Source organism: Phaeodactylibacter sp., assembly GCF_040219495.1.
Classification (GTDB): Bacteria; Bacteroidota; Bacteroidia; order Chitinophagales; family Saprospiraceae; genus Phaeodactylibacter.
Genome location: NZ_JAVJSK010000146.1, coordinates 1 through 46,943, shown reverse-complemented (window position 1 = coordinate 46,943; position 46,943 = coordinate 1). Strand labels below are relative to the sequence as shown.

Sequence of the window (46,943 nt, the reverse complement as noted above, 5' to 3'; positions counted from 1 at the left end):
CTCGCAGCCGTTCGCGTCTGTCACCGTTACGGTGTACGTGCCTGCAACCAGGTTGTCTATATTCTGGGTGGAGGCGCCGTTGCTCCAGTCATACGTGTATGGCATCGTGCCGCCGCTTACCGTCAAGTTGGCTGAGCCCGTGTTGGCGCCGAAGCAGTCTACGTCTTCGCCGGTGATGCCCAGTACCAGGTCCGCTGGCTCTGCGACAGTAGCCGCCTCTGTGGCTTCGCAACCGTTCGCGTCCGTCACCGTCACGCTGTAGTTGCCCGCAGGGACATCTGTCAAGTCTTTAGTGGAGGCGCTGTTGCTCCATTCGTAGGTGAAGGGGGCTGTGCCGCCATCTACAGTCAGGCTCACGCTGCCGGTGGGGGCGCCGAAGCAGTCCGCGTCTGTAGCGCTGATGCTCAGGGAAGGGCCGCCGATGTTATTGATCGTTACACTGCCTTCATTCTGGCAGCCGTTCGCGTCGGTTACCGTTACCGTGTACGTACCCGCAGAAAGGTCTTCAATCAGGGCTGTCGTTGCTCCTGTACTCCACTCATAATTAAATGGTGCGTTGCCGCTAGCTGCGGCTTCAGCGCTACCATTCGTTGCTCCACAGGTTGCATCGGTACCATTGACCGTCAGGGAAGGCGGATCATTAACGGTTACAGTCGCTGTAGCTACATCAGCACAGCCGTTTGCATCGGTTACGGTCAGGGTATAGGTTGTTGTCTCAACCGGTGTAACAGTAATCTGAGCGCTTGTCGCACCGGTGCTCCATTGGTACATGTAGCCAGGCGCGCCTGCTGTAGCATTTGCGAACAACTCGACAGATTCGCCAACGCAAATTTCGAGACAGCCGCTTGCCAGTTCTTCCGGCAGCGTAGCTCCGGAGAGGTTGATATTGAAGTCGCCCATAGCACCTGCAATCAAAGCAGGGCCGGAAGCCGGCTGACTATTGATTTGGAGATCTAGCCATCCGGATGCACCAAATTTGCTGGCATCATTCAGGTTGGCACCTGTACCGACCTGGAAAGCAGGGCCCTGTCGGGTGAAAGAGACCTGAGCACCGGCAAGGTCGCCGGCACCAGCCATGTTGCCCTTGGTCACGGTGTAGTAGTACCAGTCGCTGTTGTCCAAATTACCTACACACTGTGTATTCTCCTTCGGGCTATTGGAAGGGGTGGTGTAGGTCCGACCAGCAAATACAACGTTGATATTGAAAATAAGGTTAGCATCACCATTATTGACGGCAGTAGCACTCATAACAGCTGTACCATTGGAATACTCCTTGAAGTCGGTATCGCTGATGGTCCAATGCTTTTGTCCGGTCCAGTTGTTGAGCATGTTGCCGGTGTAGAAACCGTAAACCAATGACTGGCAGGTTTTGCTGCTGTTGGATGCGGTGCGGTGGACCACGGGGTCGTCGACGCACTCAATATTAGCCAATGGGCCGGTGGTGGTGCCTACTTCGACCTGACCTGTGGCTGTGCAGCCGAAAGCATCTGTGACCGTTACGGTGTAAATGCCTGCAGACAGACTGGAGACCGAGCTCGTTCCCGCTCCGTTATTCCACTCATAAGTGTAAGGAGCAGTACCACCGGAAGGATCAGCAGAAGCCGTACCGGTGTTGTTATTGCAACCGGTGTCCGTACTGAACATAGCTACGCTGACATCACAGTCAGGGAAGTTATTCGTTACCGTTGCTTCAATATACATCCCCTTAGTCAATACAAAGGTATTGCCATTAATGGTTTGGTAAACCGGGTAGTTGGGATCATTGGGGTCTTCGACTGCACCAATTTGAATATTGTAATCAACGCTCTGAGCACCTTGGTCATTTGTTTCGTTGATGGTATAGGTAATACCGCCCGGATAAGGCACGCCGCTGTTTGGCAGGCCGGTAAATAATGGAGTAGGGCCGTAAGCCAACTGCCCTGGCAATATGATTTTAGCGGAGGTTTCTCCGGCTTCAAGCATTACGGTTGCCACAACATCTCCATTTTCATCTACCACTTCAACCGTATATTCCACACCACCAGGAACGGCTTGGCCTTCAACTACTTTGGAAATAAATAGCTCACCTTTACAAGGCTCCTGATTAAGGGCCTTGGTGGTACTTTGCTCTCCACAGCCGTAAGGGGTCCACTTGATGGTAACGGAGTTTACATCCGGTACAGGGAAGAAATATTCGCTATTGGCCGGGATAGTGTAGGTTTCCTGCAAGCCTCCGGAATAGTACACGTCAAAGTCGATATCAAAGTCATTTTCGTTGCGCGTGCGCATTACGTGTGTACCGTTGATATCGCCATCCTGCCAGCACATGGAAGTGAGGCTCAGCTGAGGTGCAGGAGTGACTGTAACCATGACTTCATCGGTATCCGAACAACCATTAGCGTCCGTTACTGTGACGGTGTAGGTCTGATTGGATACCGGGGAGACGGTTTGGCTCGCTCCTGTACCTAAACCATTGCTCCATTCAAAAGTATATACACCGGTGCCCCCACTGGCTGAAGCAAGTAGTTGAACATCACCTCCGGTGCAGACACTGACGTCTGCTCCGGCCATTGCTTCCAATCCGCTAATAATAGTCACCTGATAGTCTTCTACCTCACCATCATCTGAAGCATCGCCAGAATTACAAAAATCACCGGTCGGTCCTTCATTAGGATCGCTGGTGATAATGAAACGGGCGAAAGTGGCACCACAGGCTGCATCGGAAGGTACGGTAAAGGTGAAAGATTCAGAGCCGGTAGTGGTATTATTGAATGCGCCCTGCTTGAAGTCGTCGATAACTTTTTCGCTGGCATCGAACGTACCGTTTTGGTTAAAATCGATCCAGGCAGAGATGTAAGAGTCATTATCATTAGTCGACCAGGTAACGGTAACTGACTCTGAAGCGCCCGCTGTCAATCCGGAAGGATTAGTAAAGGTAACGCCGTCATCATCATTATTGCCATCGTTATCATCGCCATCAGCGTTAGCGCTACTCTGGAAATTGTCGTCGCTGTCCACCGTTGCGCCCAGGCGGGTCGGGTTGGCATCGTCGATGTAGTAGCAGATGCTGCCGTAGGAATCTGGTGCGTCTCCATAGTCGGCGACTAGTGGTTCCGGGCAAATTACATCTACATAAGTTAATCCGGCAATCACCCAGGACTGGCCACAGCCACTTCCATTGGGATTTTGACTGCTGCGGGTATCTACTTCAATCTCCACCGAGGAAGCAGAACCGGGCACATCCTGTAGGTTGATGACCGGAGCGCCCTGACAGCACTCACCATCTGGCCCGAAGATTGTTGTTGAAGCCGTGACGCCACCTGCGGTCGCTCTGATGGTCAGGAATCGCCCGTCGTCAGTAAGTTCAGAAATGGGTAGCAAAACCGATAAATCCCTGGACTGATCGTCAGTAGGGATATTAATGGAGAAAGTCTGAAGATCGCAGTATCCGCTCAGTTCGGTAAACGCTCCGGAAGAAGCCCGCTTAATCGTCGTATTTCTGAAGGCGTATGCGGTGAGTGACTGTAAGCCATTTTGATTGCCGCAGCCGCTAGTTTCTGTATTATGGCTAACGGAGCCAACGGGAGCTGCAATTAGCCCTCTGTAAACGTAAACGTTTGAGCTGGTACCCGAGATATCGACCTGTGGGAGCGAATAGTTCGTCCCTCCAGCTGTAACCACTACTGTACTTCCCGGGTATTGATTTTTATACACCACTTCAACCACGGTTTGGAACGCGCCGGCGGTATTGTTAATCACCACTTCTGCATCAGGGTTATCAGCGCAATTTGCACCACTACCGTAGAAATCGATAATCACACTGTCATCACATCCGTACGCCCAATTGTCGGGGGCAGGAGTAGTGGGCACCGGTGGTGTCCCCCCGGGGAAGATAGAAAAAGAAATGGTCTGTTCTGCACAGAGTACTCCACCTGCATTTGGCAGAGAGTACACCTTGATATTAACTGTATAATTACCTGCGCCCGGGTTCCAAAGATTTGAACCGCCCGGAGCGTTATAAGGCGCGGAGTTTTCAGTATTGGTATTGCTATCATCACCGGATATGGTAAACTTCACACTACCAACAAGGCCGCTCAATTCTGCTTCCAGGCGGAAGTTATTAGGTAGGGCATTCAGGTCAAGCTGTGCACCATCGGTAATTTCTAATACGTTATTATCACCGTTATCATCATTCACAAACAACCCATCAATGGTCGCAACACAGGCACAGCTGTTCACAATGAACGGCTGAATGTTGCTGTTATCGGGAATGTAGACTTCCATTTGGCTATCGATACCGCCTTGCACTGTATTCACAGCACTCTGTGCAGCCTGGCAGAGGTTGTTGCAATTGTTGCGCCCACTTGAGAAGTGCCAGATGGCATTATTAATATCTGATTTGGAATACCCCTGAGCCGGGCCATTGCACATGATCCAGTTAATGCGTTCTGCATCTAGTTCTGATATACCAAGATTGCTGACCAGTCCTGTCTCCTTTGTGAAGAGGACATCACCATAATCGTAGCCGTTGTTAGGAGTAGGCTCTGAAAGCTGATGATCACCACAGTACACGTCCTCTTCCTGCCCAATTTCACAGTTGGCGTTCACATAACCGATGCAGCCCAGGTAGTCATCATCCAGATACATATAACTTTGAGCGGTGATATTGCTCCCATTAATATTTATGGTCTGCATTTCACAGTTTTGGTGCGGGAAATCGCCCCCACTGCAGGTGTTAGTCCGCATGCTTGCCGGCAGGCAGGCGTGTTCTACAAGGAAATACTGCTCCAAAAAGGCAGAAGCGCAGTCGTCTTGTTCTCTTATAACCTGCAGCCCTTTAAAGCCGGCAGGTACTATATCCTGAATCAGGATAGTACCGTTTGAAGCCGAAAGGCCCTGGTATTCGTATGTTGTTTTATCCTGAGTAAGGACAACAGTATACGTTGCACCACGTTCATCATTCTGGATCTGAATACTCACCTTCCCATCCTGATTGCCACAAGCCGTCTCCTGTGCGGTTGAAACCCCAAGAATAACCGGCTGTTCACAATTGACAGAAGGCGAAAACGAGCTAAGCCCGTCATTAAGCTCCTGTGCTACAGCAAGGTTTAGTGAAGAAAAGAGCAGCAGCAATTGCAGCCCGAGTGAATTCGAGAAGCCCCTGAATACAGACGAATTAACGCTCAGTACTGGCTCCTGATTTGTGCAAAGTGATTTGTTAATGTAAGACATGGTGCAATGAATTAGTGTGAACAACTGGTAGCTCAAGGTTACCTAATGACTTCCTAAACTCTGGGTGTTATCTCATCCTGCATTGTGTGCAAGCTGCAACAGACCTAATGCTCTGAGTGCTTGTCTCTATGCACTAAATTATAAGGCTTGTCAAGGTCAAAATGACTTGACAAAGCAAACAATGCCTTAAGACGAGCAGTGCTCATCTATAGGGAATTATCACAAAGCATTTAACAGGAAAGGAGGTCAAAAAAAGTTTCAATAGCAGCAGGGAACAAATTATGGCTCGAAAAATGGGGAAACTTTGAAATCCATGTATGTAGTGCCTGCTTAGGCTGACCTCAGAATGGTTTTAGTGTTGTGTTTGTGTTAGTATATCGCTAAATGCTTTACAATAAAAATCCTCAAGGGAGGCTACCTTCTATCAGTGATAAGCTATTCGTCAACAGTGGAGAATAGAATAACTGATGCAAGGGCTTCACTTTCGGAAACCGTAACGTTTAAAGGGGAATCATTTTAATGGTAAGGAGGGACAGTTTCCTGTCTCGGTACAAATGTAAGAGAGTTTTTTGTGATCGCAAAAAGAAAGGAACATAAAATACAACTACCGTGACAGTAATACGCCGTCTTTTTGGTTAAAAAAAATTCTATAACTTCATGGTAACCATATATATAACACCAATAAAATGGTTTTCAATTGTTACATAAACACGGTACCATCAAGCGCTCTTTTTAGGTCTATACTTAAAAAAACAGGCTTTACAGCTTGGCTGTATGGGGTTTATCCCTTCCAAAAACGAGTTACAGGTTGCAGATTTCAGAGCGTGTTGGGACTTGAGTACCTGGAAGACCAAAGCCCCAACACGCTCTGAACCGGAAAATACCGGTGGCTGTGGCAAGGTGCCCATTTTCACCAATCCTATATTGGAGGACTATCGTTTGTGGAGATGATAAGGGGTATAAAAAGCGAAGGCCGAAATCGTTTAGATTTCGACCCTCCAACATTAAACAAATATGCACAGTCTTGAATATCTTAAACACCTTCGAAAAAGATGCCTTGTGTTATTTCGTATATATACAAAAGTACACTTTTTATTTAAAAAACCATACCTGAGTACGCCAATATTAATAATTTCAGGTGTACACAAGTAAAATGCAACACCTTGTCTATTATTCTAGTTCAAAAATGGAAGAGTTATCAAAAAGGGTTTGAAGCCTATTTATTGTTAGAACTGTCTCTGTCCCGGAACACCTCTGCGGCATACCTGAGTGATTTGAGCAAGCTCATCCGCTATTTAGAGCTCAATGATTATGACTGCGGGCCCACCTCCGTTGAGCAGCACCACCTCGAAGGCTTCCTGGTTTGGCTTACGCAGTTGGGGTTGGCAGAGCGCTCTCAGGCCCGGCTGCTGTCGGCACTCAAGACCTTTTATAAGTATATGGTGCTGGAGGACCTGACCGACACGGACCCCACTCAGCATATTGACGGCCCCAAGCTAGGCCGGAAAATACCGACAGTGCTGAACTACGAAGAGATCAGCCGCCTTTTTGAAGCCATAGACCTCAGCCATCCACAAGGGCAACGGAACCGCGCTATTTTGGAGACGCTCTACGCCTGTGGCCTGCGCGTAAGCGAACTGGTCAGCCTGCGCCGTTCAGACCTCTACCTCGACGTTGGCTTCGTAAAAGTAGTCGGCAAAGGGAATAAGGAGCGGCTCGTCCCTATTGGAGAAGCCGCTGCCCGGCATATACAGCTCTACCTGGACGGAGGGAGGCGGGGCCGAATGAATGTCAAGCGCGGGCATGAGGATATTTTGTTTCTCAACCGAAGAGGGGCAGCACTAAGCCGGGTGATGGTATTCAACATCGTTAAATCGGCTGCCAAAGAGGCAGGGATAGATAAGAACGTCAGCCCGCACACTTTCCGGCACTCCTTTGCCACCCACCTGATAGAAGGAGGTGCCGACCTAAAGGCTGTTCAGGATATGCTCGGGCACGAATCCATCATTACCACAGAGATTTATACCCATTTGGATACCGACTATCTGCGGGAAACGCTGTTGCAATATCACCCCCGATATCGCAAACCATAGCATTGATTTGCCACTCAGGGGCACTCCTGTTCAATTAATGATAGGTTTCTGTAACACAAACCAAATCGTGTAGAGTATATTTACGCCTCAAAAAATGAGATGAAGGAGTGGGAGCTGGATTATAAATGGCTGCGTGTAAGGCACCTGGTGAAAAAGACGTTCGACAGGACGGCCCTTCCAGACCTGAATGCCATTTTGTTCCTGATCGGTATTCAGGAGCTGGGGCGCTGGCCGGATAGCTTTACGAAAGAAGAAAAGCAGGACCTTATGCATATTGCAGTATGCCGTTTACTGAGTTACGGAGGGCACTATGCATTTGCAGGCCGGGACGCAGACGGCTGGCCGCACTACGAGCTCCGGCGCCCGGTGGAAACCAAAGGGCTGGAAGCACAGGAAAACCTACTGAAACAGTATGCCATTCAATACTTCCAAGAGTTGGAGCTGGAGAATGGTGGATTAGAAGAAGAATAACAACCAACCTATGAAAAGTTACTTATTCACGCTGCTGGCCGGGCTGGCCCTGACAACAAGCCTTTTTCAATGTGCCCCAAAGGGCGACGGGTACACCTATGCTGTCATCAGCACGGAGTACGGCGACATGAAAGTCAGGCTCTACAACTCCACACCCAAGCACCGCGATAATTTCATCAAACTCGCCAATGAGGGCTTCTACGACAGCTTGCTCTTCCACCGTGTGATTGAAAACTTTATGATTCAGGGCGGTGACCCGGATTCAAAGAATGCCGGCCCAAACCAAATGCTGGGGCAAGGTGGACCAGGCTATACCCTGCCAGCCGAGATCGGCAAAGTGCATTTCAAAGGAGCGCTCGCTGCTGCACGCCTGGGCGACCGCCAAAACCCACAGCGGAATTCCTCCGGCTCGCAGTTTTACATCGTGGACGGGCAGCCCCTCACTGAGGAGAATATTCAGAACCTGGAACAAAACTTTAACAAAACCTATACGCCGGAACAGCGGCAACGCTACCTCGAGAAGGGCGGCTCCCCGGTGCTCGATGGCGAATACACGGTTTTTGGTGAAGTGGTAGAAGGAATCGATGTAATTGATAAAATTGCTGCCGTCCCTACCGGGCAAGCCAACCGGCCTGCGAGAGACGTGCGCATGACTGTAAAAGTGATTGACAAATGAGGCATACACCATTATATATAGTAGTACTGGCCGTCGCCCTGAGCAGCTGTGCCCGCCCGGTAGCCAAGTTTAACCTGGAGGGCGAGCCATCCGTTTTATCACCTCTTGACTTTGACAACCTGTCAGAAAATGCCACCACCTACGAGTGGGATTTCGGGGACGGCAACACCTCTGCCAAGGCGGAGCCAAAGCACACTTACCGGGAATCGGGCACCTATACCATCGCCCTGAAGGCCGTCAATGAAAAAGGCAAGGCCAGAATTGCTCAACAGGAAGTTTCTATTGCACCACCTGAAGTTTGCCTGGTGGAAATCGAAACCATACACGGTAGTATGCTCGTACAACTTTATGATGCCACGCCAAAACATCAGGACAACTTCCTGAAGTTGGTAGAAGAGGATTTCTACAATGGGCTGCTCTTCCACCGTGTAATTGAGAACTTCATGATTCAGGGCGGTGACCCGAAGTCAAAGGATGCACCGGCGGGGCAGCCTCTGGGGTCCGGTGGCCCGGGCTATACGATACCCGCAGAGTTTGTCGACTCTTTGATGCATATCAAAGGAGCGCTTGCTGCTGCCCGCACCGGTGATGCCGTGAACCCTCAGAAAAGGTCTTCCGGCTCGCAGTTTTATATTGTCCACGGCCGCAGCGTAACCGAACAGGATCTGGCTCTGCTGGAGGCGAAGAAGGGGTTCCGGTACACCACTAAGCAAAAGGAAGCTTATCTTGAGCGCGGGGGCACGCCTTTCCTTGACCGCGACTATACTGTTTTCGGGCAGGTGGTGGAAGGTTTTGATGTGCTGGACAAACTCGCAGCGGTGCCTACAAACCCCGGAGACCGGCCCAAAGAAGACCTGAAGATGAAGGTTCGGTTGATTCGGTAGAAGCAGAGGGTGCTGTCTTCCGGGCGATTGAGCACAGGCAAACCATTGACTTCTTTGCAGGAAAAATAAAAAGATATGTACACAGGAAATCTCATTCTGGGCGTAGACGTGGGTGGCTCTGGCATCAAGGGGGCTATTGTCGATATTAACTCAGGAGCATTACAAACAGAGCGGCTAAGGCTTGAAACGCCACAACCTGCAACCCCCAAGGCTGTCTCTGAGGTCTTCGCAGAGCTCGTTCAGATGCACGATTACAAGGGGGTTATTGGGTGCGGGTTCCCGGCTATCATCAAGCAGGGAGAAGCCTTATCGGCAGCCAATATCAGCAAGAAATGGATTGGCACAAATGTTATTGAGTCTTTTTCCCTGGCCTGTAACAATCCCGTAGAAGTGCTGAATGACGCTGATGCTGCCGGCCTTGCTGAGATGCGTTTTGGTTTAGGCCGGGGGCAGAACGGAGTCGTGGTGCTGATTACCATCGGTTCAGGTTTGGGCTCAGCGCTGTTCATTAATGGGAAGCTTGTGCCGAATACGGAATTTGGGCATATGCAACTGCACGGAGACATTGCAGAGGCTTACGCTTCGAGCAATGCGCGCAAATCCGGTGAACTGAGCTGGACAGAGTGGGGAGAGCGTTTTAATGAATACCTCCACTACCTATGCCGGGTCATCAACCCTGACCTTATCATTCTGGGCGGTGGAGCCAGCAAAAAATTCAGTAAATATTCGGAAGTGATTGATGTGAAAGTCCCCGTGAAGCCGGCGGAGCTGCGCAATGCTGCAGGCACCGTTGGTGCTGCTGTTCATGCTTATCAGATCGCCAGAAGCTAGAGCTTGTGGGGGTGTTGCCTTTGGTGCGAACGCCGCCAAATTTTGTTCTAATTGAGGCGCGAGACATTCAAGAATGGGATTAAAGGGGCCTGTTCTTGAATCACATAGCCTTAGCTACATGAGCAACCTGTCCGTGTCCCGTCACCTGTGGGCTTTGCCTACCGGAGACCGAAGACTATGGCAGGCGGGAGCGCAACGAAGAACAGGACGAAATTTGGCAAGAGCAGCCCAAAGTGTAAAATCCCAACAAGCGCTTAGATCGCATAATTTTTGATCATCGCCATCACCTCGGTATCCACCTGCAAGTCGGGCATGAGCTCAAACAGGGACGGGTACATACCATAGTCCTCCTGCAAGGCTTCGCCCAGCCAGTAAAGCGCTGCATTACGCTGCCCAATTGCAAACAGGCAGGCAATACGGCAGTAGAGAATTTCGGCACCGGGCACGGTCTCTATACCGGTCTCCAGTACTTCCATAGCCAATTCGGCCTGCCCACTATCCATTAGGAAAGTTGCCAGTAAGATCCAGTACCGCGCTTCGAGGTCATTCAATGCGATGGCCTCTTCGAGGTGCTCGATGGCCATTTCCGTATTGCCCATATTGAAATAAGCTTCGCCCAGAGCCGCATAGTACTCTTCGCGCTCATCTTCTACCTCAATGGCTTTCTCAAAGTACTGAATGGCATTCATCCACTGCCCTTCGGCAGCGTAGCATTCCCCAATGGAGAAGAAAATTTCGTCATTGAGCGGATCGAGCTGTGCAGCCCGTATGTAAAAAGTCACCGCTGTTTGGGGCCGGTCGAGCCTCAGGTTGCAGTGCCCAATCTGAATATAAAGATCGCTATCGGCATCCGCCCCTTCCTGCTCCAGGAGCTCGAGGTAGTAATTCAGCGCCCGGTTGAACTGCTGAAGTTCAAGACAAAGGTCTGCGCAATCGCGGCAAGCCTGCAGGAAATCTTCTTCGATGGTGAAGGCAAAGTCATAGGCTTCAATCGCCCGCTCGTAATCTCCGGTGTAGACCCGTGCCTGCGCTAGGTTGTACCATGCCAAAGCCAGATAAGCATCTTCTGCCAGTAACGCTTCGTGCAAGTCAATGCTTTCCTCAAACTTCTTACTCTGCACCACACAGATCCCCATACGCTCCAACGCACCCTGATTGGCAGGGTCTTTAAGTAGCGCTTGCTTCAGGGTATAAAACATCCGCTCGTAGGATTCTTCCTGCTCGTAGGCGAGCGACTCGACAAGCAGTATGCTGCTCATCTCTTCATCATTGGCTTCTTCCTTAAGGAAATCGAGAATTCTAAAGCCATCTTCCGCACGCTCGTCCACAATTAAAGCCTCCGCATAAAGCAGCTCTACTTCAATTTCGCCCGGTGACATGGCACGCGCCTTGTCCAGGTAAGGGAAAGCGCACTCCACCGACATGTTGTCGATCAATAGCTGAGCGCTTTTGAGCAGGAGGTTAATAGAAGAAGGGTGCTGATCCATTCCCCGCTCAGTGGCTTCCAGTGCTTTGGACTGCTGACGGTCCGCTTCAAAATAGCTGATGATCTTCAGGTAGGCTGCTTCCTCAAAATAAGCATCTTGCCCGGTCTTGAATTGCGCTTCGTACCGTTGCAATAATTGCTGAATAGCCGTTCTGTGGTGTTGAAATTCGTTTTCAGGATACATGGTCGATCTGCTTATTTCGGTGCAGGCGTAGTAATTAATGATCTGTGCATCAGAATTATTTTAAAGATATGCAATATTCGCCCACAAAGACCAGAATTTAACACCCTCATTCCCCTCCATTAATGGAACGGTAGGTTTTGGAAAGGAAATGGCAAATTTTTACCGACAAAAACGACACTATTCAGATAAAAAAACTTTTAAATTGTCGTTTCTTACATATATTTATTTTATGATATCGTATTTTGACAAATATGTAGCCTTTCTTTTTGGCTGGGATTTCGCCTTTTACACGCGTTAATGTACCCTGCCCCGGCCCGATCAGCCCGAAAAGTTTTCCAACTTTACAGCTGAAATCAGAAACGCCCTCCCGGCCGGCGGTTGTCGCGGATTTTCTTTAGCAGCTCCAGCCGAAACTCCCGGTCGGCACGCTGAAAAAGTACCAGCTTCCGGGCCGGCAGCACTGAGCTAAACCGGGCCTGATAGGTTTTACGCAGCTCCAGCAGCTCCGCTTCAGCTTTCAGTTGGTCTTCCAGGTGTTCGCTGGCTTGCTCATTGGTCATTTGTTCCGGAGCAATTGCCGGTTTGTACTTTTCCTCGATGGCCTGCCGGGCGTCCTCATACTCATTATTGAGGGCCCAGAAGGCCGACGACTCCCCTGTGGTCAGGCCTAAGCGCTGTGTAATATAAGCCACCCGGGCCGCCTTTACCCGCTCGTTTCGCTGACCGTCCCCGAAGTCGAACTGACGGTCAGGTTGTGCAAAAGCAGCTACTGCGGCCAGTAGTAATAATGTGGTCAGTAATACCCGATTATTGTTTTTCATTTTTCTGATTGGTTGGGTTAAAAAAGCGCCTCAATATCCTTGTAGTCCAGATTCTCCAGGTAGTCTTCTATTGGGATCTGATCCAGCTCAGGGAGGACCTCTACATTTTCAACAGTTGTTTCATCGAGCAAGTCGGCTTCTTCCATCAGGCTCAGTTCAAATTCACTAATGTTAGCGTTGATGTACGCAGCGGCTTCTTCCCGCTCCACATCGGCCAGGCTGACCTGTGCGGTACCGGGCGTGCTTTGCCAGTTGTACCAGAGGCCAGCAGCCGATATAAGTGCTACTGCCACGGCTGCGGCCCATCTGTGCCATCCCGGCTGACGAGACCGCTCTGCGGTGTGCACAACCTTCAAAAGCGAAGCTTTTTCCGCTTGCGCTGCTTCCAGGACCCGGTCAGGCAGCGTCTCGAAGTACCCTTCCGGCACTTGCTGTTGCCCGGCTGTTTTGGCAGTCTTGCGCAGCTGAGCTAAAAAAGGAGCACATTGCTGCAGTTCTTCCTGAATATTTTCTTTTTCCTTCATGATCCCGCTGTTAGGGCCGCTTCTACTTTCTTCACGGCGTGGTGGTAGGAAGCCTTCAGGGCGCCCTGAGAAGTTTGTAGCATGGCCGACATCTCTTTGTAACTCATTTCTTTGTAGTACCGCAACCGGAAGACCAGTTGTTGTTTTTCCGGTAGGCTCGCTACTGCGGCATTCAGTTTTCGCTCGATCAGGTCTCCGTCTACAGGTGCTTCGGCCTGCAGTTGAAAAACAGAAGCCTGCCCGTCGATAGCTTCCGTAGCCTGCCGCTGGTTTTTTTTCAAAAAAGTCAGGGACTCATTGGTAGCGATGCGGTACAACCAGGTATACAACTGCGACTTGCCTTCAAAGCTATGGATATTCCGAAAGACTTTGATCAGGCAGTTCTGCAAGACATCGTCTGCATCATGATGCGTACCGACCATCTTGCGGATGTGCCAGTACAGGCGTTCCTGATAGGCCGACATCAATAACCGGAACCCCTGCTCCCGGCTGTCAGGCCGCTGCAGGAGGATAAGAATCTGTTCGTCGGATATTGCCGTCAATGTCGCTTGCAAGTTGTGTGTTTTGAAGGTAAGACTTTCAAAACACAAGGGGGTTTAATGGCCCATCAAAAATTATCCGTGCCGGATATCCTGCAGCCCAGCCGTCAGCTCCCGGATGATGCCCTTTTGCCTGGGGTTGTACACCCAGTTGGTATCAAAAAACTCAAGCACTTCGGGGTTGGCCTCCTTGCTCAGGGTCAGGCTATGGAACTGCGTCCCTTTATTTTGCTGAAAATAGCGGACTTCCCGCAGCACATCGTCATCTATTTTATACATGATGAAATCGGAAATAATCAGCACATCGGCATCTTCGTAATCATTGCCTTTAAGCTGCCGGACCGTCTCGTACAGCGCCAGGCTGACATCAGTACCTCCGTAAAAGGACATGCGCAGGAAGGCCGCAATCTCGTCAATAGAGTCGGCGATATTGTAGAGGTCCAGGGTTTTGATGCCCCGGGAGAAGTTGATGAGGTAAGCGCGGCGGTTTTCATTGATCGCCATTTTGAGGATACCCATGCACAGGACCTTTGCAATCTGCTCAGGGCGGCCGGTCATACTCTCGCTCGTATCCACACACACGATGAAGGGCCCTTTTTCCTTTTGGCGTACCCGCTGATTGATTTCGGTGAGCTGATCCTCACTGCGCACCAGCTTGCGGTCTTCATAACGGAAAGTCATCAGGTTTTTGTCGGCGTACTTTTTGAGGAACAGCAGCTCGGTATCCTCATCGCCCAACAGGCTCGCTTCGGCGCTCAGGAGGTTACTGAGGTCATCGCTTTCGTGCACGCCAACGATTTCGGCTTTGGCGGTTTCGTCTACTTTCCACTCCTGCCGGATGATGGTTTTTTCAAAGGTCTCCTCTTCGATTTCAATTTCGGCTTCGCGCATACGCCCGAGTAGTTCGGCGAGCTCCTTCAGGGACTGCTCATCCTGCAGGAGGTCGTTGTACTTTTCAAGGATATCGAAGGAGGTCTCTTCCCAAAGTTCCCGGGACATATCCCAGCCCAGGTAATCCGAAAAGGGCGACACCAGCTCAAAGAGTTTGTAGTACTCGTCCACTTTTTTCTCTACCAGTGCGGAGAATACCTCTTTTTCTTCCTCCAGCTTTTTGAGCTGAAAATCCAGGATTTTGGCGTAAATGCGGGCGTCCCACTGAGCGAGCAGGTCTTTGAGCAAACGCTCGGTACTTTCCCGGTCATCCCCGGAAAGCCCTTCAAAGGTTTTATTGCCGATAAGCTGCTGGAAGCGGTCCTGGTAAAAATGACTGTCGATGGCTTCCCGGCTGTACTGTGTGCGCAAGTAGGCCGGCAGGTTGGGCCATCGGCGCACAAAAACATGCAAAGGCGTCACCGCCCAACCTTCCAGCCGCTGCAGCTCGTCTTCGTAGGGATGCTGCGCGCGCGCTTTATCGTAAGACTTACGGAGCCAGCGCAGGATGTCCAGTACCACTTGTCGGGTAATTTTGGCATTGCCTTCCGCCAGGTTCAGCAGGCCCGGTATGGAAAAGAAGTCATCCAGCGCCTGCCGAAAATAGGCGTAGTATTGGTCGCTCAATTCGGGGACGATGTGGCGGCCGGGGGCCAGTTTATTCTGGAGGTACTGCACCAGATAGCGGCGCATCTTGCGGTCCAGCAGGTTGCCAAACTCTACAAAGCGCTGGTATTCCTGCTCCAGCTGTTCTTGTATCTCTGTTGTTGCCATACGCTAAGCGTAACACGCAAAAAGGCGTTGTGTTGATCAGGTCAGCTCCCGGGATTCATTCGCCCGCTCGGCTTCCAGGCGCCCCATCTTGTTGTACAGGGCCAGCATCAGGGTGCCAAACAACACACCGATGGTAATGAGTACGGGGTTGAATAAGCCTTCTGCGGTAAAGGAAAGGCGGATCAGGACCGTGGAGATGACGAACCCGGCATTACGGATCAACTGACTGTAGTTGTCGGTGTACTGCAGGGAAATCATGAGGATGAGCACATCAAAGAGGATCATCAACGTGAAAAATTCATTGTAAAAAACCTTGTTGATGTCCGGCAGTTCCTCCAGTTGCCCGACGTTGAACTGCTGCAAGTCGAGCAGCCAACTGCTGAAGCTATAAATGGCCAGGACAAAAAGGATAGGTGCCAGCAGGCCGCTGATCCCTTTCTTTTTCACCACAAACTCATCAATATTGGAAGGCTGCTTGAGACGGGGACGCTGTTGCCGGAGCTTGTAAAACCAGAAAATAAGGCCAAACAACAGTAAAATACAAAGCATATCAGCTCCGAGCAGTTGATTGCGGTAGCTGCTGCCCCATTCTTCGGAGATATCCAGTTTGGAAATATCTTTGAAAATCCGCCGGACGACGATCAGCGAGATGATCTCGTATTGTTTGCCGATGGAAATGGTAAAAGAGTCGGGCAAATGGTAAACCAACATATAAACCTCGTACACCAGAATGAAGGAGAAAGGCGTATAAATCGCTGTGATGGGGCTAATGAAGAGCTCGTCTGCCGACTGACCGAAGTCGACCCACTGCAGGTCGTGCAGAAAAATAAGCAGCAAATGGAACAGGAAACTGCCTATAGACAGCGACAGGATGATGCGCTCGAACCGGTGCCGGAAAGAGGGGTTGAAAAAGAAGCGGAACAAATTTTCGGCCGCTTTCCGGGCATTAGGGTGCATGAAGTCGAGGCATTTGATACAGTAGGGGAAGTAATAAAAACTCATTTTGTTCAGTCCGGTTGGCTTTTCCAGACAAGAAGGGCTCTTACTTCACCTTGATCGAAGAAGAGGCCTCCAGAGATGCCCAAATGTTTTCGAACTGCGAAAACCCCGTTTTTGCGCCTTCTATGACTACAGGCTCTTCCTCGATCAGGTAGTGGCCCAGCACTTTTTGGAAAGTTTTCCAGCGTGCCGAAAGCCCATCTTTGCTACTTTGCAGATAACGCTGTGCATCGAGTGCCCGGAAAGCAGGAAGCTGCAGCAGCGCTTTATGCATCATCTGATTGCCCATGGCAGCGCCCTCGGCCACATAGCAAAGCCCGACCACAAATGCGGCATTGGGAGACGATATTGCCAACGAGTCAGGGGCCTGCTCCGGTACCGAAACCCCGAGCGCCTTCAAATCAGCCTCTATATCCTGCATCCGGGCGGTATCCGGCCAGGTTGGCAGGGCCACCTCAAAGGAAATATCCTGAGTGAACTGTGCATTGATCAGCCGGGTGAACCCCAGGTGTGCTTTCAGCAATTTTGCGTAATGCAAAGGGTCGAAGGGCGGCTCCATCAGCCGGGCACCATCCACCAGGCTTTCGAGGCGGTCGTGCAAGGGGCGGGTGGCTGCTCTTAGATTTTGAAGGCGTTGCTTATCCATATTGCATCAGGAATCTGCCTTGTTTTTCGACAAGTAAGCCTCTACGATTTCGGATAAGGCTTCTTCTGTCAGTGGTTTGTGCAGGTAGCCATGAACGAAAGGGTAAGCCTTGGCCTTTTCCTGATCTTCCGGGTTTTGAGAAGTAGACAACATCACAACCATAGACTGATGAGCACTCTCTCCCATTTCCTTCAGGGCGTTGAGCACATCCCAACCATTCATTCTCGGCATATTGATATCCAAGAAGATGATGTTTGGGCGGACAGGTTCGCTGGGTTGTTGCCAAAGCTCCTGCAGCACCTCCAGCGCTTCAGAGCCATCTTTGGCTAAGGCGACCTCTTTAACGAGCCCGGTGCTGCTGATCACCATTTTATGAATGTAGTTGTCGTCAAGGTCATCATCTACCAGCAGTATATGGTCAATTTGCGCACTCATAGGCGTGTTTTATGGTTTATAGCTTTTTATCCGAAAGGGAAAGGTGAAAAGTAGTGCCTTCCCCAAGCTTTGATTTGGCATAAATATCACCAGCGTAGGCCTCTACGATCTTCTTGCACTGTGCCAGCCCTATGCCTGTACCTTCGTACTCATCTTTGCTGTGCAGCCGCTGAAAAAGCAGGAAAATCTTTTCCAGATACTGCTCTTCCATGCCGATTCCGTTATCTGACACCTCAAACAGCCATTGGTTATCCCCCTTGCGGGCTTCGACCCTAACCACAGGTTGTACCCCTTCTTTGTGGTATTTCAGGGCATTGGAAATCAAATTCTGAAACAATCGTTTGAGTTCAATAAAATCGCCTTTCAATACCGGCAGGTCCACAGCATGTATTGTAGCTCTGGTCTCCTTTATTTTATGCTCATAGTCCTCTCTGATTTCCTGAATGACCTGATTCAAATTCACTTCTTCCACTTCCACAGACCGCCCGATACGGGAGTAGTCCAACAAGTTAGTGACCAACATTTTCATACGGTCGCTGGCCAGGGTGATGCGTTCCAAAAAGAACAATTCATCCTGAGTAAGTTTAGCCGAAGCACTGCGCACCAATAGTTGAGCAAAGCTCCGGATCGTACGTAGTGGCTCCTGCAAATCATGAGAAGCAATATAGATAATTTGATCTAACTCTTTGTTTAAGGTCGCAGCAAGGCGCCCATTCAGCGCACGGATAGCAACCCCTGAACGCTGCAGTTCTTCCCGGACGAGCCTTTCCCTGAACTCTTCAGCGATTTTCACTTCGTACTCTTCCCAGGGTGCAGACTTATCCCGTACTACTTCCTGCCATTTCGCAAAGGACTTCCGAGGACTCAGCCGAACCTTGTCGTCATTTTCTTTCTTTTCCACAAGCACGGCCTCTTTCGGGTTCCCGCCCCAGCTGACCGTTTTATTCATGGGGTTTTTAAACCAAAGCACATTCATGGATTGCTCTACCGAAATACCGAGTACCATTACCCCCGGCCAGGATGGCATAAAATCCGGATCAATCCCCAGCGTTTCCACCACTGACCTTGTAACAAACAAATTGGACTGCTCTCGCTGCTTCAATATTGCCAAAAGGTTGACGATGGTGTCTTTGGGCGGTGTACTCCCTGTTGTCCTGACTTGCTCTCCTACCACCAATGCCACACCATCAGCAGCACATAGGTCTTTGAGGCCAGGTTCTGCATTCCACAATTGCGCTTCGTAGGTGAGGTTGTTAGTCGTTTGCAGATGCTCCACGAAAGCCTTTTCTGCCATTCTGTATTTTTGCCCCTGCCGGAGCATCCGCTGATTTTCGAGGTACACCACCCGCGTGGAAAAGACCATAGCCATCACTTCACAGAACCTTCTTTGCTGCAAAGGAATAGAATAAGCCGAGTAGTGGTGGTTAGCGATAAGGCCCCATAGTTGCTGATTCACAATTATGGCCACGGACAGGGTGGCCCGGACGCCCATGTTGTGCAGGTATTCCAAATGTATAGGCGAAGTAGCCCGGTGCTGAGCATGGGAAAGGTCCAACCCGCCGGGCAAGTCGTACGGCTCGGCCAGATAAATGGGGCTGTGTGGGGTATAAATATCGGGAAGTATCCGGGAACGGTTGTCCAGAAATAGCTTTCGGGCAATAGGCGGAATATCTGTTTTGGGGTATCTAAGGCCAAAAAAAGGCTCCAGATGCGCTTCCCGCGCTTCCCCAACCACTTCCCCGTTCCAGTCTTCATCAAACCGGTAAACCATCACCCGGTCATAGCCCGAGAAATGCTTCACCTCCTGTGCCATCTGATTAAACAGCTCCTGTTCATCCTCACAGTCGTCCAAGACACCGATGATCTGCTGCAGGTTTTTAGAAAACAGCAGGTCCTGATCAGGCTTTTGCTCTTCGAACTCAATGATGAGGAATTCTCCAGACTGATGCCCGATCGCATCAAACTGCCGGCCAGCGATTTCCACTTCGAGGGGATTGATTCCGCCCCACTTAGACCGTTCTATATGAGGCATCAGTACAGCGTAAACCGCATCAGGAAGACTATCTTTCCAGGGCTGTCCCAAAAATGAAGCTTTTTCCAAACCCAGTAGTTCCATCAGGTTTTCGCTCGCGCCAGCTACCGTGAAATTGGTCCGGTCGATCGCCAGTAAATAAGCGCCTCCGAAAATAGCGGATGGGCGGTGGATAGGCTCTTCGCTACAGTTGTCCAGCGTGGGGCTAAAATTGCTATAATAAGTTTTTGAATTCAAAGCATATTATATTTGGGTTTTAGGGCAGCCTGCCCCTATGCATATATTCAGGAAGGCCCTTGGATGTATCAATTCGGGAAGTAATATAAAAAAAATCACATTAAGACTATCCACTATACCCATTTTTACCCTGTCAACGGGGCTTTTCCTGATATACTGTCTCGTACCGACCGGTCAAGATTAAAACAATCCTCCTCAGATTTCCCTACCTTTGTGCCTGGATAAAAAAACACCAATACGATGTTTGGAAACATGCTTGGCGACATGGAAGAGCGCCAAAACGAAATGCGCCAAAAACTGGCACAAATCATGGTAGAAGGCACTGCACAGAACGGTGCGGTCAGGGTTACGGCCAATGCCAACCGCGAGATCACTGATATTCAAATTGACCAGGAAAAGCTGGACTGGGAAGATGTGGAAATGGTTCAGGACCTGGTCCTTGATGCCACCAACAAGGCCCTGTCTGCTGCTGCCGCTAAGGAAGCAGAAGCCACACAGCAAATGGTCAAAGACATGATGCCTCCGGGCATGGGCAACCTCGGCAATCTGTTTGGCTAAGCCAAAATATCGCCCCGGCATTTCCGTTAAACTAGGATGAAAAGCAATCTGTACATGAAGACGATCCCAATCACGACTTTACTCTTCGTATTGGCCATGCAGCTCAGTGCCCAAACCACCGCTGGCCTGATAGCCCACTACCGCTTTGACGGCAGTACCAACGACGCTACGGGCAATACAGCCAACACAGGAGCGATAACGGGCAACCCTTACTATACCTGTGGTGCCGAAAACGATGCTATCTCCTTTGACGGGCAGGACGATGAGGTGGTCATCCTGGGCGGCCCGGTCAATGATGAGTTTGACAATGAGGATGTCTCCGTGAGTTTTTATTTTAAACCACGCGGCGGAGCCGGTACGCAGTATTTGTTGTCCAAACGCAGCCCGAGCTGTTTTGGCGGCAATGAATTTTACATCCTTTACACGCCTGCCAGCCGGACCATCAGCGCGTTTTTCTTCGAAACCAGCGACCGGCGGGTTATTGCCACCCATCAGATCAGCAACACCGCCTGCTGGCAGCACCTGGCTATTGTGCGGGAAGGCGGAAGAGTGCGCCTGCACCTCAACGGAGCGCTGATCAGTGTGTTCAGCACCCTGGAGCGTATTAACGTCAACAACGATGGCGACCTCATCATTGGTGACAGCGACTGCAAAAACGCCACGGAGTCCCCCTTCAGCGGCCTGATGGACGAACTGCGGGTTTACAATCGTGCACTCAGCGAGCTTGAAGTGCGCGAGCTTTACAGCGCCCCCGACCGTATCGAGCGCGACGGGAACATTATCAACATCTTCCTCGGCGATGCCTTTGATGTGGAAATGAGCAACACCTGCGGTACGGTATTCAGCTGGTCCCCGACGGATGGCGTCTCTGACCCGTTCCTTGCCGAGCCTTCCATCGAGCCCGTAATGGCCGGGGAAATCACTTACGAAGTGTCCATCTCTGATACGGTCACTTCTTGCATTGCCCGCGATCAGATCACTTTCAATGTCATTGATCCGGATGACCTGGATTGCAACACCATTTTCCTGCCTACGGCATTCACACCCAACAATGACGGACTGAATGACACCTACGGCGTGAGCAATCCCTACGCTATTCCTCAATTACTGACTTTCGAGATCTATGACCGCTGGGGCAACCGGGTTTTTGCTACGCAGGACCCTTTTGAGCGCTGGGATGGTTTTTACCGTGGCGAGCCTGTCAATGCGGGGGTGGTGCAGTATGCGCTGCAATGGGTGTGCGATGGTGAGGAGAAGGTACAGACGGGAGAGGTGGCCGTATTGAGGTAGCGGGGCAGTCTTACAGCGGCACAGGTTCGGTGAAACTCTTTATTTTTGTGTATGTTTCAGCAAAAAAATAAAGGGATGATGATGAATCAACGTTGGTGGGCATTGGCGGCGCTACTTTTGCTTGCTGCCTGTACGCCTAAGACTACTGAGCCTGTAACCGAAACGCCTGCCGAAGTGGCGGCACCTGCTCCGGAGCAGGAGGAAGACCTGAGCCCGTGCCCTAAATTCCGGGATGCGCCTAACCCGGATGATGCAGAAACCAATTATGTGCTTTACCGTGATTTTCTGCGGGCTGGCGACTGGGATCAGGCGTTCGCATTGTGGAAAAAGGTCTATGCGGTAGCTCCCGCAGCAGATGGACAGCGCAACACCGTTTATGCGGATGGCATCCGCTTTTACGAATACTTCATCAGCCAAACGCAGGATGAGGCGCTGAAGGATGCCTACGTGGACACGATCTTCAGTATTTATGATGAGATTGACCGGTGCTACCCGGAAGGCGGCTATATCAAAGGGCGCAAAGCCTTCGATCTTTTCTACAAATATCCGGGCCGCGCTACCAAAGAGGAAATTTACGCCCTTTTTAAGGAATCCATTGACATTGACAGTTTGGATGCTCCCGACTTTGATGTCAACCCCATGGCTTCTTTGCTGGTAGATTTGTACGACGCTGGTAAAATTAGAAAAGAGCAAGCCTATAAGTATCAGGCCATTCTGCGGGCAATGATTGAGAAAGGACTAAAAGAGTGCAAGGGCACGGCCTGTGAGCGCTGGCAGATCATCGAGGAGTATACGCCGGTACGCCTGGAGTACTTCGAGACCGTGAAGGGCTTCTACCCCTGCGACTACTACATGGATAAATACTATCCGGAATTTGAGGCCAACCCAACGGACTGCGATGTGGTGCGCACGGTTTATAGCCGGCTGAAGTTTGCCGAATGCGCTACCGATGACGAGCGCATGAAGGAACTGATCCGCATTGGCAACGAAAACTGCCGCCCGGAGGCCGGCAAGGCGGACTCTGCTTACATCTACCTGCGGGAAGCCGAGTACCAAAAAGCCATTGTCGCCTTCCAGAGAGCCATTGAGGAAGAGGAAACCGCGGAGAAAAAAGCCAGGTACGCCCTCAACAACGCCAAAATTTACGAAGTCCACCTGCGCAACTTCCCCAAAGCCCGCCAATGGGCAGAGCAAGCGGCTGAGATCCGGAAAGACTGGGGCGAGCCTTACATCCTCATCGGCAGGTTGTATGCCTCAAGTGGCCCGCTTTGTGGCCCGGGCCGGGGCTGGGACAGCCAAATCGTCACCTGGCCGGCTATTGATGCCTGGCAGAAAGCCAAACGCATCGACCCTTCGGTGAGCGAGCAGGCCAACAACTTCATCAACCGCTACCAACAGTATATGCCCAACCGGGAAGACGTCTTCATCCGTAGCCTGAAAGCGGGCGAGTCCTTCTTTGTGCCTTGCTGGATTCAGCGGTCTACTGTTATTCGCACGGCGGATTAAAGAGTGAAGGCAGGTTGCTTTTGGAATGGCATATCCTGGTGGCTTACTGCCCAGGTTAAGGTCTATTTTTGAAAGCAGCCTGGCTTTTCTGCTTAAAGAAGGTATTTCGAAACTGATTTATCAGAAAACTTGTTCTTCAAAGTTGTAAAGTTAAGTACAGCAAAAACCACTTAAATGGTCCGTATATGAGCAGTTTAGAAATCAAAGGTGGAATATTAGAGATGATAGCCAATATTGATGATGTCGAATCCCTGGAGGAGCTCAAGAAACTGGTTACTGAATTCGTTGGCAACCGGGTCAAATCAGATACAGACTTCTGGGATGAACTTAGCGAAACAGAACAAGCAGAACTGGAGCAAGCCATTGCCGAAAGTGAGGACTCTGCTAACCATATCACCCATAATGTTGTAATTCAGAAGTACAGGCAATGGTTAGGGAAGTAGTTTGGAACAAAAAGGCATTGGAAAGCCTTGATGAAATAATTGGATACCTGGAAGAACACCATTCTCCTTCGACTGCTGAAAATTTTTTAACCAGCGTACTTGAATGCATCGATAAACTAAGCCGGTATCCGGAAATTGGAAGAAGAACAAAACGCTATAAAACTGTACGGCAGTATAAAGTCGATAAGAATAGAAAACTCTATTATCGGAAATATGGAAAAAAGCTTCTAATCGTTTTACTATTCGATGAACGGCGAAATCCAAGCGCTAACCCTTACCGATAAACCAGACGGCGCGGGTAACGTACATGTTTATCAAATGAACTGTAACAGTAACCATCATCAACTGCTAGTACAACTCCACCCCCCGCTCCTCCGAAATGTGCAGCGCCCGCACTTCCGTAGCCCGCTCATCAATATCCACACTGCTGTTCTCCAGCCGGAGTACGCCGCGCGGGCAGACCGCCGAGCAGACGCCGCAGCCTACACAGGATGACCGCACGATATCCTGCCCCCGCTGCGCATACCAGCGCACGTCGATGCCCATTTCACAGTAAGTGGAGCAATTGCCGCAGGAGATACACTGCCCACCGTTGGTGGTGATGCGGAAGCGAGATTTGAACCGCTGCACCAAGCCCAGATAGGCAGCCAACGGGCAGCCAAAGCGGCACCACACCCGGTTGCCCATGAGCGGATAAAATCCGGTGCCCACCACGCCAGCAAAAGCCGACCCAATCAGAAAGCCATACCATTGGCGAGTCTCTCCGCTGCTGAGAAAGAAAAACTGCTCGCTTTCCGTTGCCCAGTGGTAGCCTGAGATGCCGATAAGCAGGACGGTAACGCCCAGCCCTGCATACATGCCCGTAGCACCGATGTCTACGCCTCCTTTCCGCCAGCGGTACCAGGCGTAGCCCATGGCACCGGCCAGCGTCAGCATCATAAGCAGCAGGAAGTTGCCCCGGCTGAACCATACCCCGTTTTTGGGCAGGTAGGAATAGAGCACGCCCACCGTCATGATAACCGCGAAGACCAGGACTCCGTGGATAATCCAGCGCTCGTACTGCCAGGCGCGCAGGCTTTTGTCTGACAATTGCCGGTAGGGATCGCCTACCGTCTCGGCCAGGCCTCCACAGCCGCACACCCAGGAACAGTACCAGCGCTTACCATAAAAATAGGTAATGATGGGCACGCCCAGTACAATCAGCGCAATGCCCCAGCCCAGCATAAAAATGCCCAGTCCCCCGCTGTTGATGAGGTTGTCCAGGTTCCAGTCGAAAAAGAAGGTATAGTTGAGCGGCCAGATGTTCTTGAAGTCGTAGTACGGATAATTCAAACGCACCAGTATCTCCGGAAGGAGGAATGCAAAGGCCGTCTGAAAAAACATCACCGATGCTGTACGGATTTGTTGATACTTGTTGTGCATGTACTTGGCAAACATGCGCACGCCCATCACCAGAATGACTAGGGTATACAGCATACCGTAGAGAAACCACTGACTGGCTTCTCCCCCGTTCAAAGCATAGCTCAGTGGGTCTGAGAGGAGCATCCAGCTCGTGATATGCTGAGGCGACCAATACAACAGCACATAAAAAGCGATGAGGTAGAGGCCCACCCCTACGCCCAGCCAGCCTGTAAGGTCCGGTGAGGCAGATTTAGCCGGAGTGCGCCAGGCGGAACGCTGCGCAAAAAATACCAGCCCGGTGATCAACAGCCCGATCAGCACCGTGATGCCCGACCAGAAATAGTCTTTGCCCATGTAGTAGATGCCGTACACCAGCACACCCAAAATGGTCGCGCCCAGAAAAAAGCCACGCACACTCAGGCGCAAGCCCCGGGTAAGGCTACGGTGGTAAAGGTGGTCGTGCTTGATGCCGGGAATGAGATTGAACTTAGGCAAGATGTACAGCAACCCGCCCAGTATCCCCAGGCCTACAGTCAGCCACCAAAACAGTACCGGCTGAGCGGAAACCGGCCCTGTACTGGCCTTTTTCACTACTGGCAGGAGGTAGTTTTTGGCTTTCCAGGAAGGCAATTCGTAGTCGGAGCGGTTACCATCTTCCGGTAAGCTGGCTGGCGGAGTTTCCTTGAGGTCTTCCCCAGTCTGTTTGAACAAGTCCTGCATCACCGGCACAAAGCTAAAACTCGAGGCATAGGCCTTGCCCAGGATGCCCTTCTCCTTTGCTGCTGCTACGAGGGCGTCCACGTGGTAGTTATTCTCAATCGCCTCGCTCAGCCGGGCTTCAGAAAGCTCGTACTTTTCCAAACCGAGCGTCGCGGTGAAAATCAGCAACGCTGCTGCGAAAAATGCCAGTCCGATCTTTTGTAAAGTATGCATGGGTTGATTTTGGTCAATTTGAAAAAGAAAACGCTACGCCTGCCCCCGCAAAAAGGCCAGCGCCCGGGATAGCCCCCGCTTTTGCTGCAGCTTTAGGTACTTACCGGTCTGCTGATTGTACTGCGCCACCACTTCGCGCTCGAATTGGCGGTAAAACTCGGGGTCAAAATTAGCCAGGCCAAGGTTTTGGAGGACCTCCTCTACAGAGGCCTTTTGAGCCAGCCAGCGCTCACAGACTTCGTGGCGGTAGCGAACGCCCATCAGGTTGAAGCCCACCACCTGCTCCGTATTTTGGTCGTACACGATGCGGATGCTCTTGCGCCCATCGGCATGCTCCCAGTAGACCGAGGCATAGTGGTCCGGCATGCGGCCGCTCACATCGCCGTACACCTGGTATTCGATATCTAAAAACTTGGCAGAGTTGAACCAGATACCCGGGTCGTATTCTGTAGGCCGCCCGCTGATAGTATGCGCCACGGTCTCCCCCATCATGCGCCCCGTGTACCAAACAGCTTCGATAGGGCGGCGGCCAGGATTGGGGTTGCGTATCTGCGTGCAGTCGCCGATAGCGTAGACATCAGTCAGGTTGGTCTGCAGGTAGTCATCGACTAAAATGCCCTTATCGGTCTCCAAAGCAGTACCCTTCAACCACCCGATGTTGGGGTGCACTCCCGCCGTAAGCCCCACGTAACCGCAGTCGATGCGCTCGCCCGTGGATGTGATAACCGCACAGGCGTTGCCCTTCCCATCGTCCACAATTTCCTTCAGCTCGGTGGACAGGCGCAGGTCGATGCCGTGCTCACGGATGTGGCGGGTCACCATTTCCGACTCCTCCTTTGGCAGCACGGCATTCCAATAGGCCGATTCTCTTACCAAAAAGGTAACCGGAATGTGGCGGGAGTGGAACATCTCTGCCATTTCGATACCAATCAGCCCGCCGCCCACGATGACGGCGCGTTCCAAGCCCTCGCTATGCGCTTCCATGTATTCCAAATCCTGATAGCTGTACAGCCCCCGTACGCCCTGCAGGTCCTGCCCCGGCCAGCCAAACTTATTGGGGGCCGAGCCGACCGCCATGATGAGCTTGTCGTATGCCATTTGCTCGCCTTCGCGGAAATGCAGCTGCTTGTGCTCAAAATCAATCTGCTCCACAAAGCCCCGCTTCAGCCCGATGCGGTTTTTCTCCCAAAACCAGTCTTCGTAGGGTTTGATGTCTTCGTACCGCATATGCCCCATGTAGACATACATCAGGGCCGTGCGGGAAAAGAAGTGATCGGTTTCTGCCGAAATCACTGTGATCTGATGGTCGGTCAGCTTCCGTAAAAAACGGGCAGCGGTAATGCCGCTAATGCCGTTGCCGAGGATGGCGATATGCATAGGTGGTGCTTGTTTATCCCAAAGATAGGAATGGAGATGGGAAAAGCGCAGCTCTGCCGGTATTGATGTCTTTGGGGGGACAGATACCAGGTAGGGCAACCGTACCAAATAAGTTTTTCATTAAAACGGGCGAAAAGAGGCTGAAGCAAATCGATTTTGACGGGGCTTCACCTCAAGCCGGTGAGGCTCTTCATTTTGGCATTGCCCCAAAACGAAGCAAAAACGCTAGAAATTCGCAAACTCCTCCGTCGAACATACAATTTCGGCAGCCGCCACCCAATTTAACGTGCTCCGTGGCATGTTCCGTGGCATGTTCTCATTCTGATGCGCTTGTCCTTAATACCAAGCGTATTAATTAATCCTACAGCAATCTTTCCCTATATTGGCAGGCAAAAAACAAATCATGCGGTTACCCTCTACCCTTTTCCTGAGCTTATTGTTGCTCAGCATCGGTCTATTGCAAAGCTGTTCTTCCCTCTCCCCGACTTCCTCTGCCAATAAAATCCCGGTCTACGCCTGGGATGGCGGGCTGAATGACAAAACCGACGATGAAGTCCTGAAAACCCTGAGCGACTGGAAAGCCAAAGGGGTGGACACCCTTATGTACAACGGCGGGCAGGACCCGGCTGACTACGCGCGCATCGGGAAACTGGCGCAAGCCGCCGGCCTCGGGCTCCACGCCTGGATTCCCACTATGGTGCAAAAGCCCCGCCCCGAACTCAAGCCGGAATGGTATGCCGTCAACCGGGCCGGGGAGTCGGCTTATGACAAGCCTGCTTATGTGCCTTATTATACCTTCCTGTGCCCAAATGAACCTGGCGTATACCAATTTTTGGAGGAGATGTACACCAGCGTTGCTGAAGTGGAGCAGGTGGCTGCAGTACACCTTGACTACATCCGCTTTCCGGACGTCATCCTGGCGCGCGGGCTGTGGGACAAGTACGGCCTGGTGATGGACAAGGAGTACCCCAAATATGATTACTGCTACTGCGACCGCTGTACCTCAGGCTTCGAGGAGCAAAGCGGCATTGATATTAAATCCGTGGAAGACCCCACACAGGTACAAGCCTGGAAGCAGTACCGTTACGATCTGATTACGAGTATCGTCAACCGGCTGGCAGAGCAGGTACACGCCCAAGACAAGCGCATCAACGCTGCCGTGTTCCCAGGCCCGCACTCCGTAGCCAAGCGTATCGTGCGGCAGGAATGGGACCAATGGGACCTTGATCAGGTCTTCCCCATGCTCTACAATGATTTTTACCTGGAAGATGTGGAATGGATCGGCGAGATGACAGCAGAGGGTGTGGAAGCACTTGACGGCCGGGCTTCGCTTATCAGCGGTTTGTTCATCTGCCCGGACCCGAAGAGCAAGGCCCGGCAGCCGGACCCGGAAAACCACGGGCTGATCCCGGAGGAGTTGGGAGCGGCAGTGCAGGTCTCTATGGATAATGGCGCGGCGGGCATCTGCCTGTTTACGCCCGGGCGTATGACGAAAAAGCACTGGAAAGCGTTACGGCAGGCGATTTACCGGTAAGGAAATTGCAACGTTGGAGACTAGTGGTCTGTCAAGGCTAAAACTAGGGGTTGCCTGCGGCGACTTTTGAGGCTACTCTTCGTTGGATAACCCCTTACGTAGCGCTGCTATGCGCGGGAACATCCGCCTTGATTAGCCTCAAAATTCGCTCCCATTCAACCCATAAATTAACACTTGACAGACCACTAGGCAAGTGAGGTTATCATTTTTTTGACAGCGTTAAACCGTTCTAAGGTTTTGGGGTTGGTAAGCGTGCCACCTTCAGAGCTTCAATGACTTCTGGAAGATGCAGGGATTCTTTCGCTACTGTTTTGCAGCGAAAGAACCCCTATGGCACAATGCCTGCTTCAACAAAGATTTCATGCCTTTGCCTACTTGCTACCCAATGATAAAAAGATTATACTTGCAATATGACAAATGAAGAGGTTCACCGTATCATTAGAAACTATCTTGCTCAATATCCAATTTCCAGGATTGGGGTATTCGGGTCTTTTGCCAGAAACGAACACACACCGGAAAGTGATATTGACATCTTAGTAACCTATGATGAACCTGTTAACCTTTTCATACTGGCACGCATGCACCGGGAACTATCAGAACTACTTGACCGCGAAGTAGATATCGTTAGTGAAAAATACCTTGACCCCAGAATAAAGCCGGAAGTGGAGCAGGACCTAAAAATTATTACTGTGTGATGAGTGCCTTTCGTGATCTCACCTATCTGGAACACATTGAGGATTCAATTGAAAAGATTCAATCTTATCTTGGATAAGCTGGAGCAGAGCGGGAAGCTCTACCCCAGCAAAAGAAGCTATTTTTGTTTAATCCACTGAACACTTTTTAGCATTTTTGTTTAATCGGTTAAACAAAATCAGATGCCGCAATCGGAACACTGCGGGAAACGTTTTTCTACAATCAACTCCATGCCCTCACGCATCAGGGCGCTGCACCGGCTCAGCTGTTACTGCCCAAAAAGGGGGGGCTTCCTATTCGCTTTGCCCGGGCAGGAATATCTGTTTGAAATTGGCGGCCCAAATAAAGAGGCCAAACAAATCGGCACCGCCCCTCACCATTACGTGGTCGTCGATGCCGCTGCTACCGCCCACCCACAACGTATCCCGCTTTGGATGTTTGGGCTGCTGTACTAAGAGAGGATCTCACTTGCCCTCTCCTTAACAAATAGGTTTTGTATGTATTCCAATAGGAGCCATTGCTACAATTTCGGCTTTTGAATGCCCATCTTATCTCCACAAAGCAGGCGTGCTTCGGGCCCGACTATGCCAGTTCTTAAATGTCAGAAAGGTTACAAATCATAGAAAAGCGGTAAACAAACTGTACATTCTTAAAAACAGCGACCACCACCCTGGCCCAAAATCCAATTTTTACTTTAGCTTTGCGGCATTCCCTTATTGGTGGCGGGAAAGCCCGTTGCCATGATTTTATTTCAAAATCTTCACTAAATCCTTTCTTTACATGAGAGCAGCTATACTCTTTATTCTCGCATTATTTATGCTGCAGGCGACTGAAACGACTGCGCAGGTACAAAAGCGTGTACTTGTAGAACACTTCACTCAGGCCTCCTGCCCTCCTTGTGCAGCACAGAACCCAGCTTTCAACGACATGTTGTTTGACAACTGGGAGAAACTGGTGACCATTAAGTACCAAACTTCCTGGCCCGGTTTTGACCCAATGAACGAGCAAAACCCCGGTGAAGTACAGTCCCGTGTAGACTACTATGGTGTTACGGGTGTACCTAATGTCATCATGGGCGGTACGCTTGATGCCGGAACTGCCGGTCAGGCAACCGTTGGCCAGATTGACAACATCCACGCTGAGATGACGCCTATCGAAATGGATATGAGCCACAGCATTTCTGCTGACCTGGACTCTATGTTCATCACTGCTGTAATCAAAAACGTTTCTGCAGAGGAGTTTAATCCTGGCAATGCTGTTGCCCAAATCTCTATAATTGAGCAGGAGCTGATCTTCCCTGAGCCTCCTGGTTCTACTGATGAAGTAGACTTCTACAATGTGATGCGCAAGATGCTCCCTGATGCAAACGGCACTTCTCTTGGCGCCATTGCTGCAGGTGACTCAACTGTTTTGGAGTTTGCAGTAGCACTTCCAGACTATATTTATGACTACAGCCAGCTGGGTGCGCTTGGTTGGGTACAGAACAACTCTTCTCAGGAAGTGTACCAGTCTGAAATCAGTGAAACCCTTGGTGTACCTGCAGGCTATGGTGATGTAGCGCTGGACCTGAGCATACAGACTCCAAGCAGCTATTGCGAATATGAAGTCTCTGCTTCTGCAGATATCGAGAACGCCTCTGAGAATGAGGTGACTACGCTTGAAGTCCAAATGATCGTGAATGGTACGCCTATGGCTACGGAAACCTGGGAAGGTGTTCTCGCTCAGGGAGAATCTACCACCATTGACTTTGCAGCGATCAACGTTGATCCGGGTGCCACTGAAGTCGCTTTTGAAGTCACTGCTGTTAATGGCTTGCCTGATTATAACCAATTGAACCAGCTTGTGAATAGCGTGGAAGTCTTCACCTTATCTGATACACCATTTGCTACAGAGCATGCAGAAGGTTTTGAGATGACACCTAACCTTGCTACTCCTGCTAATACCCTTATTGAAGCCAGTGCACCGGATCGCATGGGCGTTGTAAATGCCGGTTATTTCCAGCAAGGTGGCCAAATCGGAGCTTACGGAGAATCGAGCAAAGCGATCTTTGCTAATTTCTACCAGTGGAATAACTCCGGAGAGCAGTCCCACCTGATCTTTGACAAGCTTGACCTGACGGAAATGACGGATGCAATTATCACCTTTGACTATGCTTTTGCGCAGTATTCAGGCTTTGCGACCAATGACCGTCTAATTGTTTCCGTATCCGAGGATTGCGGTGCGACATGGACTACCGTTTACAATGAGGGGGGCGCAAGCTTTGCAACTGCTCCGGCTTCCGAGCCATTCTTCATTGCCGGCAGTGGTGACTGGGCAGCAGACACTATCGACCTGAGTGCCTATGATGGAACAGCAGAGCTTAACGTTCGCTTCTCTGCTCAAACAGATTGGGGCAACAACCTCTTCCTGGACAACATTACTGTTGAGAGCGGAACGATTGTCAGTGCTGACGAAGCCAACAAACTGGAAGGCAAAGTCTTCACTTACCCTAATCCGGCAACTGATCTGGTTTATGTCGACTTCACCCTCGTGGAAAAAAGCGATGTTACTGTAGAAGTATTCGACATTTCCGGTAAAGCCATCACCACGCTTGCTGCAAACGTAGCACTGGGCTCCGGTGCGCACCAATTGCGCTGGGCTCCTCAGGAGGCTGGTTTGTACCTGATCCGCGTATCTACACCTGATAGTGCGCTCACCAAGCGTGTTACTGTTGTGAAATAAGCGCTTTGCTTACCTGAAGTAGCACACTCAGGAGCTGTGGACAATGATCCGCAGCTCCTGTTTTATTTTGTAGCGCAGAGGACTTTTAGATATGTTTAAGATTTAAGCATTTGGAGTATGCCCATTTATTCGGTACTTTTGTAGTGTGAAAGTATATTTCTATTGAAACTAAGCCAAATCAACATAAGCTGATGAAAAAAAATCTACTTCTCTTTTCTTTCCTACTCTTATTTACGCTAAGTATTGAGGCACAAATCACTCTTACTTTTCAGCCAGATACGATCAGTGTATCAGACTATATTGATCTAAATGACAATGAGTATGAACTAGTAGGCTACGCTACAGTTACTAACACAAGTGATGAAGCTTTTTCACTTCGATGGAACAGAGTTACGGAAAATGCGCCAGCCCAATGGGATGTGCAAATATGTGATGTTAACTTTTGCTATGAGCCAGATGTCTTTTCAAACTTTGTTCCTGGCGAAGTTGAGATACCTGTACTACTAGAGCCAGGTGCATCTACTAACATGGATGTCCATCTCAAACCACGTGGTGCATCTGGTACCGGTCGAGTTACCATAGAAATAACATCTACCGATAACCTGGACGAGGTAATTACCACTGGCACCTATGATTTCGAAGCGCTCGTAGTTACCAGCACCAACGATCTCAACACAACCCCACTCACCGTCTTCCCCAACCCTACCGCTGACTACTTCAACATCCGCGGTGGCAATGGTGTAGACCGGGTGGTACTGTACAATGTGTTGGGCCGTGAGATGCGCAGCTTCAACGTAGCGCCCGGACAGCGGTACTACATCGGTGACCTGCCGAATGGCCTCTACCTGGCGAGTATGGTTGACAACAACAAGGGCATCGTGAAGACCTTGCGCCTGAAGAAAAGTACGGTGCGTCCGTAAGTTTTACAGACTTACCTGCTTAAAAAGCCTCTGTGGATTGCCGCAGAGGCTTTTTTGTTCTGTGAAAGCACAACTATTATGAATGATTGGTATTTTCATCCTGACAATTAATCAAACTGAGCATTACAGGTGAGTTAGTTTGCAGACCGATTACTAAAGTCCCAACACAGCCTTAATCTTGCCAGGCTTAATTAAGGGAACTAACAACCCTGAAGAATTGTATAGCTAAAAAAAAAGAAGATGGAATATATATTTGAGAGAATTACATTGGATGCTGAGCTATGTAATGGTAAACCTACAATAAGGGGATTAAGAATTACAGCTCAAACTATACTGGAGTATTTGTTTAATGGAACAACCGAAGAGGAAATTTTAGAACAATATCCAATTTTAGAAAAAGGCGACATTGAGGCCTGCAAGAAATTTGCACTTGAAATGATGAATAAAAATTACCGGATAAAAGATGTGGCAGCCTGATATTTGATATGACTAAATATTTGATTGACGTAAACTTGCCTTATTATTTTGGGTTGTGGAATACACATGAATATATACATCAAATTGATATTGATGCAGGGATGAAGGATAAGCATGTTTGGAGTTATGCAAAAAAACATGACTTAACCATCATTACAAAAGATAGCGATTTCTCAAATCGAATAATGTTTAAAGAACCTCCACCAAAAGTGATCCATATCAGATTTGGGAATATGAATATGAAAGAATTCCACAAAACAATGAAGGAAGTTTGGAGTGGAGTTCTTGAAATGAACAAGGATTACAAATTAGTCAATGTATATAAAGACAAAATAGAAGGGATCAGGTGAAGTCCTTTGGGTGTATGCCAGGCACTCTGCCCGCCTTCGCACAGCTATGGCGGACGGAGTAAAAGACTATCCTAACTGTCTAGCAAACATTAGGTGGGTGTTTATTTCATCAGTCGCTGCGCTCGTGAACCACAGCCACCTAATTTTAACCTCAATAAGTTAGGGCACTCTGGAGACGAGCGAAGCGACTCACGTAGTAAAAGACTGCCCTAACTGGCATTACGCCGGAAACTCCACATAATTCCGAGGCGTCTCGTACAGGCGCACGCCGATGTCATACTTCTCATCCAGGTGCTCGCGCAGGATTTGCCAGATCACGTAGCAGATGTGCTCAGCAGTAGGATTTAGATTTCTGAACTCCTCGGTATCCAGGTTCAGGTTTTTATGGTCAAAGCGCCGCTCGATTTGCTCTTTGATGATGTCCTTGAGCACCTTCAGATCGATCAGGTAGCCCGTTACGGGGTCCACCTCTCCGCTTACCTTGACCTCCAGTTCGTAATTGTGGCCGTGGTAGTTGGGATTATTGCACAACCCGAAGACCTCCTGATTCTTCTCATCGCTCCAGTTGGGATTGTACAGCCGGTGGGCGGCATTAAAATGGGCGCGACGGAAAACAGCTACTCTCATGCTTGATTTGGATTAGATTCGCTTTCCACAACAAAAAAGGATGGCGTTGGTTGGGACAAGGCCCGGAACTTCTTTCCGGCCGCATGCGCGAAAAGCCCTGCAAATTTTTCAATCCTCCCTAAAAAGCGTAATTTAGCCCGGAATCATTTGGAAATTGCTGAGATAGCCCGGCGTACTATTTTTTTTTGGTGTTTTGGGCTCTATTAGGGTCAGTTTCCATTTTCATCATTCGCTGAACAGCAATACCGTGAGGAATTTTCACGCCTTTAAGGTGAATAGCATCAGTGGAACGCAGATCGACTTTTCCGGCTTTTCGGGAAAGAAAATTATAGTGGTTAATGTTGCATCGGAATGTGGCTATACGCCGCAGTACCAGCAGCTACAGGAATTATACGACGAATTCAACGATAAACTGGTCATCATCGGCTTTCCCTGCAACGATTTTGGCGGGCAGGAGCCGGGCAGCGAAGCCGACATACAGGCTTTCTGCGACCGCAACTACGGCGTGGCTTTCCCGATGACTGCCAAAATTGGCATCAAAAAGGAGCCCCACCCTATTTACCAATGGCTTCAAAACAAAGCCGAAAACGGAGTGCTTGACCATTCCGTAAAGTGGAATTTCCATAAATTCCTGATCGATGAAAAGGGCGGGCTTTATGCCGCTTATGCCTCCTCGGTCAGCCCGTTTGACGATCGTATACTTTCCTGGATTACCGACTAGTCGCACTTGCGTCCCACTTGCATTGCTGCTCCGCACATAAAACGAGCAAAGCATGCGCTTTAGCGACATCATAGGGCAACCTGCTGTCAAAGACCGGCTCCGGCGTATGGCAAGTGGTGGCCGTATGCCTCATGCCTTGCTTCTGATTGGCCCGGAAGGTTCCGGCAAACTGTCACTGTCGATGGCCTTCGCGCAGTATGTCCTCTGTCCGGAAAAAGACGAAGCGGATGCCTGCGGGCGCTGTCCCAGCTGTATCAAAGCTGGCAAGCTCATCCATCCCGACCTCCACTTTTCCTACCCTACCGTAGGGAGCAAAATCACCAGCGAGACTTTTCTCCCACAGTGGCGCTCGGCTATTGCCGAGAACCCCTACCTCAATGCCAATGAATGGCTGCAGCAGATCGGTGCCGAGAACAAACAGGGGAATATCACCAAAGAGGAGTGCGTGAATATCATCCGCAAGCTCAGCCTCAAAACCTTTGAAAGCAACCACAAAGTGCTTATCATGTGGCTGCCGGAATACCTGGGCAAGGAAGGCAACCGCCTGCTCAAACTCATTGAGGAACCGCCGGAGCAGACGCTATTTGTGCTGGTCGCCGAGCGGCAGGAACTCATTCTGAATACCATCCTCTCCCGCTGCCAGATTGTGAATGTGCGGGCGCTGAGCGATGAAGCCATTCAGGAAGGGCTCGTGCAGCGCGGGCTATCTGAAGTACAAGCTGCAGGCATCGGCTACCTCGCCAACGGCAACTACAACGAAGCCCTGAAGCTGGCTCAACATAACGAGAACGACCACGCCCAACTATTTTTGCAGTGGATGCGCAATGGCTATCAGGGCAAGCCCGTTAAAATGGTCAAGTGGTCGGAAGACTTTGCCGGGCAAGGCAGAGAAAACCAAAAGCATTTCCTACAGTACGCCCTGCACTTCCTCCGGGAAATCACCCTGCTCATCGCAGCAGGCCCGGAAGTGAAAGTACGGCTGCAAAACCAGGAATTAGAGTCGGCCAAAAAGATGGCCGGCGTGATGGACCTCGATCAGGCAGAGCAGCTGATGAACCTCTTCAGCGACTGCATCTTTGCGGTAGAGCGCAATGCCAACCCCAAAGTGCTCTTCCTCGATGCGTCCATACAAATGAACCATATCCTAAAACGAAAGCAACCGGACACCTACAAGGGCCTGAGCGCCCAACGGCTGTATTAGCCTGCGAGGCGTCCGTTCATATAAATTGACAATTGACATTATGGGATGTACAGGATGTACGACATGCGGCACAGGCACCCCGAACGGCTGCAAAAGCAATGGCGGCTGCGCCACCGGGGGCTGTAACCGACTCAATACCTACGACTGGCTTTCGAGCATGGACGTCGTAGACACCGATCCTTTCGATATCGTGGAGGTCAGCTTCAAAAACGGTGCACATAAAGGGTTTTACCGCAATCAGGACCATACCCGCGCCCTCACCGGGGATGATGTGGTGGTGGAAACCGGTACCGGGCTGGACCTCGGCAGGGTAACCCTGTCCGGAGAGCTCGTACGCCTGCAGATGAAGAAAAAGAAGACCTCCGAAAAGGATGTCCTCCACAAAATCATCCGCAAGGCTAACGAAAGAGATCTGGAACGCCTGGCAGAAGCCCGGAGCCTCGAAATGACCACGATGGTCCGCGCCCGGGCGATCGCCCGGAGCCTCGAGCTGGACATGAAGATCGGGGATGTGGAGTATCAGGGCGACAAGCGCAAGGCTACCTTTTACTACACCGCTGATGGGCGGGTGGATTTCCGGGAGCTTATACGGCACTATGCTAAGGAGTTCCGGGTAAAAATCGAAATGCGGCAGATTGGTGCCCGTCAGGAGTCGGCTCGTATTGGAGGGCTGGGGTCCTGCGGCAGGGAGCTTTGCTGTTCCACCTGGCTCACCGATTTCAAATCAGTCACAACGGCAGCCGCCCGCTACCAAAATCTGGCGATCAATCAGTCCAAGCTATCCGGTATGTGCGGCCGCCTGAAGTGCTGCCTCAATTACGAACTCGACACCTACCTCGATGCCCTCGAGCAGTTCCCCAAAAATGCGGACAAGCTGCAAACAGAAGCCGGTACGGCTGTACTCGTCAAAACCGATATCTTCAAGGGGCTGATGTACTACGCCTATCAAAAGGAATCGGGCCGGGGCAAGCTCTACACCTTGGAAGCCAGCCGGGTGAAGGATATCAAGGCTATGAACAAAAAAGGCGAAAAGCCGGCTGATCTCGTTAGTCTGCAGGTCATCTTTGAGACCGATGCCGAAGATATCGATATGGGCTTCGAGGACGTCACCGGCGTCATAGAGCTGCCCGAAGAAAAGCGTTCCAGCAAGCGCCGGAAGAAAAAGAAGAAGCCGAACAACCGGGACAGCCGCAGCAACAGCAGCCAAAACAAAAGCAGCAACAATTCTAAAAGCCAGGCCGGAGACGACGACAAAAATTCCGGAGACCACAAAAAAAGCGGCGGCAAGAGCCGTTCGCGGGGCCGGCGCCGCAAAGGCGGCCGCGGCCGGGGCAACAACAATAGCGGGAATAAAGGGGATGGGGATAAGTCCTAGCCCCGGGATAGGTTGAGGTTGCGCCCATACATTTACAAATTTTACAAACCATTGATGGGGTTGACGCTTTTTTGATCAACCTTGTCGGGTTACCTTTGGTATTCATATTAAAATAACACGACGCCATGAAATACGATGTTACCGTTATCGGCTCCGGGCCCGGCGGTTATGTGGCAGCCATCCGGGCTGCTCAATTAGGAAAAAAGACTGCGATTATCGAGCGCTACAACAGCTTGGGCGGCACCTGCCTCAATGTAGGGTGCATCCCCTCCAAGGCCTTACTTGATTCCTCCGAGCACTACCACAATGCCAAAGATAAATTCGAAATCCACGGCATTGAGCTCAACAACCTCAAGGTCAATATGCCGCAAATGATCAACCGCAAAAATGAAGTGGTTGCCCAAACGGTCAAGGGCGTGGAGTTTCTGATGAAAAAGAACAAAATCGACGTCTACCACGGTCACGGCTCCTTTGTGGATAAGAATACCATCAGTATTGCAAAGGAAGATGGCTCCAGGGAGGAAATCACCTCGGACAAGATCATCATCGCAACGGGCTCCAAGCCCATCGTACCGGCCGCGTTCAACTACGACAAAGAGCGGGTCATCACCTCTACCGAAGCCCTCAATATTGATGCCGTGCCTAAACGCATGGTACTGGTGGGCGGTGGCGTCATCGGGCTGGAGCTGGGCTCTGTTTTTGCCCGCCTGGGCACCGAAGTGGAAGTCGTGGAGTTCATGGACCGCATCCTACCCACTATGGACAAGGACTGCGGCAAGGAGCTGATGCGCGCGCTGAAGAAAATCGGCGTAAAATTCCACCTCAAGCATAAAGTCAGCGACGTTAAAGTCAACAAAAAGAGCGTAACCGTTACGGTGGAGAAGCGGGACGCTGAAGAAACCTTCACCATCAATGCGGACTACTGCCTGGTAGCTATTGGCCGCCACGCTTACACCGACAAGCTGGGGCTCGAAAACGTAGGTATCCAAACTGACGACCGCGGCCGCATCGAGGTGGACGACCACCTGAAGACCAACGTGGACAACATCTACGCCATTGGTGATGTCATCCGCGGGGCCATGCTCGCCCACAAAGCCGAAGAGGAAGGCGTATTTGTTGCCGAAGTCATTGCCGGTGAGAAGCCGCACATCGACTACAACCTCATCCCGGGCGTAGTGTATACCTGGCCGGAGGTGGCAAGCGTTGGCCAGACCGAAGAACAGCTCAAGGAAGCAGGCATCCCCTACAAGTCCGGTAAATTCCCCTTCAAGGCACTGGGACGGGCACGGGCAAGCACCGACACCGAGGGCATGGTGAAAATCCTGGCTCACAAAGAGACCGACGAGGTTCTTGGCGTGCACATGGTCGGCCCACGCACCGCCGATATGATTGCCGAAGCGGTGACGGCTATGGAATTCCGGGCGTCCGCTGAGGATATCGCACGGATGAGCCACGCGCACCCCACTTACACCGAAGCGACTAAGGAAGCGGCACTGGCAGCTACGGCTGACCGGGCGTTGCATGTCTAAATCCTTTCGATCAGATACCGGGAGCGGGATCAGGCATAACGCGCCTGTTCCCGCTTTTCTTTTGGCAGGGCCTGAAAGGATGGAGCATTCATAACAAATTGCACTTTTTGTATAGCCTGGCAGCATTTGCTGTTGGCCTCTTGGATAAGCTGGAGCAGAGCGGGAAGCTCTACCCCAGCAGGCACAGTCTTTAGCCTATGCCTAAACCCCAACCTCGATTCATCTGTTAGACAGTCATCTAATCAATAAGACCATGATCGATATACAGGAGGCCACACAGCTGGTCCTCAGCCGAAAACGGGATTTTGGTACAGAAAAGCTGCCCCTTGAGCAATGCAGCGGGCGCGTATTGCGGCAGGATATTCGTGCCGACCGCGACTTCCCCCCCTTCACCCGGGTTACGATGGACGGCATTGCCATTCAATGGGTAGCGTATGAGAAGGGGCAACGCAGCTTCCCTGTGGAGGGTATACAGGCTGCCGGCAGCCCGCAGCTAACGCTAATGGATGCAGGTAGTTGCCTGGAAGTAATGACCGGGGCCACCTTACCGCACAGCACAGACACGGTCATCCGCTACGAAGACCTTCAAATTGAAGCCGGGCAAGCGCAAATCATACCGGAGGCCAAAGTCAAAGCGTACCAAAATGCGCACGGGCAGGGCACCGACCGTCAGGCAGGCGATCTTATTGTAGCCTCCGGTGCCGTGCTATCTCCGGCTGAGATTGGCGTTGCGGCTACGGTAGGGCTGCCCGAGCTCGAAGTCGCCCGCATGCCCAAAGCCGTGATCGTTTCCACCGGAGATGAGCTGGTACCTGTAGCAAGCACGCCCGAGCCCCACCAAATCCGGACCTCCAACTCCTACACCATACAGATGGTCTTGTCCCGCTGGGGCATCCCCACAGACCGCCTGCACATTGACGATGAGCTGGAAGCGACCAAGGCAGCACTGGCAGACTGCATCCAACAGTACGACATCATTCTGCTGAGCGGTGGCGTTTCCAAAGGCAAGTACGATTATGTGCCGGCCGCATTGGAAGCGCTTGGCGCAAAGAAGCATTTCCACAAGGTAAAACAGCGCCCCGGCAAGCCGTTCTGGTTTGGGGAAGTGGAAGGGCAATGCACCATTTTCGCACTGCCCGGTAATCCGGTCTCGTCCTTCATGTGCACACAGCGCTACGTACGCCCCTGGCTGCGCGCTAGTCTGGGGCTGGAGCCTATGGGTTATGCACATGCGTTATTGGCCGAAAATTTCCACTTCAAGCCCGACCTGACTTATTTTCTGCAGGTCAGGACACATTACGATGCCACCACCGGCCGCCTTATGGCTCAACCTATGGAAGGCCGCGGCTCCGGCGATCTGGCCAACCTCGCGGACGCCGATGCGTTCCTGGAATTGCCCCGCGGGCGCAACGACTTTACTGCCGGGGAAGTATTCCCCCTTATTTTTTACCGATAAACCACATAAGCTATGAGCTCTTTTACCCACCTTGACGCCGATGGCAACCCCAACATGGTCGACGTTGGCACCAAAAAAGTGACCCGCCGGACGGCACGTGCCCGCTCAATCGTCGTCCTGAGCGATGAGATCATGGATCAGCTGGAAGGGCAGGAACTGCACACCAAAAAAGGCCCGGTTTTCCAGACAGCAATACTTGCAGGCATCATGGGCTCTAAAAAAACCGGCGAGCTTATTCCGCTCTGCCACCCGCTGGGGCTGGACAACTGCGAGGTCCACATCCACGTCAATAAGCAGCGTGAGGTGGTGATCGACTGCACGGCCCGCATTACCGCCAAGACCGGTGTGGAGATGGAAGCCCTGACCGGTGCGACGGTAGCCGCTCTGACCGTCTATGATATGTGCAAAGCCTTCTCCCACGATATTGTAATCAAAGCGACCAAGCTCATGGAAAAGACCGGCGGGAAGCGGGATTTTAAGCGGCCGGAGTGACCGGGTTTGCTGCGCATTTACTACATTGAGCATTGTGAATTTTGAAACCGGCAGTTTACAAAACACTACATTATGGCCAATTCTGATAAAAAGCACCAGAAACACACTAAGCTTGCCCGACCCGCACTGGGTCACTTCCACCGTAATGAATGGGCTATAATAGGCACGCCCTGCGGCAACATACAGCAATTGGGCTATGCCATCATCGACCGGCTGAGCGAGGTGTACAACGTAGGCTATGTAGATGCCGATCATGCCCACGGGGACGACAAGCCGGCTTACGAAGGTGCGATGGCTCACGGCGCCCGCCTCAACTATACCGACAAAATCCACTATCACCGCTTTGATCAGCAGGCGGAGCTGGGCACGCATCAGTTCCGCTGGCACTTCAACAATCAGGATGCGGTGATTGTCAATGGGAACCACTTTCCGGCCAAGCGGCAAATAGTGGTCATCGACCCCAAAAAAGAAGACTCCCTGCGGCGCAAGCTCGACCGGCTGACCGATGTACGGCTGGTCCTGCTGGCGGAAGGCGTTAAAGAGCCTTACCCCTGGCTGCGGGAAGCACTGGAGGGCTTTAGCAACATCCCGCAAATGAAGCTGGAGGACCATGCCGGTATCCCGCTTTTTGTAGAAAAAGAGCTCAATGCTTCAGCCCCGCCCCTGTACGGCTTGGTGCTGGCAGGCGGTAAAAGCGAGCGCATGGGCGAAGATAAAAGCCTGATTGAATACCACGGGCGGCCACAGCGCGACTACGTTGCCGACCTAATCGGGCATTACTGCAAAGAAACTTACCTTTCCTGCCGACCGGAACAAGCCGCCGAGCTCAGCCGTCCGCTGGCAGACACGTTCTCAGGACTGGGGCCATTCGGGGGCATTCTTTCTGCCTTCCGGCAAAACCCCGATGCCGCCTGGCTCGTGGTAGCCAGCGATTTACCATTGCTCGACGACGCCACACTTTCCCAACTGGTGGGTTATCGCAACCCCTCCAAAACAGCCACGGCCTTCAACAGCCCGGCCACAGAATTTCCGGAGCCCCTGATCACGATCTGGGAGCCCCGGGCCTACCCTATCCTGCTACAGTTTCTGGCACAGGGTTACTCCTGCCCGCGCAAGGTGCTCATCAACTCCAATGTAGAATTGCTGGACGCAGAGCGCCCGGAGGCACTCCGCAATGTCAACAGCCCCGAAGAGAAGGAAGAGGTCCTCAATATTATCAGGGAAAAAACAGCGTAAATGGAGGGCGGATTCGGACAAACCCTTGCGCTTACCTTCCAACTGGCAGCGGTTACCACCCTGTTGCTGCTCTTTATTGGCATCCCTATCGCTTTCCTGCTTTCGCGTACCCAAAGCCGTATCAAGCCTATACTGGAAGCCCTGATCAGCATGCCACTGGTACTGCCGCCCACGGTGCTCGGGTTCTATTTGCTGTTGGCCTTCAGCCCGCGGTCCGCACTGGGCAACTGGCTGGTTGAGACGGCAAACATCCGGCTTATTTTTTCCTTTTCCGGGCTGGTGATCGGGTCCCTGATATACAGTCTGCCCTTTATGGTGCAGCCCATTCAATCCGGATTTGAAAGCCTGCCCAATCACCTGCGGGAAGCGTCCTACAGCCTTGGTAAGACAGTATGGCAAACCCTGCTACGGGTGGAGCTGCCCAATATCAAACCAGCTGTGCTCACCGGTATCGTCCTCGCCTTTGCGCACACGGTAGGCGAATTTGGCGTCATCCTGATGATTGGTGGGAATATCCCGGGCGAGACCCGCGTAGCCTCGATTGCCATTTACGATGAAGTGGAAGCCCTGAACTACGTAGCCGCAAATCAGTACGCGCTGGTGCTGGTGGTTTTTGCGTTCAGCATCTTAGCACTGGTTTATACCATCAATCGCCGAATGCTCCGAACGATCTAACTTATGATTCAGATTCTCCTGCGCAAATCCCTGCACGCGGCCACTGGCCCAATGACCCTCGAGGTACAGCTGGATATCCTGACCGGGGAGTTTCTGGCCGTCACGGGGGCTTCGGGGAGCGGGAAGACCACCCTGCTGCGCTTACTGGCTGGACTGGAACAACCGGAAGATGGCCACATCATTGTAGACAACAACGTATGGCTCGATCAGGCAAAAGGCATTCAGTTGCCCATTCAACAGCGGGAAGTAGGGCTGGTATTTCAGGAATACGCTTTGTTCCCCAACATGACCGTGCGGCAGAACCTCGAATACGGGCTGCGAAAAGGGCAGTCAAAAGCCATCGTTGACGAACTGATTGGCATCACCGAATTGGACCAGCTCCTCGACCGGTATCCGGCTAAACTATCAGGCGGGCAACAGCAGCGGGTGGCGCTGGCACGCGCACTGGTCCGCCGCCCCAAACTTCTGCTGCTCGATGAGCCCCTCTCGGCCCTCGACTCGCGCATGCGCGCCCGCTTGCAAAACTACATCCTGCAGGCACATCAGGCTTTGGAGCTGACCACCCTGCTGGTTAGCCACGACTACCGTGAGATCTTCAAACTCGCCGACCGGGTTATTGCGCTCAAGCAAGGCAGGATTTCTCAGCCTGACCTGCCGGAAACCGTTCAGTATGCCAATGCCAGCGACGGTGCGTTCCGGCTTAGCGGAGAGGTCTTGCATCTGGAAGAAGCCGGCAGTGGATTCTCCGTCAGCGTGCTGATTGGCACCAATGTCCTGCGCGTGCTCGTGACGATGGAAAGCCTGCGGCAACTGCAGCCCGGCGACCGCGTAGAGGTGCTGTTTGATGCACAACGGACAATGCTCACCAAAGCGTAAGAAACATTAGCCCCTTGTTTTTATTTCCCATATATAAAAGTTACATTTGTGCTGCATACAATCAGCTAAATCGGTAAGAAGATTTGTAACCTTTGCAAATTTCTGCCGTAAATCAGTCTATCCATCGCCGCTACTCTAAACCACACACAGTTATTAAGCCTCCGCCATTAGGGTGGCTTAACAAATCTGCACACTACCCAAAAAAATCAGGTGGCACACCCTGTGCGTTAAGCACAGCAAACATTGTTTACCCCCTGTCATAATTCCATTAACTAACTGCTTTGCTAAAGTTAAGCTGACGATTCTATGCAAAGATTTGGTACACCTGAACCTGTTCCCAACCCATGTCTTCCCCTTCTGCATGTTGTCTGTATTGGTAAAGCACCAACACCGTTCAACACTATGAAACATTTTATTCATCCCAGGTTCCTGATTATTGGAGCGCTGCTACTGGCAGGCTTCCTTCTTCAAGCCCAGGGCAATTCAACCGGTCAAGTAAACGAAACACCCCAGGAAGACCTCGTGGTCCACAACTATGCCCCCTGGGAAGTGGGGCTTTTTGCAGGCGCAGCAAATGCGTACGGCGACCTCGTGGACACCCGGCTGATTCAATTCAACCGGACCAATTTGGCCTACGGCGGCTTCCTCCGCTACAACGTCAGCCGCAACCTAAGCATACGTGCCAGCTACCTGCGCGGTAAGCTTGAAGGCTCGGACATGGATTCCGAATCCCTTTCCCAACGCGGGCTGAGCTTTGAGTCGACCATCAATGAGATCGCTGTGGTTGGCCAGTGGGACTTCTGGGGGCATAAGCGGTATGATGACCGCGGCAGCTTCAACCGGACCATCTCACCCTACGTATTTGCCGGCTTTGGTGTAGGACTTACCGATCTGACCACGGACTACTCCAGCATACTGGGCGATCCGGCTATGGAAGAGAAAGCAGCCCGGGATATGCAGAACACCAAAAACACCCAAGTTGCTTTTCCACTGGGTTTAGGGGTAAATGCAGACCTGACCGAGCGCCTGATTTTGTCGTTCGAGTTCGGCTTCCGGCCCGTATTCAACGATTACCTAGACGGGGTGAGCGCTACGGCGAACCCCAACCGCAACGACTGGTACAGCATGGCGGGGGCAAGTGTAGCCTACCGCATGACCGGGCAGGACAAAGACCGGGACGGGTTTCCTGATCACAAAGACCCCTGCCCTAACCGCTGGGGCTCCAGGGAAAACCTGGGCTGCCCGGATAGTGACAAAGATGGCATTGCTGACCGCCTTGACCGTTGCCCCGAAATGGAAGGCCCGGCAGCGACTAACGGTTGCCCGGACGGCGACGGGGACGGCGTTCCGGATGACGAAGACGAATGCCCCCGCATTCCCGGATCTAAAGCTACCAATGGCTGCGCGGACTCAGATGGCGATGGCATTCTGGACTCCGTAGACGAGTGCCCCACCATAGCCGGTGTACCCGAGTTTAACGGCTGCCGGGATACGGACAAAGACGGGCTGCCGGATTCCAAAGACCGCTGCCCCTATGAGAAGGGCGATATTGAGTCTGATGGCTGTCCGCCACCACCCGACCCCAACGACCCTACCGTAGATAGCGACGGCGATGGCGTACCCAACATCAAAGACGAGTGCCCTTTCCTCCCCGGCGACCCGGAATTTAACGGCTGCAAGGATGTTGACAAAGATGGCATTGCCGATCAGCACGACCGCTGCCCCTACGAAAAAGGCAGCCCCGAACATAACGGCTGCCCGGACCCCAACGACACTTCTTTGGACACCGATGGGGACGGTATTGCCAATGCAGAGGACAAATGCCCGAGCATTCCGGGAAGTGAAGCCTTTGGCGGTTGCCGGGATAGTGATGGTGATGGCATAGGAGATGCAGAAGACCAATGCCCGGACGAAGAGGGCCTGGCCAAGTACGAAGGCTGCCCCACCCCGGACCGGGACAAAGACGGCTTCCTCGATGCAGAGGACCGCTGCCCCAATACGCCGGGCACCATCAAAGGCTGCCCCGATACCGACGGCGACGGCTATGCCGATAACGATGACCGTTGCCCGGAAATCGCAGGCGATGCCAACGGCTGCCCGGACTCCGATGCCGATGGCCTGACCGATGATGTAGACGACTGCCCCCGGGTAGCAGGCCCCAAGAGCCGTCAGGGCTGCCCCGAGCTCACTGCGGCCGACAAACAAGTGCTGAAAACGGCAGTGGACAACGTGAGCTTTAATCAAGGCAGCTACAGCCTGCTCAGCTCTTCCCACGAAACCCTGGACCTGTTGGCCGAGCTGATGAAGCGTTACCCGACCTACCACCTGAAAATCGAAGGGCATACCGACAATCAGGGCAATCCTCAGGCGAACAAGCAGCTGTCTCAGCTTCGGGCCAAAGCCTGTATGGAATACCTGGAGCAGCAGGAGATTGCCAAAGAGCGCATGACCTACAAAGGCTACGGTGGTGAGCAGCCCAGAGCCACGAATGATACCCAATCTGGCCGCCGCCGCAACCGCCGGGTAGAATTCGACCTCTTTGACCCGAAAAATTAAGCCACATTAGAAGCTAAGAGCTTGTTGGGATTTTACACTTCGGGCTGCTCTTGCCAAATTTTGTCCTGCTCTTCGTTGTTCTTCGGTCACGTAGCTAAGCAGGCTGACCGAAAACACATTTTGGGTTAGTATGACGATAAGATACCATGCGTAAAAACGCAGCGGCATTTTGTGCTTTGCGCCCCAGGTTTTCTGTAAATACCAAGCATGGCAGGTTATCCGA

General features: G+C 51.5%; 41 protein-coding genes. 27 read left to right on the top strand and 14 right to left on the bottom strand.

Annotated features, from left to right (window positions below):
• Positions 1-5,211, bottom strand: a 5,211-nt coding sequence (locus RIC19_RS23705; RefSeq protein ID WP_350180871.1) for an SP85-like N-terminal domain-containing protein, incomplete at its 3' end; no start/stop codon positions are given.
• A gap of 1,163 nt (positions 5,212-6,374) precedes the next feature.
• Here RIC19_RS23705 and xerD point away from each other — a divergent pair.
• From xerD to ppgK, 5 genes are all read left to right on the top strand, one after another.
• Positions 6,375-7,304 (top strand): site-specific tyrosine recombinase XerD, encoded by a 930-nt coding sequence (gene xerD, locus RIC19_RS23700; RefSeq protein ID WP_350180870.1) that lies wholly within the window; start codon positions 6,375-6,377, stop codon positions 7,302-7,304.
• Between the two features lie 99 nt (positions 7,305-7,403).
• On the top strand, positions 7,404-7,775 hold the full coding sequence (locus RIC19_RS23695) for a hypothetical protein (protein ID WP_350180869.1): 372 nt from the start codon (positions 7,404-7,406) through the stop codon (positions 7,773-7,775).
• Between the two features lie 10 nt (positions 7,776-7,785).
• Entirely contained in the window at positions 7,786-8,451 is a 666-nt protein-coding gene (locus RIC19_RS23690) for a peptidylprolyl isomerase (protein ID WP_350180868.1), read from the top strand.
• The gene (locus RIC19_RS23685) at positions 8,448-9,335 is read left to right on the top strand and encodes a peptidylprolyl isomerase (protein ID WP_350180867.1); all 888 of its coding nucleotides are present in this window, start codon (positions 8,448-8,450) and stop codon (positions 9,333-9,335) included. The genes RIC19_RS23690 and RIC19_RS23685 overlap by 4 nt, the downstream gene beginning before the upstream one ends.
• Positions 9,336-9,410: 75 nt before the next feature.
• Positions 9,411-10,166: a polyphosphate--glucose phosphotransferase gene (ppgK, locus tag RIC19_RS23680; RefSeq protein ID WP_350180866.1), complete on the top strand. Its 756-nt coding sequence runs from the start codon at positions 9,411-9,413 to the stop codon at positions 10,164-10,166.
• Positions 10,167-10,420: 254 nt separating this feature from the next.
• On the opposite strand, the gene RIC19_RS23675 is transcribed toward ppgK, so the two are convergent.
• The 9 genes from RIC19_RS23675 to RIC19_RS23635 form a co-directional block, all read right to left on the bottom strand.
• Positions 10,421-11,836, bottom strand: coding sequence for a tetratricopeptide repeat protein (locus RIC19_RS23675; RefSeq protein ID WP_350180865.1), 1,416 nt, complete (start codon positions 11,834-11,836; stop codon positions 10,421-10,423).
• A 353-nt stretch (positions 11,837-12,189) separates the two neighbouring features.
• Positions 12,190-12,657, bottom strand: a complete 468-nt coding sequence (locus RIC19_RS23670; protein WP_350180864.1) for a hypothetical protein — start codon at positions 12,655-12,657, stop codon at positions 12,190-12,192.
• Between the two features lie 17 nt (positions 12,658-12,674).
• Positions 12,675-13,181, bottom strand: a complete 507-nt coding sequence (locus RIC19_RS23665; protein WP_350180863.1) for a hypothetical protein — start codon at positions 13,179-13,181, stop codon at positions 12,675-12,677.
• On the bottom strand, positions 13,178-13,735 hold the full coding sequence (locus tag RIC19_RS23660; RefSeq protein ID WP_350180862.1) for an RNA polymerase sigma factor: 558 nt from the start codon (positions 13,733-13,735) through the stop codon (positions 13,178-13,180). Before RIC19_RS23660 ends, RIC19_RS23665 begins: the two co-directional genes overlap by 4 nt.
• A gap of 60 nt (positions 13,736-13,795) precedes the next feature.
• Entirely contained in the window at positions 13,796-15,424 is a 1,629-nt protein-coding gene (locus RIC19_RS23655) for a VWA domain-containing protein (RefSeq protein WP_350180861.1), read from the bottom strand.
• Positions 15,425-15,460: 36 nt separating this feature from the next.
• A complete protein-coding gene (locus RIC19_RS23650; RefSeq protein ID WP_350180860.1) occupies positions 15,461-16,426 on the bottom strand; it encodes a hypothetical protein in 966 nt (321 codons plus the stop codon).
• 40 nt (positions 16,427-16,466) lie between these two features.
• Positions 16,467-17,069 (bottom strand): biliverdin-producing heme oxygenase, encoded by a 603-nt coding sequence (locus tag RIC19_RS23645; RefSeq protein ID WP_350180859.1) that lies wholly within the window; start codon positions 17,067-17,069, stop codon positions 16,467-16,469.
• A gap of 6 nt (positions 17,070-17,075) precedes the next feature.
• On the bottom strand, positions 17,076-17,504 hold the full coding sequence (locus tag RIC19_RS23640) for a response regulator (protein ID WP_350180858.1): 429 nt from the start codon (positions 17,502-17,504) through the stop codon (positions 17,076-17,078).
• Positions 17,505-17,520: 16 nt separating this feature from the next.
• Entirely contained in the window at positions 17,521-19,773 is a 2,253-nt protein-coding gene (locus RIC19_RS23635; RefSeq protein WP_350180857.1) for an ATP-binding protein, read from the bottom strand.
• A 240-nt stretch (positions 19,774-20,013) separates the two neighbouring features.
• Here RIC19_RS23635 and RIC19_RS23630 point away from each other — a divergent pair, with 240 nt between their 5' ends.
• From RIC19_RS23630 to RIC19_RS23610, 5 genes are all read left to right on the top strand, one after another.
• A complete protein-coding gene (locus RIC19_RS23630) occupies positions 20,014-20,331 on the top strand; it encodes a YbaB/EbfC family nucleoid-associated protein (protein ID WP_350180856.1) in 318 nt (105 codons plus the stop codon).
• Between the two features lie 54 nt (positions 20,332-20,385).
• Positions 20,386-21,621 (top strand): LamG-like jellyroll fold domain-containing protein, encoded by a 1,236-nt coding sequence (locus tag RIC19_RS23625; protein ID WP_350180855.1) that lies wholly within the window; start codon positions 20,386-20,388, stop codon positions 21,619-21,621.
• Positions 21,622-21,696: 75 nt separating this feature from the next.
• Positions 21,697-23,127, top strand: a complete 1,431-nt coding sequence (locus RIC19_RS23620; protein WP_350180854.1) for a tetratricopeptide repeat protein — start codon at positions 21,697-21,699, stop codon at positions 23,125-23,127.
• Positions 23,128-23,312: 185 nt separating this feature from the next.
• The gene (locus tag RIC19_RS23615; protein ID WP_350180853.1) at positions 23,313-23,570 is read left to right on the top strand and encodes a hypothetical protein; all 258 of its coding nucleotides are present in this window, start codon (positions 23,313-23,315) and stop codon (positions 23,568-23,570) included.
• Positions 23,555-23,854, top strand: a complete 300-nt coding sequence (locus tag RIC19_RS23610; protein ID WP_350180852.1) for a type II toxin-antitoxin system RelE/ParE family toxin — start codon at positions 23,555-23,557, stop codon at positions 23,852-23,854. Before RIC19_RS23615 ends, RIC19_RS23610 begins: the two co-directional genes overlap by 16 nt.
• Before the next feature lie 64 nt (positions 23,855-23,918).
• Here RIC19_RS23610 and RIC19_RS23605 read toward each other — a convergent pair whose 3' ends face one another.
• Complete coding sequence (locus RIC19_RS23605; protein ID WP_350180851.1) at positions 23,919-25,904, bottom strand: 4Fe-4S binding protein; 1,986 nt, start codon at positions 25,902-25,904, stop codon at positions 23,919-23,921.
• Positions 25,905-25,937: 33 nt separating this feature from the next.
• Positions 25,938-27,281: an NAD(P)/FAD-dependent oxidoreductase gene (locus tag RIC19_RS23600; protein WP_350180850.1), complete on the bottom strand. Its 1,344-nt coding sequence runs from the start codon at positions 27,279-27,281 to the stop codon at positions 25,938-25,940.
• A gap of 403 nt (positions 27,282-27,684) precedes the next feature.
• Between RIC19_RS23600 and RIC19_RS23595 the strand changes: the two genes are divergently transcribed.
• The 7 genes from RIC19_RS23595 (at position 27,685) to RIC19_RS23565 (ending at position 33,976) form a co-directional block, all read left to right on the top strand.
• On the top strand, positions 27,685-28,815 hold the full coding sequence (locus RIC19_RS23595; RefSeq protein WP_350180849.1) for a glycoside hydrolase family protein: 1,131 nt from the start codon (positions 27,685-27,687) through the stop codon (positions 28,813-28,815).
• Positions 28,816-29,225: 410 nt separating this feature from the next.
• Positions 29,226-29,510 carry a nucleotidyltransferase family protein gene (locus RIC19_RS23590; protein WP_350180848.1) on the top strand — a complete coding sequence of 95 codons (285 nt, stop codon included), beginning with the start codon at positions 29,226-29,228 and terminating at the stop codon, positions 29,508-29,510.
• A 180-nt stretch (positions 29,511-29,690) separates the two neighbouring features.
• Positions 29,691-29,963: a hypothetical protein gene (locus RIC19_RS23585; RefSeq protein WP_350180847.1), complete on the top strand. Its 273-nt coding sequence runs from the start codon at positions 29,691-29,693 to the stop codon at positions 29,961-29,963.
• 325 nt (positions 29,964-30,288) lie between these two features.
• Complete coding sequence (locus RIC19_RS23580; RefSeq protein WP_350180846.1) at positions 30,289-32,229, top strand: T9SS type A sorting domain-containing protein; 1,941 nt, start codon at positions 30,289-30,291, stop codon at positions 32,227-32,229.
• 191 nt (positions 32,230-32,420) lie between these two features.
• Positions 32,421-33,149 (top strand): T9SS type A sorting domain-containing protein, encoded by a 729-nt coding sequence (locus RIC19_RS23575; RefSeq protein ID WP_350180845.1) that lies wholly within the window; start codon positions 32,421-32,423, stop codon positions 33,147-33,149.
• 240 nt (positions 33,150-33,389) lie between these two features.
• A complete protein-coding gene (locus RIC19_RS23570) occupies positions 33,390-33,626 on the top strand; it encodes a DUF433 domain-containing protein (RefSeq protein WP_350180844.1) in 237 nt (78 codons plus the stop codon).
• An 8-nt stretch (positions 33,627-33,634) separates the two neighbouring features.
• Positions 33,635-33,976, top strand: a complete 342-nt coding sequence (locus tag RIC19_RS23565) for a DUF5615 family PIN-like protein (protein ID WP_350180843.1) — start codon at positions 33,635-33,637, stop codon at positions 33,974-33,976.
• Positions 33,977-34,195: 219 nt separating this feature from the next.
• Here the strand turns inward: RIC19_RS23565 and RIC19_RS23560 are convergent, their stop codons facing one another.
• Complete coding sequence (locus RIC19_RS23560; protein ID WP_350180842.1) at positions 34,196-34,603, bottom strand: 6-pyruvoyl trahydropterin synthase family protein; 408 nt, start codon at positions 34,601-34,603, stop codon at positions 34,196-34,198.
• Positions 34,604-34,850: 247 nt separating this feature from the next.
• On the opposite strand from RIC19_RS23560, the gene RIC19_RS23555 reads away from it, so the two are divergent.
• The 10 genes from RIC19_RS23555 to porG all read left to right on the top strand — a co-directional run bounded on the left by RIC19_RS23555 (position 34,851) and on the right by porG (position 46,720).
• The gene (locus RIC19_RS23555; RefSeq protein WP_350180841.1) at positions 34,851-35,324 is read left to right on the top strand and encodes a glutathione peroxidase; all 474 of its coding nucleotides are present in this window, start codon (positions 34,851-34,853) and stop codon (positions 35,322-35,324) included.
• Between the two features lie 52 nt (positions 35,325-35,376).
• Positions 35,377-36,525 (top strand): DNA polymerase III subunit, encoded by a 1,149-nt coding sequence (locus RIC19_RS23550; RefSeq protein ID WP_350180840.1) that lies wholly within the window; start codon positions 35,377-35,379, stop codon positions 36,523-36,525.
• A 40-nt stretch (positions 36,526-36,565) separates the two neighbouring features.
• Entirely contained in the window at positions 36,566-37,900 is a 1,335-nt protein-coding gene (locus tag RIC19_RS23545) for a PSP1 domain-containing protein (protein WP_350180839.1), read from the top strand.
• A 125-nt stretch (positions 37,901-38,025) separates the two neighbouring features.
• Positions 38,026-39,429, top strand: a complete 1,404-nt coding sequence (lpdA, locus tag RIC19_RS23540) for a dihydrolipoyl dehydrogenase (protein ID WP_350180838.1) — start codon at positions 38,026-38,028, stop codon at positions 39,427-39,429.
• 253 nt (positions 39,430-39,682) lie between these two features.
• On the top strand, positions 39,683-40,885 hold the full coding sequence (locus tag RIC19_RS23535) for a molybdopterin molybdotransferase MoeA (protein ID WP_350180837.1): 1,203 nt from the start codon (positions 39,683-39,685) through the stop codon (positions 40,883-40,885).
• Between the two features lie 12 nt (positions 40,886-40,897).
• Positions 40,898-41,377 carry a cyclic pyranopterin monophosphate synthase MoaC gene (moaC, locus tag RIC19_RS23530; RefSeq protein WP_350180836.1) on the top strand — a complete coding sequence of 160 codons (480 nt, stop codon included), beginning with the start codon at positions 40,898-40,900 and terminating at the stop codon, positions 41,375-41,377.
• A gap of 72 nt (positions 41,378-41,449) precedes the next feature.
• Entirely contained in the window at positions 41,450-42,613 is a 1,164-nt protein-coding gene (locus RIC19_RS23525; RefSeq protein WP_350180835.1) for an NTP transferase domain-containing protein, read from the top strand.
• Positions 42,614-43,288 carry a molybdate ABC transporter permease subunit gene (modB, locus tag RIC19_RS23520; RefSeq protein WP_350180834.1) on the top strand — a complete coding sequence of 225 codons (675 nt, stop codon included), beginning with the start codon at positions 42,614-42,616 and terminating at the stop codon, positions 43,286-43,288. It abuts the gene before it with no gap.
• A gap of 3 nt (positions 43,289-43,291) precedes the next feature.
• Complete coding sequence (locus RIC19_RS23515; protein WP_350180833.1) at positions 43,292-44,164, top strand: sulfate/molybdate ABC transporter ATP-binding protein; 873 nt, start codon at positions 43,292-43,294, stop codon at positions 44,162-44,164.
• A gap of 402 nt (positions 44,165-44,566) precedes the next feature.
• Positions 44,567-46,720: a type IX secretion system protein PorG gene (gene porG / locus RIC19_RS23510; protein WP_350180832.1), complete on the top strand. Its 2,154-nt coding sequence runs from the start codon at positions 44,567-44,569 to the stop codon at positions 46,718-46,720.
• A gap of 6 nt (positions 46,721-46,726) precedes the next feature.
• On the opposite strand, the gene RIC19_RS23505 is transcribed toward porG, so the two are convergent.
• Positions 46,727-46,943 (bottom strand): hypothetical protein (locus RIC19_RS23505; protein ID WP_350180831.1); only part of this gene is annotated, 217 nt, incomplete at its 5' end.

Excerpts from the sequence above, each read along its gene's own strand:
- RIC19_RS23695 (WP_350180869.1), top strand. The coding sequence starts at position 7,404 with ATGAAGGAGTGGGAGCTGGATTATAAATGGCTGCGTGTAAGGCACCTG.
- RIC19_RS23690 (WP_350180868.1), top strand. The coding sequence starts at position 7,786 with ATGAAAAGTTACTTATTCACGCTGCTGGCCGGGCTGGCCCTGACAACA.
- RIC19_RS23685 (WP_350180867.1), top strand. The coding sequence starts at position 8,448 with ATGAGGCATACACCATTATATATAGTAGTACTGGCCGTCGCCCTGAGC.
- ppgK (WP_350180866.1), top strand. The coding sequence starts at position 9,411 with ATGTACACAGGAAATCTCATTCTGGGCGTAGACGTGGGTGGCTCTGGC.
- RIC19_RS23675 (WP_350180865.1), bottom strand. The coding sequence starts at position 11,836 with ATGTATCCTGAAAACGAATTTCAACACCACAGAACGGCTATTCAGCAA.
- RIC19_RS23670 (WP_350180864.1), bottom strand. The coding sequence starts at position 12,657 with ATGAAAAACAATAATCGGGTATTACTGACCACATTATTACTACTGGCC.
- RIC19_RS23665 (WP_350180863.1), bottom strand. The coding sequence starts at position 13,181 with ATGAAGGAAAAAGAAAATATTCAGGAAGAACTGCAGCAATGTGCTCCT.
- RIC19_RS23655 (WP_350180861.1), bottom strand. The coding sequence starts at position 15,424 with ATGGCAACAACAGAGATACAAGAACAGCTGGAGCAGGAATACCAGCGC.
- RIC19_RS23650 (WP_350180860.1), bottom strand. The coding sequence starts at position 16,426 with ATGAGTTTTTATTACTTCCCCTACTGTATCAAATGCCTCGACTTCATG.
- RIC19_RS23645 (WP_350180859.1), bottom strand. The coding sequence starts at position 17,069 with ATGGATAAGCAACGCCTTCAAAATCTAAGAGCAGCCACCCGCCCCTTG.
- RIC19_RS23640 (WP_350180858.1), bottom strand. The coding sequence starts at position 17,504 with ATGAGTGCGCAAATTGACCATATACTGCTGGTAGATGATGACCTTGAC.
- RIC19_RS23630 (WP_350180856.1), top strand. The coding sequence starts at position 20,014 with ATGTTTGGAAACATGCTTGGCGACATGGAAGAGCGCCAAAACGAAATG.
- RIC19_RS23625 (WP_350180855.1), top strand. The coding sequence starts at position 20,386 with ATGAAGACGATCCCAATCACGACTTTACTCTTCGTATTGGCCATGCAG.
- RIC19_RS23620 (WP_350180854.1), top strand. The coding sequence starts at position 21,697 with ATGATGATGAATCAACGTTGGTGGGCATTGGCGGCGCTACTTTTGCTT.
- RIC19_RS23615 (WP_350180853.1), top strand. The coding sequence starts at position 23,313 with ATGAGCAGTTTAGAAATCAAAGGTGGAATATTAGAGATGATAGCCAAT.
- RIC19_RS23610 (WP_350180852.1), top strand. The coding sequence starts at position 23,555 with ATGGTTAGGGAAGTAGTTTGGAACAAAAAGGCATTGGAAAGCCTTGAT.
- RIC19_RS23605 (WP_350180851.1), bottom strand. The coding sequence starts at position 25,904 with ATGCATACTTTACAAAAGATCGGACTGGCATTTTTCGCAGCAGCGTTG.
- RIC19_RS23600 (WP_350180850.1), bottom strand. The coding sequence starts at position 27,281 with ATGCATATCGCCATCCTCGGCAACGGCATTAGCGGCATTACCGCTGCC.
- RIC19_RS23595 (WP_350180849.1), top strand. The coding sequence starts at position 27,685 with ATGCGGTTACCCTCTACCCTTTTCCTGAGCTTATTGTTGCTCAGCATC.
- RIC19_RS23590 (WP_350180848.1), top strand. The coding sequence starts at position 29,226 with ATGACAAATGAAGAGGTTCACCGTATCATTAGAAACTATCTTGCTCAA.
- RIC19_RS23585 (WP_350180847.1), top strand. The coding sequence starts at position 29,691 with ATGCCGCAATCGGAACACTGCGGGAAACGTTTTTCTACAATCAACTCC.
- RIC19_RS23580 (WP_350180846.1), top strand. The coding sequence starts at position 30,289 with ATGAGAGCAGCTATACTCTTTATTCTCGCATTATTTATGCTGCAGGCG.
- RIC19_RS23575 (WP_350180845.1), top strand. The coding sequence starts at position 32,421 with ATGAAAAAAAATCTACTTCTCTTTTCTTTCCTACTCTTATTTACGCTA.
- RIC19_RS23570 (WP_350180844.1), top strand. The coding sequence starts at position 33,390 with ATGGAATATATATTTGAGAGAATTACATTGGATGCTGAGCTATGTAAT.
- RIC19_RS23565 (WP_350180843.1), top strand. The coding sequence starts at position 33,635 with ATGACTAAATATTTGATTGACGTAAACTTGCCTTATTATTTTGGGTTG.
- RIC19_RS23560 (WP_350180842.1), bottom strand. The coding sequence starts at position 34,603 with ATGAGAGTAGCTGTTTTCCGTCGCGCCCATTTTAATGCCGCCCACCGG.
- RIC19_RS23550 (WP_350180840.1), top strand. The coding sequence starts at position 35,377 with ATGCGCTTTAGCGACATCATAGGGCAACCTGCTGTCAAAGACCGGCTC.
- RIC19_RS23545 (WP_350180839.1), top strand. The coding sequence starts at position 36,566 with ATGGGATGTACAGGATGTACGACATGCGGCACAGGCACCCCGAACGGC.
- lpdA (WP_350180838.1), top strand. The coding sequence starts at position 38,026 with ATGAAATACGATGTTACCGTTATCGGCTCCGGGCCCGGCGGTTATGTG.
- RIC19_RS23535 (WP_350180837.1), top strand. The coding sequence starts at position 39,683 with ATGATCGATATACAGGAGGCCACACAGCTGGTCCTCAGCCGAAAACGG.
- moaC (WP_350180836.1), top strand. The coding sequence starts at position 40,898 with ATGAGCTCTTTTACCCACCTTGACGCCGATGGCAACCCCAACATGGTC.
- RIC19_RS23525 (WP_350180835.1), top strand. The coding sequence starts at position 41,450 with ATGGCCAATTCTGATAAAAAGCACCAGAAACACACTAAGCTTGCCCGA.
- modB (WP_350180834.1), top strand. The coding sequence starts at position 42,614 with ATGGAGGGCGGATTCGGACAAACCCTTGCGCTTACCTTCCAACTGGCA.
- RIC19_RS23515 (WP_350180833.1), top strand. The coding sequence starts at position 43,292 with ATGATTCAGATTCTCCTGCGCAAATCCCTGCACGCGGCCACTGGCCCA.
- porG (WP_350180832.1), top strand. The coding sequence starts at position 44,567 with ATGAAACATTTTATTCATCCCAGGTTCCTGATTATTGGAGCGCTGCTA.